The 57,671-nt window shown below is 67.0% G+C and carries 40 protein-coding genes and 5 pseudogenes; 23 read left to right on the top strand and 22 right to left on the bottom strand.

Going from position 1 to position 57,671, the window contains the following annotated elements:
- The first annotated feature begins 265 nt into the window (after positions 1-265).
- Positions 266-472, top strand: coding sequence for a hypothetical protein (locus ABN028_RS24280; RefSeq protein ID WP_349698216.1), 207 nt, complete (start codon positions 266-268; stop codon positions 470-472).
- A gap of 258 nt (positions 473-730) precedes the next feature.
- On the opposite strand, the gene ABN028_RS24275 is transcribed toward ABN028_RS24280, so the two are convergent.
- The 5 genes and pseudogenes from ABN028_RS24275 to ABN028_RS24255 all read right to left on the bottom strand — a co-directional run bounded on the left by ABN028_RS24275 (position 731) and on the right by ABN028_RS24255 (position 14,992).
- On the bottom strand, positions 731-5,272 hold the full coding sequence (locus ABN028_RS24275; protein WP_349698215.1) for a S8 family serine peptidase: 4,542 nt from the start codon (positions 5,270-5,272) through the stop codon (positions 731-733).
- Between the two features lie 1,127 nt (positions 5,273-6,399).
- On the bottom strand, positions 6,400-9,225 hold the full coding sequence (locus ABN028_RS24270) for a Kelch repeat-containing protein (protein ID WP_349698214.1): 2,826 nt from the start codon (positions 9,223-9,225) through the stop codon (positions 6,400-6,402).
- Between the two features lie 499 nt (positions 9,226-9,724).
- Positions 9,725-12,634 carry an ATP-binding protein gene (locus tag ABN028_RS24265; RefSeq protein ID WP_349698213.1) on the bottom strand — a complete coding sequence of 970 codons (2,910 nt, stop codon included), beginning with the start codon at positions 12,632-12,634 and terminating at the stop codon, positions 9,725-9,727.
- Between the two features lie 231 nt (positions 12,635-12,865).
- A pseudogene (locus ABN028_RS24260) lies at positions 12,866-13,644 on the bottom strand (IS256 family transposase); the annotation flags it as partial.
- Positions 13,645-13,941: 297 nt separating this feature from the next.
- Positions 13,942-14,992 (bottom strand): annotated as a pseudogene (locus tag ABN028_RS24255) (IS110 family RNA-guided transposase).
- On the opposite strand from ABN028_RS24255, the pseudogene ABN028_RS24250 reads away from it, so the two are divergent.
- A pseudogene (locus ABN028_RS24250) lies at positions 14,973-15,119 on the top strand (IS256 family transposase); the annotation flags it as partial. The pseudogenes ABN028_RS24255 and ABN028_RS24250 overlap by 20 nt on opposite strands.
- Positions 15,120-15,338: 219 nt before the next feature.
- Here the strand turns inward: ABN028_RS24250 and ABN028_RS24245 are convergent.
- Complete coding sequence (locus tag ABN028_RS24245; RefSeq protein WP_349694671.1) at positions 15,339-15,584, bottom strand: sortase family protein; 246 nt, start codon at positions 15,582-15,584, stop codon at positions 15,339-15,341.
- A 453-nt stretch (positions 15,585-16,037) separates the two neighbouring features.
- The gene (locus ABN028_RS24240) at positions 16,038-17,894 is read right to left on the bottom strand and encodes a hypothetical protein (RefSeq protein ID WP_349698211.1); all 1,857 of its coding nucleotides are present in this window, start codon (positions 17,892-17,894) and stop codon (positions 16,038-16,040) included.
- Between the two features lie 804 nt (positions 17,895-18,698).
- On the opposite strand from ABN028_RS24240, the gene ABN028_RS24235 reads away from it, so the two are divergent.
- The 4 genes from ABN028_RS24235 to ABN028_RS24220 all read left to right on the top strand — a co-directional run bounded on the left by ABN028_RS24235 (position 18,699) and on the right by ABN028_RS24220 (position 20,341).
- On the top strand, positions 18,699-18,959 hold the full coding sequence (locus ABN028_RS24235; protein WP_349694674.1) for a metallothionein: 261 nt from the start codon (positions 18,699-18,701) through the stop codon (positions 18,957-18,959).
- A 525-nt stretch (positions 18,960-19,484) separates the two neighbouring features.
- Positions 19,485-19,703, top strand: coding sequence for a hypothetical protein (locus tag ABN028_RS24230; RefSeq protein WP_349327343.1), 219 nt, complete (start codon positions 19,485-19,487; stop codon positions 19,701-19,703).
- A gap of 13 nt (positions 19,704-19,716) precedes the next feature.
- The gene (locus tag ABN028_RS24225) at positions 19,717-19,950 is read left to right on the top strand and encodes a hypothetical protein (RefSeq protein WP_349698210.1); all 234 of its coding nucleotides are present in this window, start codon (positions 19,717-19,719) and stop codon (positions 19,948-19,950) included.
- 235 nt (positions 19,951-20,185) lie between these two features.
- Positions 20,186-20,341 (top strand): hypothetical protein, encoded by a 156-nt coding sequence (locus tag ABN028_RS24220; RefSeq protein WP_349698209.1) that lies wholly within the window; start codon positions 20,186-20,188, stop codon positions 20,339-20,341.
- Positions 20,342-20,655: 314 nt separating this feature from the next.
- Here ABN028_RS24220 and ABN028_RS35480 read toward each other — a convergent pair.
- A pseudogene (locus ABN028_RS35480) lies at positions 20,656-20,943 on the bottom strand (FAD-dependent oxidoreductase); the annotation flags it as partial.
- 162 nt (positions 20,944-21,105) lie between these two features.
- Between ABN028_RS35480 and ABN028_RS24215 the strand changes: the two are divergent.
- On the top strand, positions 21,106-21,420 hold the full coding sequence (locus tag ABN028_RS24215; protein WP_349698208.1) for a DUF6221 family protein: 315 nt from the start codon (positions 21,106-21,108) through the stop codon (positions 21,418-21,420).
- A 593-nt stretch (positions 21,421-22,013) separates the two neighbouring features.
- Here ABN028_RS24215 and msrA read toward each other — a convergent pair.
- Both msrA and msrB read right to left on the bottom strand, forming a co-directional pair.
- A complete protein-coding gene (gene msrA, locus ABN028_RS24210) occupies positions 22,014-22,520 on the bottom strand; it encodes a peptide-methionine (S)-S-oxide reductase MsrA (protein ID WP_349698207.1) in 507 nt (168 codons plus the stop codon).
- Positions 22,517-23,008: a peptide-methionine (R)-S-oxide reductase MsrB gene (gene msrB, locus ABN028_RS24205; protein ID WP_349698206.1), complete on the bottom strand. Its 492-nt coding sequence runs from the start codon at positions 23,006-23,008 to the stop codon at positions 22,517-22,519. Before msrB ends, msrA begins: the two co-directional genes overlap by 4 nt.
- Before the next feature lie 475 nt (positions 23,009-23,483).
- Between msrB and tkt the strand changes: the two genes are divergently transcribed.
- From tkt to pgl, 5 genes are all read left to right on the top strand, one after another.
- The gene (gene tkt / locus ABN028_RS24200; protein ID WP_349698205.1) at positions 23,484-25,625 is read left to right on the top strand and encodes a transketolase; all 2,142 of its coding nucleotides are present in this window, start codon (positions 23,484-23,486) and stop codon (positions 25,623-25,625) included.
- Positions 25,622-26,695 (top strand): transaldolase, encoded by a 1,074-nt coding sequence (gene tal / locus ABN028_RS24195; RefSeq protein WP_349698204.1) that lies wholly within the window; start codon positions 25,622-25,624, stop codon positions 26,693-26,695. The genes tkt and tal overlap by 4 nt, the downstream gene beginning before the upstream one ends.
- 78 nt (positions 26,696-26,773) lie before the next feature.
- Positions 26,774-28,402 carry a glucose-6-phosphate isomerase gene (gene pgi, locus ABN028_RS24190; protein WP_349698203.1) on the top strand — a complete coding sequence of 543 codons (1,629 nt, stop codon included), beginning with the start codon at positions 26,774-26,776 and terminating at the stop codon, positions 28,400-28,402.
- 33 nt (positions 28,403-28,435) lie between these two features.
- Positions 28,436-29,464 (top strand): phosphogluconate dehydrogenase (NAD(+)-dependent, decarboxylating), encoded by a 1,029-nt coding sequence (gene gnd / locus ABN028_RS24185; protein WP_349694682.1) that lies wholly within the window; start codon positions 28,436-28,438, stop codon positions 29,462-29,464.
- A 6-nt stretch (positions 29,465-29,470) separates the two neighbouring features.
- On the top strand, positions 29,471-30,133 hold the full coding sequence (gene pgl, locus ABN028_RS24180) for a 6-phosphogluconolactonase (RefSeq protein WP_349698202.1): 663 nt from the start codon (positions 29,471-29,473) through the stop codon (positions 30,131-30,133).
- A 59-nt stretch (positions 30,134-30,192) separates the two neighbouring features.
- Here the strand turns inward: pgl and rpiA are convergent, their stop codons facing one another.
- Positions 30,193-30,885 (bottom strand): ribose 5-phosphate isomerase A, encoded by a 693-nt coding sequence (gene rpiA / locus ABN028_RS24175; RefSeq protein WP_349698201.1) that lies wholly within the window; start codon positions 30,883-30,885, stop codon positions 30,193-30,195.
- A gap of 96 nt (positions 30,886-30,981) precedes the next feature.
- Here rpiA and ABN028_RS24170 point away from each other — a divergent pair, with 96 nt between their 5' ends.
- The 5 genes from ABN028_RS24170 to ABN028_RS24150 all read left to right on the top strand — a co-directional run bounded on the left by ABN028_RS24170 (position 30,982) and on the right by ABN028_RS24150 (position 37,897).
- The gene (locus ABN028_RS24170) at positions 30,982-31,914 is read left to right on the top strand and encodes a 2-deoxy-5-keto-D-gluconate 6-phosphate aldolase domain-containing protein (RefSeq protein ID WP_349698200.1); all 933 of its coding nucleotides are present in this window, start codon (positions 30,982-30,984) and stop codon (positions 31,912-31,914) included.
- Positions 31,911-32,801 carry a Cof-type HAD-IIB family hydrolase gene (locus tag ABN028_RS24165; protein WP_349332393.1) on the top strand — a complete coding sequence of 297 codons (891 nt, stop codon included), beginning with the start codon at positions 31,911-31,913 and terminating at the stop codon, positions 32,799-32,801. The genes ABN028_RS24170 and ABN028_RS24165 overlap by 4 nt, the downstream gene beginning before the upstream one ends.
- Positions 32,791-34,167: a glucose-6-phosphate dehydrogenase gene (zwf, locus tag ABN028_RS24160; protein WP_349332392.1), complete on the top strand. Its 1,377-nt coding sequence runs from the start codon at positions 32,791-32,793 to the stop codon at positions 34,165-34,167. Before ABN028_RS24165 ends, zwf begins: the two co-directional genes overlap by 11 nt.
- 98 nt (positions 34,168-34,265) lie before the next feature.
- A complete protein-coding gene (locus tag ABN028_RS24155; RefSeq protein ID WP_349698199.1) occupies positions 34,266-35,786 on the top strand; it encodes an NAD(P)/FAD-dependent oxidoreductase in 1,521 nt (506 codons plus the stop codon).
- A gap of 1,079 nt (positions 35,787-36,865) precedes the next feature.
- On the top strand, positions 36,866-37,897 hold the full coding sequence (locus tag ABN028_RS24150) for an alcohol dehydrogenase catalytic domain-containing protein (RefSeq protein WP_349694733.1): 1,032 nt from the start codon (positions 36,866-36,868) through the stop codon (positions 37,895-37,897).
- Between the two features lie 782 nt (positions 37,898-38,679).
- Here ABN028_RS24150 and ABN028_RS24145 read toward each other — a convergent pair.
- Positions 38,680-39,777, bottom strand: coding sequence for a glucose 1-dehydrogenase (locus ABN028_RS24145; RefSeq protein ID WP_349698198.1), 1,098 nt, complete (start codon positions 39,775-39,777; stop codon positions 38,680-38,682).
- 701 nt (positions 39,778-40,478) lie between these two features.
- Here ABN028_RS24145 and ABN028_RS24140 point away from each other — a divergent pair.
- On the top strand, positions 40,479-42,305 hold the full coding sequence (locus tag ABN028_RS24140) for a glycoside hydrolase family 15 protein (protein WP_349698197.1): 1,827 nt from the start codon (positions 40,479-40,481) through the stop codon (positions 42,303-42,305).
- 724 nt (positions 42,306-43,029) lie between these two features.
- Here ABN028_RS24140 and ABN028_RS24135 read toward each other — a convergent pair.
- The 4 genes from ABN028_RS24135 to ABN028_RS24120 all read right to left on the bottom strand — a co-directional run bounded on the left by ABN028_RS24135 (position 43,030) and on the right by ABN028_RS24120 (position 45,481).
- A complete protein-coding gene (locus ABN028_RS24135; protein ID WP_349698196.1) occupies positions 43,030-43,176 on the bottom strand; it encodes a hypothetical protein in 147 nt (48 codons plus the stop codon).
- Between the two features lie 90 nt (positions 43,177-43,266).
- Positions 43,267-43,518 carry a hypothetical protein gene (locus tag ABN028_RS24130; protein ID WP_349698195.1) on the bottom strand — a complete coding sequence of 84 codons (252 nt, stop codon included), beginning with the start codon at positions 43,516-43,518 and terminating at the stop codon, positions 43,267-43,269.
- A gap of 109 nt (positions 43,519-43,627) precedes the next feature.
- Positions 43,628-44,545 carry an NADP-dependent oxidoreductase gene (locus ABN028_RS24125; RefSeq protein ID WP_349332364.1) on the bottom strand — a complete coding sequence of 306 codons (918 nt, stop codon included), beginning with the start codon at positions 44,543-44,545 and terminating at the stop codon, positions 43,628-43,630.
- A gap of 63 nt (positions 44,546-44,608) precedes the next feature.
- A complete protein-coding gene (locus ABN028_RS24120) occupies positions 44,609-45,481 on the bottom strand; it encodes an NADP-dependent oxidoreductase (protein ID WP_349698267.1) in 873 nt (290 codons plus the stop codon).
- A 470-nt stretch (positions 45,482-45,951) separates the two neighbouring features.
- On the opposite strand from ABN028_RS24120, the pseudogene ABN028_RS24115 reads away from it, so the two are divergent.
- The 3 genes and pseudogenes from ABN028_RS24115 to ABN028_RS24105 all read left to right on the top strand — a co-directional run.
- A pseudogene (locus ABN028_RS24115) lies at positions 45,952-46,107 on the top strand (transposase domain-containing protein); the annotation flags it as partial.
- A gap of 1,069 nt (positions 46,108-47,176) precedes the next feature.
- A complete protein-coding gene (locus ABN028_RS24110; RefSeq protein ID WP_349332366.1) occupies positions 47,177-47,818 on the top strand; it encodes an NAD(P)-dependent oxidoreductase in 642 nt (213 codons plus the stop codon).
- A 1,217-nt stretch (positions 47,819-49,035) separates the two neighbouring features.
- A complete protein-coding gene (locus ABN028_RS24105) occupies positions 49,036-49,437 on the top strand; it encodes a cupin domain-containing protein (protein ID WP_349698193.1) in 402 nt (133 codons plus the stop codon).
- A gap of 680 nt (positions 49,438-50,117) precedes the next feature.
- Here the strand turns inward: ABN028_RS24105 and ABN028_RS24100 are convergent.
- The 6 genes from ABN028_RS24100 to ABN028_RS24075 form a co-directional block, all read right to left on the bottom strand.
- The gene (locus ABN028_RS24100; protein ID WP_349698192.1) at positions 50,118-50,483 is read right to left on the bottom strand and encodes a hypothetical protein; all 366 of its coding nucleotides are present in this window, start codon (positions 50,481-50,483) and stop codon (positions 50,118-50,120) included.
- Between the two features lie 112 nt (positions 50,484-50,595).
- Positions 50,596-50,856, bottom strand: a complete 261-nt coding sequence (locus tag ABN028_RS24095) for a DUF6510 family protein (protein ID WP_349698191.1) — start codon at positions 50,854-50,856, stop codon at positions 50,596-50,598.
- Between the two features lie 43 nt (positions 50,857-50,899).
- The gene (locus ABN028_RS24090; RefSeq protein WP_349698190.1) at positions 50,900-51,646 is read right to left on the bottom strand and encodes a ferredoxin reductase; all 747 of its coding nucleotides are present in this window, start codon (positions 51,644-51,646) and stop codon (positions 50,900-50,902) included.
- Positions 51,616-52,215, bottom strand: a complete 600-nt coding sequence (locus tag ABN028_RS24085; RefSeq protein ID WP_349698189.1) for a sulfite oxidase-like oxidoreductase — start codon at positions 52,213-52,215, stop codon at positions 51,616-51,618. Before ABN028_RS24085 ends, ABN028_RS24090 begins: the two co-directional genes overlap by 31 nt.
- A gap of 1,432 nt (positions 52,216-53,647) precedes the next feature.
- The gene (locus ABN028_RS24080; protein WP_349698266.1) at positions 53,648-54,811 is read right to left on the bottom strand and encodes a cation:proton antiporter; all 1,164 of its coding nucleotides are present in this window, start codon (positions 54,809-54,811) and stop codon (positions 53,648-53,650) included.
- A 238-nt stretch (positions 54,812-55,049) separates the two neighbouring features.
- Entirely contained in the window at positions 55,050-56,522 is a 1,473-nt protein-coding gene (locus tag ABN028_RS24075; RefSeq protein WP_349698188.1) for an FAD-dependent oxidoreductase, read from the bottom strand.
- 409 nt (positions 56,523-56,931) lie between these two features.
- Here ABN028_RS24075 and ABN028_RS24070 point away from each other — a divergent pair, with 409 nt between their 5' ends.
- The gene (locus ABN028_RS24070; protein ID WP_349698187.1) at positions 56,932-57,204 is read left to right on the top strand and encodes a GNAT family N-acetyltransferase; all 273 of its coding nucleotides are present in this window, start codon (positions 56,932-56,934) and stop codon (positions 57,202-57,204) included.
- 130 nt (positions 57,205-57,334) lie between these two features.
- A partial coding sequence (locus ABN028_RS24065; protein ID WP_349698265.1) for a GNAT family N-acetyltransferase occupies positions 57,335-57,671 on the top strand: 337 nt, incomplete at its 3' end.

Raw genomic sequence — 57,671 nt, 5'->3', positions numbered from 1 at the left:
ACCACAACCCGCACCATGAACGTGCCCGAACCGGGAGCTCGATCCATCCGGGCCGGTCCCACCAACGCGACCGTCACAGTCACCCTGCGAACTTCGGGTCATCGGTGAACTCGCCGTAGATCGCGGTGAACGTGTGGGTCGTGCCCGAGCGCAGCCGCTTGAGCGTGGCCCGGGCTTCCCCGCGTCGGTGATGAACTCCTTCGCGTCGTTGTCGTAGATGTAGATCCACCAGAAGTTGTTGTTGGCCGGTGGAGTCCAGGCGAGCGTGACGGTATTGCCGGAAACGCTCGCGACACAAACCTCCAGCGGCGGCTTCGACGAGTCGACGCTCGCGCCGGCGGCCTGGGCGCTGCCCAGCATCGCAGGTCCGGCCAAGAGTGCGGCGCCGGTGGTGAGGAGGAATCCTCTCCAGTCTCTCAAGGCGGTGACCTTCCTGACGGGGTGCGGTGTCCCCATCGTGATCGCGTCATAGTGGGGGCGCGTGCGCGGTGAGATACGCCCAGCATGTCGCCGCCGTTCAGCACTTGACCGCATGCGGAAGGTATTCGGTGATTTGAAATATCGGGATGGTGCGGCATTCCCCGGCATGCATGGCGAGCATGACGGCAGTCAAAGGCCTCCAGACCCTCGCAGACATCGGGAAATCCACCGCACCGCGCGATGACATCGGTCCGAGAAGGCGATCCCTGATCGACAACAACCCGCTCTAACGGCAACTGCTGTATCCGGGTTAGCCTTCCCCCGTCGGATCGGTTCGCGGCTCGTCTTGGAGCCTTTGGTTGGCCTCTCCTGCTCCACAGGTACGTTGCAAGGCGAAGTCCTCCACGACGGCCTTTCGTGGGCTTATCCGTGCGGTCCGTGACTGTGGAATGTGACCGGGACTGGAGACGATCATCTCCAGTGGGTTGTTCGAGGCCGCGATCCAATATGCGTAGCCGCCTCCGGCGTCGGTGAAGCGGGTGACGCCGCCCGATGTGTGGTCGATCCTGACGACTGCCGCCGCCAGTGGGCGCTCGTTCCCCTGGCAGTCGACGTCGGTCACTGTGCCGGTGATCTTGCCCCAGGTGCTGGGCGGGGTGGCGGTCACTGTCACGTCGACAGGGTTGACAGGGTACGGCGTGTCATGCCGGACACCGAGTCCGGCGTGGTAGGTGCCGGGCTGGTCCATCGAGCCGTCCAGTTGCACGGTTGCGCGGACCTGCTCACCTGGCTGCAGCGTGACGGAGTTCGGCGCGACCGACATCCAGGGCAGGTCGGTCGTGACAGCGCAGTCGCGGAAGTCGGGGTGCACTTCCGCGCTGGAAGTTGGCGCGGAGTCCAACCCGCCGATCTTGTAGAAGCCGCATGCGCCGCCCGCCCGGAATACGGTCTGGTTTGACGGCTCGATCTCGGTCCAGCGGTCGGCCGCCGGGTCGTAGGCCGCTCCCCGGTTGGTGATCTCGCTGGAGCCGTCGGTCACGCCGCCGGAGACAACGAATTGTCCGTTGGCCGCCGCGTACGTCATACCCCAGTCGTCGTAGGGCATGTCGGCGCGCCTGGACCAGCTGTTGGTGTCGGGGTTGTACTCGTATGTGGATGCGCTGCCGTTGTTGAAGTCGCCAGGGCGGGCGCCGCCAGCGCAGTAGAGCCGACTTTCCAGCCCGGCGCAGCCGAGCCACGAGATCGTCTCCGGGTAGTTGGCCAGGGTCTCCCAGCTGTCGGTGCGGATGTCGTAGCGCCACACGTTGTTCGACGGTGTACAGGAGAGGAAGGCGGAGCATCCACCGACCACGTAGATCTTGCCGTCGACAGCCGCGGCACCGGGTGCGGCGCGGCTTCCGGGCATCGGAGTGAGCTCTCGGTAGGTGTCGCTGCCGCGGTCGTAAACGAACACAGTCCGGTTCGTCTTCGCGTCGCCGCTCCAACCGCCGAGGATGTAGATCAGCCCGTTGTGCTCCACCACCTCGGGCTTCATCCGGTCTCCCGGCATGGACGCGATCGGTTCCCATTGCCCCACTGTCGGATCGAACCTGTACGCGTTGGCGAGCGAAGCGGATCCGTTGGTCCCGCCGAACGAGTACACCACGTCCTCGACCACGGTCGCGCTGTTGTCCAGGATGCGCTGCGGGTAGTTGGGCAGCGCCTTCCACGGAGCAGCGGCCGGTTGGGCCTGTGCCGGCGAATCCGCATGTGCCCGTGAATCCGCCAGCTGGTCCCCAGACAGGATCGGCGCCGTCGTGAACTGCCCTTCGATGTTGCGCACCTGCACCGGCTGCTGCTCCACGCCAAGACTCTTGAACGTGCCGCGGCGTTCGGTCAGCTCCACCTTCGCCGGCGCGGTGCCGGTGTTGGTGATGGTGAACGACCGCTCCTGCTGGAACTGACCAATCTGCACCTGTGCGTCCAACGCGCTCGGGCTGAACTCGAGCTGTCCGGCGGGCAGGGCGAGATCGGCCTGGTTCGCTGCGTCCGGTCGCACGTCGACCGTCTTCGTGGCGTCGGCGTAGTTGCGTGTGGAGGCGCGGAACGTCTTGCTGCCGGTCTGGGGTGAGAAGCGCCAGAAGAATCCCTGACCGTGCGCCGGGTCGCCCTCGATGCTGGACGTACGGACGACCTCCGACGGGTCGTCGACGTCGGTCACCGTGGCCCGCCCGATCCCGACACCTGTGTTGGCGTCGGTGACGTTGCCGACCACCAGCCCACCAGGGGCCGGGCTGCACTCGATCGAGGTGTCCGTGGTGGCCCATTCGAGGGCGTTGAGGAACACCTGGGTTGCGTCGGGTGTCCAGTTGGGTGGTCCGCCGGATTCGAAGAACCAGCCGCCGCCGTGCATGGACAGCAGGACGTGGCGGTTGTTCGCGCGCTGTTGCACACCGATGCCCTGTCCCAGATCGCCAGTGTCGGATCTGCCGGCGTTGGCAATGACCGTCCGACCATCGCCCTGGTAGCCGTCGAACCAGGCGTGGTTCTTCCAGGTGCTGGTCTCGTCGAAGACGATCTCGTCCCCGACCTCGAATCCGTCAAGAACCGGGTGTTTCTGGGTGACCTTGTAGTAGAGGTGGGGGATGTCCTGGCTGCTGTCGAAGTGACGCGAGCTGGGGTTGCCGAGGCGTTGCCGCAGCAACTCGACTCCGGTGGGAACGTCGCTTGACTGGTCCGGCTGATCGAGCCACACGACACCGGTGCCGGCGGCGTCGGTCTCGTCCAGGAACTGGCGGAACCGCTGGTCACCAGGGTCGCCCGGGACATTGGCGACGATCACGTCGTAGTCCGCGGGGTCGTGGTCGGAGAAGATGTGGTATTCGAACTCGTCGTTGGGTATTCCGCGGCCGTCCAGGAACTGGAGGATCTGCCCACCGAAGTCGCCCCACACTCCGACCCGCGCGCTGGTATACCCCGGCGCCGTCTCGCAGTTGTTGACGGTCAGCTCGAGGTTCTTCGTGATGTCGCCGGAGCCGACATCTACCGTGTTGCTCAGCGTGCCGTAGCCGGGGTACTGGGATTCGACTACGAGCGTGTGGGTGCTGTCAGCCGGCAGCTGGATGTTGTAACGACCCGTCACCGGATCGGTGAACGTGCTCCTCGGGGTGCCCTGCGCGCTGACCTTCGCGTACATCGGCCACCCGTGGCCAGAGCCGTCGGTGACCTGACCGCTGACCGTGAGACTCGGGGCGGACTCGAGCGCGAAGTCGTGAGTGGCGATCTGGTTGGCGGCAATGCTCACCTGGGCGGTCTGGTCGGCGTACGCGAACGCCCCGGCCGTCAATGTGTAGTCGCCGGCGGCCAGCGTGATCGAGTAGGTCCCATCATCGCGGGTGCTGAGTTCGCGGTTCACCACGCCGGCGATGGTGACGGTGGCACCGCCGATCGGTTCACCGCTGCCAGCGTCGGTCACCGTGCCGGCGAGCGTACCCGTCGGCCCGCGCGGAGACCGTTCGACCGCGGCGAAAGCGTCCAGACGCCCCTGTCCGTACATGTTGTTGTTCTCCGGCGTGCCACCACAGGTGAGATCCGGAGTGTCGATCGCGGTGCTGTCCAGGAGCTGCCGTGTCGTGGCGACGTCGCGCTCGAGCGCGTTCGCCGCGGACCACATCAACGCCACGGTGCCCGCCACATGGGGCGAAGCCATCGACGTCCCACTGATCGTGCTGTAGCTCCCGTCGTTCCACGCCGACCGTACGTCAACGCCTGGCGCGGCGATGTTCGGCTTGATCAGGTCACTGTCGAACGCCGTGGGACCACGGCTGGAGAACGACGCCAGGTTGTTGTCGATGTCGATCGCACCGGCCGCATAGGTTTCGGGCAGGTTGCCCGGGTTGCCAGACGAACCACAGGCTGCCCCGCTGTTGCCGTTGGAGAACTGTGGAAAGATTCCCGCTGCGCCCCAGGCCTGCACTGTCGGCTGGAACCACGGGTCGGAGTCCGCGTCACCGCCCCACGAGTTGTTCACGATGTGGGGCCGGCGAGCCGGGTCTGGGTTGTTGCCCTCCAGGTCGGTTGGCGCGAGCATGAACTGCCCGGACGATAGCAACGCGGCTTGCGTGCAGTTGTCGCCCTCACATCCCTTGGCGGTCATCCACTTAGCGCCCGGCGCGACGCCGACCTGGTTTCCGGCACCGTCGTCACCGACCATGGTGCCCATGGTGTGCGTGCCATGGCCGGCGTTGTCACATGGCTCGAGCGACGGGCTGCCGCAAACTCTCGAGGGATCCCACCAGTTGTAGTTGTGGTCGAAGCTGCCACCGCCCCGGTTGCCTCGATACTGGTTGACAAGGACATGGTGGGTGAACAGCACACCGGTGTCGATGCTGCCGACCACGATGCCCTCGCCACGGTCACCGAACTCGTCCCACACACGCGGGGCGTTGACCCGATCCACGCCCCACTCGACGGCAGCGACACTCGGTGGGTCTTCCTCGGCTGGAATTGGCTTGGGAACCTTGTAGGTCCGGTCGGCGGTGATCTGCTCGACCTCGGGCCGAGCCGCGATCCGTCGCAGCAGCTTCGCGTCGCCGGTCACCTTGATCGTGTTGGCGATCCAGTACGGCTGAAACTTGACACCCTCGTCCTTCAGCATCGCACGTAGGCCGGCCTGGCTGCGGGAGGCGGTCTCGGTCAGTTCGTCGTATACGAACCGGCCCTGTTTCGCCCGGTTGGCGATCCCGGGCGCGGCCCTCAGGTCAGCCTCCTTTCGGAGGTAGACCCAGAAGTCGGTGGTTTCGTTTGCGGCAAGCTGTTTGAACAACCGTTGCTCGACAGCGGCATCCCCAGGCGACGCCTGTTGCGGTGCCACAGCTCGTCCTGACGCAGGTCGCGTACCCGCCGACGAGGGTGTTGCCAGCAGAGTGAGCCCGGCGAGCACAGTGACCGACATCAGCGCGCACAGCGCCGCGTGGATCGTGCCTCCCAGTCTGCTCCGATGCCATCGTGGTCTGCTTCGCCCCGCTCGCTCCGCGAGGTGGCCGAAACTGCGTACGCTCATCGAACACTCACCTCTTCTGACACGGAGCGGTACGGACGGCTCATGCCGGCACCCAGCCGTCCTGCTCCTCGCCTGCAGATGCCGCACAGTCGGCAGTGGGATCCGGCTCGCTCGCGTGGTCGCCAGCGGCTTCGACGTTGGACGCGTGCCCACTCACATCCCCGCTGCGACCTGCTGCGGGAGCGGCCGCAACGTCGTTGCAGCGGTCTGGCTCATCCATCGGCTGGCTCGCAACCCCGACGTCCGGTCCGCCTCCGCTCACATCGGAGGGGCGCTTTGGCTTGGCCTGGTTCACACGCCAAGCCTCGGCTCTGGCGATCGGACCAACAATCAGGTGAACTGCGTATTTTTGCGATCGCGTAGCCGCAGACCTTTCGTGAGCCGGCAACCGGCACCCGCTCGCGACGCGCCGCAGGAACAGCGTTGATACCTAAGTCCGGATCCACTGGCCGCTGGCGCGGACTTGATCGATGACGTGGCGTTGTGCGCCACGTCGGCATGGTGGTGCCACTTCGCAGAGTCACGGTGTTCAGCGGAAGACAGCATCGTCGAGTCGCAAAGGTGCCGCACTAAGCTCGCTCTGATCTCGCGTGCTTCGACGTGGCAGCAAGCATCACCTACTACACGGAGAAGCTTGGTTTCGAGCATGCCTGGAGAATGACAGCCGGGGATTCCTGCACCGTTGACTTTGCGTGTGTCCGGCTTGGCGATGTGCCGATCCTGCTCGGCGTTGGTGGACGGCTAGGTCTGCGCACGTACGGGAGCTCGAAGCAGCCGGAGCGCGCTTGTCACCAGCAACATCGAGGACCGTGGTGAGACGCGCCCATTCAACGTCGAGGACGCGACGGCCCCCGCCTGATGGTGGCCAGCCGCGCCGCGAGTGCCGCCCGCTGAGCCGAAGCAGGGCGCCCGTTCGGCTACACCGGCGACAGAAACACCTAAGGCGCTTGGGCTGCACTTCCCGTCCCACAGGTTCGTTGCAATGCGAAGTTCTCCACAACGGTCTTGCCCGCGATGATTCGTGCGGTCCGGGACTGTGGGGTGTGGCTCGGGCTGGAGACGACCAACTCCAGGGGATTGTTCGAGGCCGCGATCCAGTAGCCGTAGCCGCCGTCGGCGGCGGCGAAGCGGGTGACGCCGCCTTGTGCGTGGTTGATCTGGACGACGGCGCCGGCGAGGGGACGTTCGGTGCCCTGACAGTCGATGCTGCTCACCGAGCCGGCGATCTTGCCCCAGTTGTTGGGTGGAGTGGCGGTCACGGTCACCTTGACTGGGTCGACGCGGTATGGCGTATCGTGCCGGATGCCGATTCCGGCGGTGTAGGTGCCCGGCTGGTCCAGCGTGGCGTCCATCCGCGCTGTCCCGCTCACCTGCTCGCCAGGTTGCAAGGTGACCGACTTCGGTGTCACCGATAGCCAGGGAACGTCTGTCGTAGCCGGACAGCCGTTGAAGCCAGGGTGCATCTCCACGCCTGAGATCGTGTCGAAGGTGACGCCGCCGATCTTGTAGAAGCCGCACACGCCGGCCGCGCGGTACACGGTCTGGTTCGACGGCTCGATCTCGGTCCAGACGTCGGTGGCCGGGTCGTACGCCGCACTCCGATTGGTCACTTGCCTGGAGCCGAGCGTCACGCCACCGGAGATCACGAACTGTCCGTTGGCGGCCGCATAGGCCATGCCCCAGTCGTCGTAGGGCATGTCCGCGCGCTTGGTCCAGGAGCTGCTGGCCGGGTCGAATTGGTACGTCGATGCGCTGGCGTTGTCGAATATGCCAACTCCAGCGCCCCCGGCGCAGAAGAGCCGACCTTCCAGCCCGGCGCAGCCGAGCCAGGAGAGCAACTCCGGGTAGTTGATCAGAGTCTCCCAGCTGTCAGTCGCGGGGTCGTAGCGCCACACGTTGTTCGACGGCGTACAGGTTTGGATTCCGGAGCATCCACCGACGACGTAGATCTTGCCGTCGACGACCGCTGCACCCGGTGCCGCACGACCCGCCGGCATCGGGGCGGCCTGTCGATAAGTGTCGTTGCTCGGGTCGTAGATGAACACGCTCCGGTCGGCAGCCCCGTCATCGCTCCACCCGCCGAGGATGTAGATCAGGCCGTTGTACTCCACCACCTCGGGTTTTGCCCGCTCCTCCGGAAGAGACGCGATCGGCTGCCATTGCCCGAGAGCCGGGTCGAATGTGTACGCGTTGGCGGTCGAGGTCTCACCGTTGAACCCGCCGAACGAGTACACCACGTCGTCGAGCACGGCCGCGCTGTTGTCCTGAATGCGGGTTGGATAGTCGGGCAGGGTCGTCCACGGGACGGCGGACGGTTCGGCCTGTGGCTGGGGATCACCCTGTGCCTGGGTATCCGCCAGCTGGTCACTGGACAAGATCGCGTCGGTCGTAAAGTGCCCGGAGACGTTACGCACCTCGGCCGGTTGCGGTTCCATAGCGAGAGTCTCGAAACCTCCGTGGCGATCGGTAAGCTCAACCTTCGCCGGCGCGGTGCCCGTATTGGTGACGGTGAACGACCGTTCCTGTGCGTCCTGGCCGATTCGCAGCTGAGTGTCCAGCGTTCCAGGGCTGACATCGAGCTTTCCGGCTGGCAACGCGAAGTCGGCTTCGTTCGCGGCGTCCGGCCGGATGTCGACCGAATTCGTGGCGTCGACGTACCTGCGTGCCGAGGCATGGAACGTCTTGCTGCCGGTCTGCGAAGTGAATCGCCAGTGGAATCCCTGACCGTGAGCAGGATCGCCCTCGACGTTGGAGGAGCGAATGCCGCTGCCGTCCGGGGTGTCGGTGTCGGTCACCGTGGCGTTAGACACCCCGGCACCTGTGTTGGCATCGGTGACATTGCCGACCACGAGCCCACCGGTGATCGGGCGGCAGTCGAGCGAGGTGTCCGATGCCCACTCCAGGGCGTTGACGAACACCTTTGCCGCGTCCGGTGTCCAGTACAACGGCCCGGTGGACTCGAAGAAGTCGTCGGCGCCATGCATGGACAGCAACACGTGGCGGTTGTTCGCGCGCTGTTGCACACCAATGCCCGGTCCCAGGTCGCCGGTGTCGGCTCTGCCCGCGTCGGCGATTACCGTCCGGCCTTCCCCTTCGTAGCCGTCGAACCAGCTGTGAGCCTTCGAGGTGCTGCTCTCGTCGAAGACAATCTCGTCGCCGACCTCGAAACCATCAAGGATCGGGTGCGCCTCAGCGACCCTGTAGTACAGGTGAGGGATCTCCGAGCTGAGCCCGCTGCTGCGTGAGCTGGGGTTGCCGAGATGCTGCCACAGCAGACCAACTCCGTTTCCAGCGTCGTCCCCGGAGCTCGAACGAGTATCGAGGAACGCCACACCAGTGCCAGCGGCGTCGGTCTCGTGCAGGAACCTTTGGAACGTCTCCCTCCCGGGATCGCCTGCCTCGTTGACGACGATCACGTCGTATTCCGACGGATCCTCATCCCAGGCGATGATCGCATCGTTGCGTATCCCCCGGCGGTCTAAGAAGTCGACGATCTGGCCCCCAAAGGAGGCGGTCAGCACGCCGATCCGGGCGCGGCGATAGCCAGGCGCCGCCTCGCAGTTGTCGACGGTCAACTGGAGGTCAAGGACCATGCCGCCGGAGCCGACGTCGATCGACTTGCTGAGCGTGGCGTAGCCGGGGTACTGGGACTTCACCTCGAGAGTTTGGGCGCTGTCGGCCGGCAGCTCGATACTGTAACGGCCCGTCACCGGGTCGGTGAACGTGCTCGCCGAACTGCCCTCGGCGCTGACGTTCGCGTACATGGGCCAACCATGGCCGGACCCGTCCGTGACCTGGCCGCTGACGGTGACACTCGGACCAGATTCGAGCACGGCACCTGACACCGCGTTCGTACCTGCAGACGATGGTGAGGCCATCAGTGTCATCCCGGGCAGCACGGCGAGCGACGCAAGCCCACACAGTGCCGTGCGAAACAGCCGCGGCAGCCCGCCGCGGCGTGGCCCGCTTCGACGCGACCCTCTCACCGGCAGATCGAAGCTGCCTGCGCTCATTGAACACTCACCTCTCCTGATGCCGGAGCGGTACGGGCGGCTCGCCAACTGGCTCGCGCGGTGACCGCACCCGTCACGCTAGCCACCCAACCGTCCTGGCCTTGACCGGCCGAAGGCGCAACTCGATATGTCATGAAGCTGTCAGGGCGCCCACCGCATAGACGTTGCGCGGACCTGGTCAGGTCGGCGCGAGGCGCTGGCTTGCCCTTGTGCACACACCAAGCGTGGTTGCTGGCGGTCCAGCCAACAATCAGGTGAACTGCGTATTTTTGGATCGGGCAGCCGCCGACCCTTCGGCGAGCCGGCGAGCTATGCCTACGCGCGATCGCACACCTAGCTTCCGCCTCACGGCACCCAGGTGAGTGTCCACGGTTCGCGGAGCGAGGAACAGCCGTTCGGCGATCTCTCTGTTCGTGTGCCCATCTGCAGCCAGCTCAGCTACCTCCAGCTCACGCGGCGAGAGCTGGTCACCGTAGCTGCGTCGTCCACCGTGCCGGGGACGCGGCACATCGACTCCATGTTGGCGTGCGACACCAGCCGCCCGGCCCCAGTCCCAGGTCGCGCCAAGCTGCAGATACGCCGCCATCGCCCGCTTGAGCTGCTCGTCGGCACCGGCAGCACCGGCAGCGAACAGGCAGGCGGCGCCCTCCTCGCGCGCTTGACCCGCCTCGTACGGGCACGACAGCCGCTCGTACCGGTCACCCGCGACCAGGAGGTGGCGCGCGGCGGCGTCCCACTGCCGCGCGTCGGCAGCTACGAGGCCGCGAGCATGATGCAACGCCGCCGGCGCAAGCGGTGCGTCCAACCCATCAAACGCGGCGGCAAGTCGACTCAACTGCACTGCGGCCTCAGTTCTTCGTCCGGCCAGAAGCATGGTCCGCGTCAGCGAAGGCAAGATACGCGCCGTGACGGCCCACGTCCCCTTGGCCTCCTCCACAGCAAGGAAACGCTCCATGCACGCCACGGCGGCACCGACTTCGCCGCGGGCAAGCATCACCCGAGTTGCCGCGGCTACCGACATGGGCAGCAGATCGGAATCGCCGAGCCCATCGACACCCTGCACGGCACCTACGAGCAACGCCTTCGCGTTGTCGAGCTCACCGCGTGCCAGAGCGAGACAGCCCGCCACCACCTCGACATAGATACGGTGACGAGGCATCTCGGCAAGGTCGTCGATGAGGTGCTCGATCTTGGCACTCAGCCCATCCCAGTTGCCCCGGCAATAGTCGAGCAGCACGACGATTGACTCTGCACCCAACTCCGTCCGCCTGCTCTCACTCCTCGTCGCGCCATCCAACGCAACGGTCAACACGTCAGCGGCGATGTCGTGATGGCCGGCGTAGCAGGCTTCCAGACCGATCGAGCAGTAGGCACTCACCTCGCGTTGCTGGCGAGGGGTGCGGTCGGTACGCTCCAGGATTCGATCGGTGATGCGCCGCCACTCCGGATCCCCAAGCGCCACAAACACCATGGCCACCTTGCCGAGCAGGAAAACCTCGAACGCCCGGTCGTTGATCGCCGGAATGACCGCCAACGAGCGGTGCAGCCAGGCCGTGTGCTCGGTAAGCGGAGTCGCTGGTGTTGTTGGCATACCCAGGCACACCATCGCCCACGCCCTGAGCTCCGGCTGGTCGTCCAATTCGTCCACGGACTGGGAGAACAGGCTATGCAGTACCACGAGGTCACCGCCAGCTCGGGCGATGAGCAGCGCGAGCCTAAGCCGAAGCTCACCGCGCACAGACCGGGGCAACTGCTGCCCTTGCTCGAGAACCTCAGACAGGAGCTCGATCGGATAGGGCCCGCGACTAACCTCAAGCGCGACGCGGGCGAGTTTGACAGCCAGCCGACCGCGCCGGTCGCCGTCGAGTCGACCGTGGCGGAGAACAGCTTCGAGCACGCGAGCCGCCTCGTCGTCATCGCCAAGCGTGGACGCCTGGTCGGCTGCTTGCTCGGCCACCTTGACCCAGTCGTCGAGCCGGTCAGCATGACGCAGATGGTGGGCCATCCGCCCCAGAGGCGGCGGTTCCAGTGCCGCCAGCGTGGTCGCCGCTCGGGCATGCAGGTCTTGCCGGTACGGCACGGGTATGTCGTCATACACCGCCTGCGCGGCCAACAGATGACGGAATCCGACCGCCTCTCCGTACTCGGTGAGCACGCCCGACGCGAGTGCCTCGCCCAGGCCACGCCGCTGCGCTGGCACGGCGCCGACGCCAAGAAGCACCGAGACCGGAACCGGGGTCTCCAGCACCGCGGCCGCCTCGGCCACCGCTCGCGCCTCGTCGGACAGTCGGCTCACCCGTTCCAGAACGGAGTCGCGAATCCGGGTTGGGACGTCAAGCATGTCCAAGGTCCGGCGTGCCCACCCGCCTCGGCGAAGAACGAGGCTCCCCCGCGTCCGCAGAAGCGCCAGCAGTTCTTCGATCGCGAACGGGAGGCCAGACGTGCGGTCGTGCAGGTAGTCCGCAAACTCCTTCGACAGCCCCGACGTGCCCAGAATCGCTGCCGCCAATGTTCCGGTCTCGGTGGCATCAAGGGGTACTAGGACCACGTGGGTGCGATCGATCGACTCAGGCAGCCGCGCGGTCAACGCTCGTACCTCCGGGTCCACCTCCTCGGCCCGGAATGTCAGCACGAGTCCCAGCTTCGAGGGGGGATCGCACAACATGTATCTGAGGAAGTCGATGGTCTGCTCGTCCGCCCAGTGCAGGTCCTCCAGGACCAGGACGACGGCGCCCAGCGACTCGAGTACCTCGACGAGCGCTCGAAACACCCTGTGCCGCGCGGCCAGCCTGTCGTCCAACGGCTCCGGCGTCGGAGGCAACGCGTCGGCAAGCTCTGGCAACAGCGGCCGTAGCGCACCGACCAGGGGCGAGTGGCTCACCTTTCCTAGCTCGTTACCCAACCTCCGCATCGCCTCGATCAATGGTCCGAGCGGGAACGGCTCGCGGACATGCTGGCACCAGCCAACAACAACCTGACCCCCACCCCGCTCGGATCGCGCCCATAGCTCGCGCACCAGGCGAGTCTTGCCAATACCCGCCTCCCCCTCGATGACGACAACCGCGGGCGGGTCGGAGAGTGCCCCAACCAGCCGCTCGAGCTCATCAGAGCGGCCGACCAGAATGGGCGAGACAACCCGCTTCCCTGATGTGGCGTTCACGTCATCGCCGCCTGCCCCAAACGAGACCGCCGTATCGGCATCGCCAACTTTCGAGCGCCTGCGCTCGACCAGCCTGCACGGAACCCAGTCCGTCTGTCGGAGGTCATGTCCACACTGAACGTGTCTGACCGCCATCTGGTTCGGGTGGATGTCCGAGTCAGGTCAGGAAGCGTCGAGGGGTCAAGTCCATCGGCGTGGTGTAGTGGTCGTGTCGCGTGGTCCGTTGGGTGGTTAGGCGCTGAGCGCCTTCGGATCGGTGTGTGTCACCTCCTCGCTGGTGCTGTCGCTGTTGCTGGGGGTGGAGAGGCGTGCCTTGGCGAGGAGGTCGAGGCCGAGGTAGCGGCGGCCTTCGATCCATTCGTCGTGTTGTTCGGCCAGGACGGCGCCGACGAGGCGGATCAGGGGGCCTCGGTCGGGGAAGATGCCGACGACATCGGTGCGTCTGCGGATCTCGCGGTTGAGCCGTTCTTGGGGGTTGTTGGACCAGATCCGGCGCCACAGTTCCTTTGGGAATGCGGTGAATGCGAGCACGTCCGGGCGGGCGGCCTCGAGGTGATCGACCACGGTGGGGAGTTTGTCGGCGAGTGCCTGGAGCACGCGGTCGAACTGGTCGTGGACGGCTTGGGCGTCGGGCTGGTCGTAGACCGAGTGCAGCAGGGTGCGCACCCACGGCCAGCTGCTCTTCGGAGTGACGCTCATGAGGTTGGCCGCGTAGTGGGTGCGGCAGCGTTGCCAGGACGCACCAGGCAGGGTGGCGCCGATCGCTGCCACGAGTCCGCTGTGCGCGTCGCTGGTGACGAGCTTGACCCCGGACAGCCCGCGTGCGGTCAGGTCACGCAGGAACGCCAGCCAGCCTGCACCGTCCTCGGCAGAGGTGACGTCAACGCCGAGGATCTCTCGGTGTCCGTCGGCGTTGACGCCGGTGGCGACCGGGGCGTGCACGCCGACCACCCGGCCACCCTCGCGCACCTTCAAACGAGGGCGTCCATGGCCACGAACGTGTACGGGCCGGTGACAGCGGAGCAACGGTGTCGGTCCCCTCGCACAGCAGACGCCAGTATGCATCGAGGTCGGCGACGTCTCCTGGCATCCGCAGTCCGGCACCGACGATGGCGATCGGCTCGTGCCGGGTGCGCTCAGCGGCCTCCAGGCGGGCCCGAACATCTCGGAGTTGGACCAGCGCGTTGGCCAGCAACCTGCGTCTCTCGACCGCCTTCTCCTCGCCCATCATTCCCCCTGTCGGTCCAGAGACTAGACAGAGACTGAGAGACTGAGTGGCGTCCAGCAGAGTGACTCTTCTATGTCTGTCAAGACATAGGTTCCTCGGCATGGAGGGCGTTGAGGGTTCGGTAGATCTGGCGGGCGAGGTAGCGCTTGAGGCAGCGGCGGATCTCCTTGTTGGTGCGTCCCTCCGCACGTCGTTTCTCGACGTAGGCGCGGGTCTCAGGATGGTGGACCATGCGCGTCACTGTGGCCATGTGCAGCGCGCGGTTGAGCCGTCTGTCGCCGCCCCGATTGAGCCGGTGACGGCTGGTGTTTCCCGAGGAGGCTGGGATGGGGCTACGCCAGCCAAGCAGGCAAATGCAGCCTCGTTCCGGACGCGGCCGGGATGCGACCACGCGGCGTAGGCGGCGGCGGCGGTGAGCGGTCCGACGCCGGTCTTCTCCAACAAGGGCGCGGCCTTGCTGGATTCGATCAGCGTCTTCATCTGGGCCTGGTTCGCAGCTAGCTCGCCGTCGAGGGCCTCGATGCGCTTGGCGAGGCGGACGGCCTCGGCGCGGGCGGTCGCTGTGGCGATGTCACCGGAGAGCTCCTGACTGCGGGCCCGCCAGGCGGCGACCTCACGGATTTGATTGCTGGTCAGCGGTTTGCGGGCGTCGATCCCGAGCTCGACCCCACGCAGCATCGCGGTGAGCGAGGCGGCGCACGCGGCGGCAACCGAATGGAGCGCCCACCGCTCGTTGACGCATGCGGTGCGGTCATCCGTCATGTGCTCGCGCGCGGTGACAAGGACGCGTAAAGCGGCGCGTACGCCGTCGTCAGCGCGGGGGTGGCGCAGTTGGGCGATGTCGAGGGCAACACGCGGCGGCGATTCTGCGGGCGTCGAGCGGGTCGGACTTGCCGCTGCCACGATGTGCACGGGCGTCCATCCGGGCGGCCTCGACGACCTTTGTAACCGGACTGGGTCGCGATGCGTGCCAGGCGGGCGCCGTAGGTGGTGACGCCCTCGATGACCCACAAGGCAGCCAAGTCGCCGTCGGTGCGGCGCGCGACCCAAGCAACCGCTCGGTTCATGCCCGCAGAAGTGGCAGGGAACTGCTCCCTGGCGATCAACGCGATGACCGCGAAGCCGAGTATTACGCCTGACCGGTTTCTGCACGAGCAGCTGGCGTCCGCGTCGCCGGATCTGCTGCGGCAGCTGCTTGGCACGTTCATCGACGCGCTGATGGGCGCCGAAGCGGACGCGATCTGCGGCGCCCCGTACGCTGGCGTGTAGTCACGTAGAGACAGGCGTTTGGTGCTTAGGAGAAGCCGATCTCCTCTCGTCGCCGCTGGATCTCCTCGGCGGCAAGGCGGAGACGCGTGTGGATGGCCGCTTCAGGGTCATCGGATTCGCGAACCCCGGCCACAACCGCCCCATCGCGCAATGGTCCCGCACCAGCGAGCGGTCACCGAGGCAGGAGTGCCCCACCACTGACGGACATCAAGATACAACCACCACCATGCGGCGGTGCGGCGCCCGGTCATAGTGCCGGCACAGGTGACGAGCCGCAGCTCCCACGTGTTGGTCGCCTTCCGAATCTTGTCGTACGGCAGCTCGTCCTTGTTCGACCCGTTCCAGCCGCACAACCGTGAACCGGTACTTGGCGCCGGCCCGGTCGGTGACGGTGATGGCGTCGCCGGCGCGGAACTCGCGGAGCCAGCAGAACACGTCTGGCCCGGACTTCAAGTCGACGGGCGTCCGCGATCATCGCTGGGCCCCTCCGGGCGCCGACCTTCGGTGTACCAGCCGGCCTGGTTCGAGTCGTAGGCCGGCGTCTGAATCGACCCGTCCGGGTAGGTCCTCGAATCTGGTGGCGAGCACGGACATCGGCTCGCGCAGCCATATCGACAGAGTTACAACCTTGCTGATGTTGTTCAGACGTGCACTGACCGTCGAAACCGACGTGCGATGTGTCCTGGCCGCCTCTGGGACGCACGCGCAATGATCGCGTGCGAATAGGCGGAGCCGACGGTTCTACAGACCAACAGCACGACCCGCTCTGACCTCGCGCTACGCCTCTCCAGGCTCATACTGTGGGGCCGATTTGGAGGAGCTGCTCGCCCTCAGCGTCAGTGGACGTGTTCCCCAATCCCTCAAGAGCCTCGGCCGTACCAACGTCCGCGCCCTATGGGGTCCCCGTCAGAAGCCTGCGGTGTCCGACACCACCGGAGCCGGTCGCCGGGCCAGTGCGCGGGCGGACCAGATGCCTGATACCAGGCCGACGCCGGCCGCGCCGTTGACACCGAGCACGGCCCGTTCGGTCGCACTCGCCCGCGGGCCGCCCAGCGCCAGCAGCGCACCGGTCATGGATCCGTAAGCGGCGAGCTGGACACCGCGCCGGGATACCGTCGCGGCGGTGGCGATGGAGTCGAGCAGGAAACAGGCCTCGGCCAGGCCGGGGCCGCAGAGGACATGCGCACCCCACGGAGGCGTCCGGTCAGCCGCCAGGATGCCGATGCCGCAGTCCGCGGCGGCCAGCGCGGCTCCCGGTCCGGCCGAGACCAGCGCCACGACGCGTCCCTCGGCCTGGAGCTCCCGGATCTCCGCCGGCAGACGGGTTCCGGACGAGATCATCCGCCCGGAGGAGAGTCGCCTGACCACCCCGGCGACGTTGCCGGCGATGAGGAGCTCACCTGCCGCCCGCGCGGCCGAGAGGAGGGCCCCCGCGAGCGGCGACACCCCGGGCTCGGCGGCGAGGATCGCCTGCAGGGTGCCGTGCCGGGTGAGCCCGAGCACGACCGAACCGGGTCGGCGTACCCGCCGGGCGGCCGTCTGTGCCGCCGCCGGTACGCCCGGTGCGACCGCGGCGAGCGGGCCGAGTGCCCAGACCCGACTGCGCCGTAGCACCCGTGGTGCGTCCGGTTCGAGTAGGACGCCGACCCTTTGACGTAGCCGGCCTTCGGTTTCGGTCGCGCCGTCCAGGGCGACGAGCGGCCCCGCGACGAACTGGGCGGTGTGGAGGACTCGAGCGTCGATCACCACGGTGTCGATCCGGTCGAGCCTGCGCAGCGCGTCGCCGTCGACGACGAGAACCCTGCGCTCACCGAGGACGCGGGTGAGTTCGGCCGCGAAGCATTCGCGGGTCAACCGGGCCGCTTTGGGCGCGCTGGCGGCCAGGAATGCGGCCGTCTGGCGTAGGTCGCCGGTCGCGGCGAATGCCGTACCGCCGGCAGCCAGACCGACCAGGCCTGCATGGTCGCCGTACCGTTCCACCGGTCCGCGCGGCAACGACGCCGGGCGCGGTGGCAGATGGATCGGCGCGCAGCGCTGCCGACCCGAGCAGAGCTCGGCCTCGCGCTCCTTCCAGACCCGGCGGCGAGCCTGGACCTCACCCACCAGTGCCATCCGGTGCGCGGCGTCGATGATCAGGCCGATCGGGCCCTGCGCAAGTCCCTGCGCGAGCGCGTTGACGAGCGCGAGGCTCATTTCGGCAGAGGTCCAGCCGAGCAGTGACTCGACCTGGCTACGCAGGCGAGGCGTGTGCTCGACAAGCGGAACGAGCGCCGCTATCTCGAGCGGCAGCCGCGCCGACCGGGCGATCTTGCCTGCCACGCTCACGCTGAGACCGGCCAGGTCGGCGCCGAGCATGATCAGCTGACGCTGCAGGGGTTCGACGTCGCCGGGGTGCTCGGGCCGCTCCAGGAACCTCTCGTCCGACATCTGGTGCCGGTCCTCGACGGCGTCGATGGTCGCGACTAGGGCTTCTATCGGTACGTCACCGCCGGCGAGGTCGACCACTACCCGGCCGAGGACCGCGTTGACGGCGGCCCAGTCGACTCCCGCCACCTTCCGGAGCGCCGTTTCGAGGTCCGAGACGAGAGCCTCGGCGTCGATCCGGTGCAGGCCGCGCACTTCGATGTGCGCGCGACCGCGCCGCACCCACCAGCGGCGGCTGTCCCGATTACGGCGTGCCGGCAGAGCGGGCAGCGGCGGTAGCGACGGGAAGGAGCGCAACGACGGTAAGGACGGGAGCAACCTCGACAGCGGACCGAACACCGACCACACCTCCTCGTCGTAGGCGCTGCCAGGCCGCCCGGCCGAGACCGCTACCTGTCTGCCTGAGAGCAACCCCGCGGAACGCCACAGCGAAACCACCCGGTCCGGGTGGTCCGTATGCTGGTCCGTCCCGAGTGGTCCGTCCGGGTCGCCGCCGTTCCGCGGTCAGGAAGCTCACGGTGTCGCGATCCGCGCGCGGCAGCGGCACCTCGAGCCGGTCGAGTAACCCACCGCCTCCCGGATGTCGTCGAGGAGCAAACGACGCCAGGTCGAGCGAGACGCCATTCCGGACGACGATTCGCATCACAATGGTGCCCTTCGGGCAGCGGTACGCCAGCACCAGCCAGCCGCGTTCCCGGTGCCGGTCGGACAGGTCGAACAGATTCCAACCCCCGGCAGTGGTGGTCCGCGAGCCGCCAGACCACCACCAGCAACTCGGTGCGGCCACCACCTCGAACGCCCCCAAGGTCGGCAGGTACGACGCAATCCTGCGGCAGGCGCCCTGCACCCGAAGCCGGACCGACCCCGCCGCAGAGTTGTAGTACTGCAACAGCACATGGCCGCCCGGCCGGGAAGAGTTGAGCGCGTACTCCGTCCGGATTCAGCACGCCGGCGGCCCGAGGCGCCGCCTCATCGCCTGTCCGAGGGATCTGACTGCGACACGGCCCTGGCTGATCCCCTCGTGTCCCTGCATCGGTGTGGCCGCGCTGTTGATGGGGACACCTCCGGACGGGTCCGGCCTTCGCGGGCCGAACGCGGTGCGGGAGAGTCGAAGGTTTCGGGCAGATGAGGTAGGAGCCGTTGATGGCGACGTGTGAGGTGTGCGGGAACGACTACGCGGTGCCGTTCGAGGTGCACACCGCTGTCGGGAAGGGGTACGTCTTCGACTCGTTCGAGTGTGCCATCCACCTGCTCGCGCCGATCTGTGAGTACTGCGGGTGCCGGATTGTCGGCCACGGCGTCGAGGTCGACGGCCACTTCTTCTGCGGCGCGCACTGTGCCCGCTCCTCCAGACTGCCGCACGCCGCGGAGATCCAAGACGCTGCCGGGACCCGACCCAACTGATCCGGGTTCGACCCCAGACACCACACCACCGGCCTGAAGCAAGCCCATCACCGTCTCGATGCGCCGGGGCGACGCCGCTCCGTCCCTTCTTGGTGTCCTGCCTCCTGCACCGCCTGCCTGACGCGCTGTTGCCCAGGCGAAACCCCGCGGCGAGCCGCGTCGCGGGCCTCTACCCATGGCATCGGCGAGCGCGGGCACGCCAGCATGAAGTTTCATTCATGCCTAGACAAGCTGGTGGGAGTTGCTGCAGCTCGACGAAACGGCCGTTAACGTATTACATCACTGGTCATCGCCACACGGCGTTCTCGTGCAGTGACTCCGGCAAGGACGTTGGGCGGGCTTGCTATGGGTCTTTGGTCCGCACTCCCAGGGCCGGCACGTTTCCCGTGGCCCCACTCCAGCTCGATCCCTGGTGCTGGGCCGCGAACTGCACGGCACAGAAGGTCCGATAAAGGGGCGCCCGTGGGGATGGGACAGGACCGTCAGCGGTACGGTCGCAGGCACAACTCGGAACAGGGGTAAGAAGTGGAGGATTGGCCAGCTTCGACGTCCGGGTCGACGCTGCAGCCGGATGCGCAGCAGATGCTGGTCGAAACGGCTCGACGGGTGGTGGGGATGCTGGTTGCTGGCTTGGCGGGCTTTGATGCGGGCATCGCGCAACGCAACGCCTGGGAGGCGACGTGCGCTGATCTGCAACGCCTGCGGATTGACACTCACCCGAATGATGTGCGGCCGCCCGAGTGACCACTGCCTCGAGATGAGTGAGCTTCACGCGGCTCTGGTGGCCAGAGAACACGCGGAGTCTGATGTCCGCAAAGCCGTCGCCGCGCTGCTCCAACGTCCGCAGAACGTAGACCTGCAGGGGACCGTCAGGCTCAGCCAGATCAGGGAGAGGGTCGCCCGCATCCGCTACGCGACGGCGTTGCAGGCCGCCGGATGGGCGGTGCCGGAGGACTTGCTCGACGACGTACCCGACTGCCAGCGGCCGTAAGAAGGAAGTCTGCCTCCGGGTCTTACTCCGGCCCGGCCCAATACGCCGGCCACTGGTTCGGTCACCTCGCTGGCGCGCTACGTCCCTACGCTGTCCTGGATCTCTTCGGGTGTTTTAACCCGGATGCACTACGGTTGCCGGGGTGCATCCAGGCTTAATCAGAAGCATGTCCGCCGCGGGATTGCCGTCCCGCGGCGTGGCTCGTTACAGGCGTGCCTCGTGGTGACTTCTCACCGTGGGCCGAACGACCGTGGCTGACTCCTACCGGAACGTGGTCGTGGTCGACACCCATGCCGCGACCCACAGCTACGCCATCGTCGCCGCCCCGAACGGCGCCATGATCGACCAGGCCACCTTCCCGACGACCGCAGCCGGCCTGCGGCGCGCGTGACTGGATCGGACGCCGCACTGGCGGTGACCTCGACGGCGTCCTGGGCCGCTGGCGAGGGAACCAGCTCCTACGGCGCCGTGCTGGCGACGTGCTCGCAGAGGCCGGCTACCGCGATCACGGGATTCGAACAAACAACAATTAGATAACCTAAGACCCCGGCCATCCCCCACCGGATCGTCGTGGATCAACCAGGTGGAACGCCGGCTTGGGGTCCTCGTTCCAGACTTTGATCCACTCACGCACCTCTTTCTCCAGGGCTGAAAGGCTTTTGTGGACGCCGCGGCGGAGGATCTGTTCGGTGAGGCCGGGGAGGCTGCGGCGTCTCCGCAGGCGAAGACGCCGTGGTGGTCAGGCAGTGAGAGGTACTCGTCAACGATGAGCCCCCCTTTGTTCATGGCCAGGCCGAGTCGTTCGATGAGGAGGCCCGGGCGGACGCCTACTAACCACACCAATGATCGCGTGGGTACGAATTCTCCGTCGGACAGCCTGACGCTCGCGTCTGGGGCCTCGCGGACGGAGGTGTTGGTGCGGATCTCGACGCCGCGACGGCGAAGCACCCGGTCGGCCGCCGGAGAAGGCCGTGGGTGGAGCTCCGGCAGCAGCCGGTCGCACCCCGGGAGCCACGATTCTGGGAAGGCACTGTGTGACCGGGCCCTCGGCGGTCGCCGGACATCGAGGGCCGGGCACTGGCGGACGTGATGCCTAGCAGCCTCAGGCCCTTTGAACCCAAGCGCGCAGCCCGGTCAGTCGTACGCTCAGGAACCGTGGAGACCATCGACGGCTTTCTGCTGAAGCGGGTAGCTGACCACGAGCGGCGGGCTGTGGTCGACTACAACAAGGGTCTGAGCCAGCTCGATCTCGATCGGGCTCTCGGCACATGCCACGCCCGGCGCCAGTTGGTCACCCTGTACCGAACGTCTGTGAACAGGCAGGAGGCAAGGTGTGCATACGCCCTGGTTGTGGCAATTGTCGCGGAGCTGTACGACGATCACCCTGACTACGATGAGGACTGGCGCCCCATAGCGATCTCAGCTGCTCACCTTGACGAGCCTTGCCGCCAGCGCTTTCCAACCGAATGAGACGGCCCGCCCTCGGGGATGAGAAAGGGAAAGCGCTTCCGATGGATACGAAACTCGAAGTTGTCGTGATCCCGGTCGCTAGGTCAGCGAATCGGACCGTGAGTTGAGCCCGGTTGGCGGCCCAGCCCTCGCTACGGGGTGGCTGATGCGAAACCAGACTCCTCTTCACTGCTTTACCGTATCCAGGCGCAGGCCGCCGGAGCGGACTTGAACACTCGTTCAGGAACTGCTCGGCCACTCCACGAGAACGGTCACCGCCGACACCTACGCCCACGTCCTGCCGGACACGCCCGCGACGCTGCCGAAGCCGCCGCCTTCATCGTGCCGCGCCGTCCCGTGAAGCCCACGCCGTCTGGCCTACCAGGGAAAGAGCGTCGCGCGGCGGGTCCACGCCAGATGCAGCGCTGCGGGCCGCGCTCACTTGAGGGCTGGAGAATTACGGAGGGCATGGCGTGGGTCATTCCACCGCCTCCGGCCATCGCCCGGAGCCGCCGCGGGACGGGCTCGACGTGGCCGATCCCGGATCATCGCCTGGGGAAGTCACGCATGGGGCTCTCCTCGCCCACGCTTTTCCCGGATACGCGCCGGAGGTGTCAGGCTGTCGCCCGCTTCGGGAGCTTCCACCCGGGGCGGGGGAAGTGGCAGGTGTAGCCGTGGGGGTACTTCTGCAGGTAGTCCTGGTGCTCGGGCTCGGCCTCCCAGAAGTCGCCGGCCGGGGTGACCTCGGTGACAACCTTGCCTGGCCACAGGCCCGAGGCGTCGACGTCGGCGATCGTGTCCTCGGCGACCCGCTTCTGCTCGTCGCTGGCGTAGAAGATCGCCGAGCTGTAGCTGGTGCCGATGTCGTTGCCCTGCCGGTTCTTCGTCGAGGGGTCGTGCACCTGGAAGAAGAACTCGAGCAGCGCGCGGAAGTCGGTTTTCTCGGGGTCGTAGACGACTTCGATGGACTCCGCGTGGGTGCCGTGGTTGCGGTAGGTGGCGTTCGGGACGTCGCCGCCGCTGTAGCCGACGCGCGTGGACACGACGCCGGGCTGGTGGCGGAAAAGCTCCTCCATCCCCCAGAAGCAGCCGCCGGCGAGGATCGCCTTCTCGGTGGTCACGTCGGCTCCTTACTCTTCGTCGTGTCAGTGTTGGCATCACTCGTGAACAGGGTGCGGTATTCGGCGTACCCTGCGTTCTCCAGGTCGTCGAGGTGGATGAACCGCAACGACGCGGAGTTAACGCAGTAGCGCAGTCCACCCTTGTCGAGGGGACCGTCGTCGAAGACGTGGCCGAGGTGGCTGTCCCCGTGCAGCGACCGGACTTCCGTCCGGATCATCCCGTGGCCGACGTCTTCGCGCTCGACGACGTTCGTCTCGGCGATCGGCTTTGTGAAGCTCGGCCAGCCGGAGCGGCTGTCGTACTTGTCGACCGATGCGAACAGCGGCTCGCCGGACACGACGTCGACGTAGATGCCGGGCTCATGGTTGTCCCAGTAGGCGTTGGCGAACGGGCGTTCGGTGCCGTCCTTCTGGGTCACGCGGTACTGCTCCGGATCGAGCCGCGAAACGGCTTCCGGGTTCTTGTGGAACTGGGTCTGCTGGGGCACAGCTCTCCCTTCCCGGCCTTACGGCGCCAAGCTGGGACCAGGTGAAACGCACCTGGACGTGCAGACATACAGACACCCTACGGACCGGTTCTATTCCCCCGGCGGCCGCTTGCGCGGCCGTTCTTCTTTGGTGAGGACCGGGTCTCGGTGATCAGGTCGAGCAGCGGCCGCAGGGCCCGGCCGAGGGTGTCGCGGCGTAGGTGACGATCGAGAGCGGGCACGTCGGGCCCGGGTCGCGCAGCGGCACCTGGACGGACAAAGCCGGAACGCCAGGGTTTCGCTATACCGGGAGCCGGGTTGTCGCAAGAGACCATGTCGCAGACAGTGGCACCGCACTGACACGGTATCCGGAGATTCGGTGCCCTACGCGCGGTGACATGCCCGGGGACCCACAGGGGTCGTCGGGTCTTTGGCCCCGGGCGACGCGAGCCGGCGGGCCCCTGTTAGGTAGGGCCGAGCGGAACAGCCTGTCCGTATGACGGATTTCGACTCGCTGTCCATCAACACGATCCGTGGCCTGTGCATGGACGCGGTGCAGAAGGCGAAGTCGGGGCATCCTGGTACGCCGATGGGTATCGCGCCGGTCGCCTACACCCTGTGGCAGCAGTACCTGAGATTCGATCCCACTGATCCGATCTGGCCGAACCGGGACCGGTTCGTGCTCTCCGAGGGGCATGCGTCTGCATTGCTCTGGTCACTCCTGTACCTCACCGGCGTACGTGCCGTCGACCCCGACTACGAGGTGCTCGGTCGTCCCGCGGTCACCCTCGAAGACCTCCGGACGTTCCGTCAGCTCGGCTCGCATTGTCCAGGTCATCCTGAATACCACCTGACGAGCGGGGTGGAGGCGACGACGGGACCGCTCGGCCAGGGCGTCTCCATGTCGGTCGGGATGGCGATCTCCGGCCAGTGGCTCGCCGCCCGGTACAACCGCAACGATGCCACGCTGTTCGACTTCGACGTCTACGCGCTGGCCGGGGACGGCTGCATGATGGAAGGCATCTCGTCCGAGGCGGCCTCCATCGCCGGGCACCAGCAGCTGTCGAACCTGTGCTGGATCTACGACTCCAACCGGGTGACGATCGAGGGGCACACCGACATCACGTTCACCGAGGATGTGGCTGCCCGTTTCCTCGCGTACGGCTGGAACGTCACGACCGTCGCTGATGCGAACAACCTGGACGCGATCCGGCGGGCCATACAGTCGTTCAAGGCCGAAACCGCGCGGCCGACTCTGATCGTCGTCCACAGCCACATCGGGTACGGTTCGCCGCTCGAGGATTCACCGAAGGCGCACGGTGCGCCACTCGGTGCCGAGGCGGTGAAGGCAACCAAGCGAATGTTCGGGCTGCCCGACGACAAAGATTTCTACGTGCCGGACGGCGTACGCGACTGGTTCGAGGGCGGGATCGGCGCCCGTGGGCAGGCGACTCGGGCCGCTTGGGAGGCGACGTTCAAGGAGTACGCCAATGCCTACCCGGACCTGGCCGACGAGGTTGAGCGGATGCAGCGCCGCGAGCTGCCGGCCGGCTGGGACGCGGTACTTCCGGACTTCCCGGCCGACCCGAAGGGGCTCGCCACCCGTGACTCCTCCAGCCAGGTGCTCAACCAGCTCGCCGAGGCGGTGCCGTGGCTGCTCGGCGGTTCGGCCGACCTGGCGCCGTCGACGAAGACGTTGCTGCGCTTCGAAGGTGCCGGCGACTTCCAGCCCGACGAGCGCGGTGGCCGGAACCTCCACTTCGGCGTACGTGAACACGCGTCCGCCGCCATCGCGAACGGGATGGCGTTGACCAAGCTCCGGCCGTACTGGTCGGGATTCCTGATCTTCTCCGACTACGCCCGGGGCGCGATCCGGCTGTCGGCGTTGATGGAGGTGCCGGTCGTGCACATCTTCACGCACGACTCGATCGGGGTCGGCGAGGACGGGCCGACCCACCAGCCGGTCGAGCAGCTCGCGTCGTTGCGGGCGATGCCCGGGCTGTTCGTGTTCCGCCCGGCCGACGCGAACGAGGTGGTCGAGACTTGGCGGGTCGTCGGTGCGCTCCGCCACGAGCCGGCCGCCCTGGTCCTGTCCCGGCAGTCGCTGCCGACCCTCGACCGATCCGTGCTGCACGGGGCGGAGGGAGTCGAGCGCGGGGCGTACGTGCTTGCGGACCCGCCGTCGGGTGGTACGCCGGACGTCCTGCTGCTGGCCACGGGCTCGGAGGTGGCGCTCGCCCTCAGCGCGCGGGACGAGCTGGCCACCGACGGGATCGGCGCCCGGGTCGTGAGCATGCCGTGCTGGGAGCTGTTCGACCGACAGCCCCGGGAGTACCGCGACGAGGTTCTCCCACCGGCGGTCACGGCCAGGGTCGGGATCGAGCAGGCATCGACGCTGGGTTGGGACCGGTACGTCGGACCGGCCGGCGCCGTCATCGGCATGGACACGTTCGGTGCGTCGGCGCCATTGAAGCAGCTGCTGACGAAGTTCGGCTTCACCCCGGAACGGGTGACCGAGGTTGCCCGGGCACTCGTCGCCGAGCAGGCGCGCCGTGCCGGCACCCCTCAACCCACCGCGCCGCCACCCGCCGCGGGACCAGCCTCCGCGCCCCCGCCCACCGGAAGGGACCGCCAGTGACCGCAACCCAGCAGCTACACGCTCGCGGGCAGAGCCTGTGGCTGGACAACATCACCCGCCGGATGCTCGACGACGGCGAGATCCAGCACTACATCGACAGCTACTCGATCACCGGACTCACCTCGAACCCGTCGATCTTCGACAAGGCGATCGAGAGCGGCTACTACGACGAGGCGATCCGCGCATGCGCGGCACCGGACCGCTCCGATGAGGAGGTCTTCTTCGACCTGGCGATCGAGGACCTGCGGCGGGCCGCGGACCTGTTCCTGCCCATCCACGAACGCACCGACGCCGTGGACGGCTGGGTGTCGCTTGAGGTGTCACCGCTCTTGGCGTACGACACCGACGCGACGATCGCGGCCGCCCAGAGTCTGCATGCGCGCGCGGCCCGCCCGAACCTGCTGATCAAGATCCCCGGTACGGCCGAAGGCCTGCCGGCGATCACCGAGACCGTCGCGGCCGGCATTCCCGTGAACGTCACCCTGCTGTTCTCCGCCGACCACTATCGCGCGGCCGCGCAGGCGTACCTCGACGGAGTGCAGCGGCGGGTCGACCTCAACCTTGACCCGGCGGTCGGTTCGGTCGCGTCGGTGTTCATGTCCCGGTGGGACGCGGCGGTGGCCGACCAGGTGTCCGCGCAGTTGAAGGACCAGCTCGGCCTGGCGGTCGGCCTCGACACCTACCGCGCGTACCGGCAGCTGCTCGACTCCGACGACATGCAGCGGCTGCTGAATGCGGGGGCGCGGGCACAGCGCCTGCTGTGGGCGAGCACCCGGACGAAGGACCCGGCCGCGTCGGACACGTTGTACGTCCACGGGCTCGCGGCGCCGTTCACGGTCAACACCATGCCGGACTCGACGCTGGAGGCGTTCCACGACCACGGCGAGGTCGGGGAGCCGATGCCCGCCGACGGCGGCGAGGGCGACCTGATGCTGGCCCGGTTCGCCGACGCCGGGGTCGACGTACACGCGCTCGCCGAGCGACTCCAGCGGGAGGGTGCGAAGGCGTTCGTGGCAGCCTGGAAGGACCTGCTGGAACGGATTTCCACCCAGCGCACCGCGCTCACCTGATGCACTGACAGCTCGACGCCGACACGTCGAATAGCGACACCCGCCGGCCGGCGTACACCATCACCGGAGGAGCGACCGATGCCGACCACTCCACTACGTGAACGACCCGCCTGGAAGGGGCTCGAGCAGCACCATGCCGAGATCGGCCCGCGGCACCTACGTGAGCTGTTCGAGATGGATCCGGATCGGGGCCAGCGGCTGACCGCCGAAGCCGCCGGCATCTACCTCGACTTTTCCAAGAATCGTGTCACCGACGAGACGCTGCGGTTGTTGATGCAGCTGGCGGAGGAGTCCGAGCTGGAACGCCGGCGCGACATGATGTTCGCCGGAGAGCCGATCAACACCTCCGAGCACCGGTCGGTGCTGCATGTCGCGCTGCGGATGCCGAAAGGCAGCTCGCTGGTGGTCGACGGGGTGGACGTCGTGGCGCAGGTGCACGAGGTACTCGACCGGATGGCCGAGTTCGCCCGGCGGATCCGCTCCGGCGAGTGGACGGGCCACACCGGCAGGCCGATCAGGAACATCGTCAACGTCGGCATCGGTGGCTCCGACCTCGGCCCGGTGATGGCGTACGAGGCGCTGCGCCACTACAGCAACCGCGATTTGACGTTCCGGTTCGTGTCCAACGTCGACGCCACGGACTTCGTCGAGGCGACCCGCGACCTGACCGCGGAGGAGACGCTGTTCATCATCTCCTCGAAGACGTTCGGCACGCTGGAGACGCTGACGAACGCGCACAGCGCCCGGGACTGGGTGGTCGGCGAGCTCGGCTCCGAGGACGCGATCGCGAAGCACTTCGTCGCGGTGTCGACGAACGCGGAGAAGGTCGCGGCGTTCGGAATCGACACGCAGAACATGTTCGGCTTCTGGGACTGGGTGGGCGGTCGCTACTCGATGGACTCGGCGATCGGCCTGTCCACGATGGTGGCGATCGGCCCAGTGCAGTTCGCGGAGATGCTGGCCGGTTTCCACGAGATGGACGAGCACTTCCGGACGGCACCGCTCGGGCAGAACCTTCCGGTGCTGATGGGGCTGCTCACGTGCTGGTATGTCAACTTCTTCGGAGTGCAGAGCATCGGCGTGATGCCGTATGACCAGTACCTCAAGCGGTTTCCGGCCTACCTCCAGCAGCTCACCATGGAGTCCAACGGCAAGCATGTGACGCTCGATGGCCGGTCCGTCGACTACGACACCGGTCCGGTCTACTGGGGCGAGCCGGGCACGAATGGCCAGCACAGCTTCTACCAGCTGCTGCATCAGGGCACCCGACTGATCCCGGTCGACCTGATCGGCTTCGGCCGGAGCCTCAACCCGCTCCGGAACCACCATGACCTGCTGACCTCGAACGTATTCGCGCAGGCGCAGGCACTGGCGTTCGGCCGGACCGAGGAGGACGTACGCGCTGAGGGCACGCCGGCCGACGTCGTGCCCCACCGGGTGATGGAGGGGAACCGGCCGTCGAACGTCCTGCTGACCAAGGAGCTCACGCCCCAGCTGCTCGGAGCGTTGGTCGCGCTGTACGAACACAGCGTCTTCACCCAGGGGACGATCTGGGGCATCGACTCCTTCGACCAGTGGGGGGTCGAGCTCGGCAAGGTCCTGGCCACCCGGATCGCGCCGGAGCTGGAGAGCGACACCGAACCCGAGCTCACGCACGACTCGTCCACCAACGCCCTGATCCGCCGCTACCGCGCGATGCGCACCTGACCGAGCACCACCCGAGCCGAGGGGGGACCAACCATGGCCACGGACAGACCCATGCAACTGGGCATGATCGGGCTTGGCCGGATGGGGGCCAACCTCGTCCGCCGGCTGACCCGCGACGGCCACCATTGCGTGGCGTACGACCGCAACCCGGCCACCGTGGAAGCGCTGGTTGCCGAAGGCGCTCGCGGCGCCAGTTCCCTCGAGGATCTCGTGGCCCAGCTGGACCGGCCCCGGGCGGTCTGGATGATGGTCCCCGCCGGCGTCGTCCAAAACGTCCTCGACCAGCTGGTCGGTCAGCTCGACGGCGACGACATCGTCATCGACGGCGGGAACTCCTACTACCGCGACGACATCGCCCGGACGAGACAGCTGGCGGAGCGGCAGCTGCACTACGTGGACTGCGGGACCTCGGGTGGCGTGTGGGGCCTGGAGCGCGGCTACTGCCTGATGATCGGCGGCGAAAGTCGCACGGTGGAGTGGCTCGACCCGATCTTCGCCACCATCGCTCCCGGCAGCGGGAGCGCCGCACTCACACCGGGTCGGACCCGCGACGGGACCGCGCCGCAGGGCTATCTCCACTGTGGCCCGAGCGGTGCCGGGCACTTCGTGAAGATGGTTCACAACGGTGTGGAGTACGGCATGATGGCCGCAGTCGCCGAGGGACTGTCGATTCTGCGGCACGCGAACATCGGCGAGAAGGGCCGCCAGGTCGATGCAGAGACCGCCCCGTTGCGCGACCCGGAGGCCTACCAGTACGACCTCGACGTGGCCGAGGTTGCCGAGGTCTGGCGCCGTGGCTCGGTTATCCAGTCCTGGCTGATCGACCTGCTCGCCGAGGCTCTGGCCCGTTCCCCTCAGCTGGACGGTTTCGCCGGTCGGGTCTCCGACTCCGGTGAGGGACGGTGGACAGTGATCGCGGCGATCGAGGAGAGCGTTCCTGCCGCGACTATCACCGCCGCATTGAACGAGCGGTTTGAATCCCGCGGGCTCGGCCAGTTCGCCGACGCCGCGATGTCGGCAATGCGCGCCGAGTTCGGCGGCCACGCCGAGAAGAAAGACTAAAGGCCCATGCAGCACGAGCTCGAAGTCCTCACCACTCCGGACGCGGTGGCCGCAGCGGCCGCTGACATCGTGGTCCAACGCAGCCGGGCGGCGATCACCGACCACGAGCGGTTCACGTTCGCGGTGAGCGGCGGCCACACCCCGTGGGCGATGTTCGCCGAACTCACCACCCGGGACCTCCAGTGGGAACGGATCGTGATCTTCCAGGTCGACGAGAGGGTCGCCCCGGACGGCGACCCCGCCCGCAACCTGACCCACCTGCGCGCCAGCCTGGGACGGGCGCCGGCCGAGGTGGTCCCCATGCCGGTGACCGACCCCGACCTGGACGCCTCCGCCGACCGATACGCCGGGCTGCTGCCGCACCGCTTTGACCTCATCCATCTCGGTCTCGGACCGGACGGGCATACTGCATCCCTCGTCCCCGACGACCCGGTGCTCAAGGTGACCGACCATCTGGTCGCGGTCACCGGCGACTACCAGGGCCATCCGCGGATGACGCTCACCTATCCGGCACTCGCTCGGGCCGACCAGCTGCTCTGGCTGGTGACCGGGGCGGAGAAACAACCGGCGTTGGCGAAGGTGCTCGCCGGTGACGAGTCCATCCCGGCCGGCCGGGTCGAAGCGCGGGAGTCACTCATCGTCGCCGACCGTGGAGCCTCGGGCTCATGACCGGGCAGGCGAGCCTGCGGGTACGGGGGAAACGGCCGCCGCAGAAGCCGGCACGGGTGTCAGCGGCTCGATCCGCCGATCGTACGGTGCTCGACCGAGTCTCCGTGTCCGATGAGGATTTCTGCTACCAGGTCGGGCGGGAACAGTCCGTGTTCTACGAGTCCCGGTGTCGCGGCCAGCCGTGCCGCGAGCCGGGCGGGGTCTCCGACGTCGCCGTGGTAGTCGGCGATGACGCCGCCGTCGGGGCTGCGCGGCACGTCCCGGAGTGCCACCGGGGCGAGCCGGCGCAACGTGACCGGCAGGCCGAACTCGAGCAGCTCGACCGGGATCGGGGGATGCAATGCATCCACCGGCTTGCGCGAGTCGGCGATGACAACGAACCGGGTAGCCGCGGCGGCCACGATCTTCTCCCGGGTGTGGGCAGCGCCTCCACCCTTGACCAGCCAGCCGCCGGGCGCGATTTGGTCGGCTCCGTCGATGGTGAGGTCGAGATGGTCGAGGGTGCCGAACGCCTCGACGGTGAGCCCCAGCTCCTCCGCGGCCTGCCGGGTACGCGGAGACGACGCAACGCAGCGGATCGACTGTCGGCGCCGGGCGAGCGCCGGAAGCAGGTAGGCCACCGTACTGCCAGTGCCCAGACCGACCGTCATGCCGCCGGCGACGAGCTCCGCGGCCGCTTCGGCCGCCAGCCGCTTCTCCCGCTCGGCACGCTCCCGCTCGGCGCGCACCCGTTCGGCCCGCTCAGCACTCACACCGGCAGAGTCTCCCCGATCCCGCAGTGCCACACACCCACGGTCGCGCCCGGACCGTCCACCAGGGGAGGACCGCCCACGAGAGGAGAGATGGCGATGACCCTCGGCTACCGCAGGCCCCTGTACCTCCTGGCGTTCGACCATCGAGGATCGTTCGAGCGTGACCTGTTCGGCGCCAGACCACCGATCCCGCCGGCCGTACGCGACGGGATCGTGGACGCCAAGAACATCATCTACGAGGGGTTCACCCGGGCCGTCGACCACGGGGCACCGCCCGACGCGGCCGGCGTCCTCGTCGACGAGGCGTTCGGCACAGAGGTGGCCACAGCTGCCCAGGCGGCCGGCCACCTGCTCGCGATGCCGGTGGAGAAGTCCGGCCAGGCCGAGTTCGACTTCGAGTACGGCAGCGAGTTCGGTGCGCACATCGAACGGTTCGACCCGACGTTTTCGAAGGTGCTCGTCCGCTATAACCCGGAAGGTGACCAGCAGGTCAACGCCCGCCAGAACGACCGGCTCGCCCAGCTCACCAGGTGGTTGCACGACAGCGGCCGGACGTTCCTGTTCGAGCTGCTGGTGCCCCCGACCGACGACCAGCTCGCCCGGTGCGATGACAGCCACGAGTGGTTCGACCGCGAGCTGCGACCCTCGCTCGTCGTCGCCACCATCCGCGCCCTGCAGGAGGCCGGAGTCGAACCGGACATCTGGAAGATCGAGGGACTGGAAACCCACGACGACTGCGCCCGGGTCGTGGAGCAGGCACGGTCCGGCGACCGCGATGACGTCAGCTGCGTCGTCCTCGGGCGCGGCGCCGACGAGGCCAAGGTTCGCGAGTGGATCCGCATCGCGGCCGGCGTACCCGGGTTCATCGGCTTCGCGGTCGGCCGGACCCTGTGGGAGGACCCGCTGCGGGCCTGGCTTGCCGCCACCGTCACCGCGGACCAGGCTGCGGCCACGATCGCCGACCGGTACCGCGAGCTGATCGACCTCGCAGTCACCACGTCCGGTGTCATGGCAGGTGTGCGGCCATGAACGCCGGTACTCCACCGATTCGGCTGATGCTCGCCGACGTCGACGGCACCCTGGTCACGGGCGACAAGATCCTCACCGACCGGACAGTCGACGCGGTGGGACGGCTCTACGACGCGGACATCCTCTTCGCGATCACCAGCGGCCGCCCGCCGCGCGGCATGGCCATGCTTGTCGAGCCGCTTCGCGTCACAACGACCATCGCCGGGTTCAACGGCGGCATCTTCGTCCATCCGGACATGTCCGTCATCGAGCAGAGGACCATCCCGGACGAGCTCGTTGCACCCGTCACGGCGCTGCTGGAGGCATACCACCTGGACGTCTGGCTCTATCAGGGGACGGAATGGTACGTCCGTGACGCGAACGGCCCGCACGTAGCGCGCGAGGCCTGGACCGTGCGGTTCCCACCCACGGTCCTGGACCACTACGGCGACCAGCACGACGTCGCCAAGATTGTCGGCGTCAGCGACGACCTCGACGCGGTGGCCGCCGCCTCGAAGGCCGCCGACGCGGAGTACGGCGACCACGTGTCCGCGGCGCGTTCCCAGCCCTACTATCTCGACGTCACCCATCCCGAGGCCAACAAGGGCGGCGTGCTGGCGTTCCTGTCCCAGAAGTACGCGATACCGCCGCAGGAGATCGCCACCATCGGCGACATGCCCAACGACGTCCTCATGTTCGCCCATTCGGGTCTCTCCATCGCGATGGGCAACGCGAGCCTCGACGTGCAACGGGCCGCCCGCCGGTGCACCACAGCCAACTCCGATGAGGGCTTCGCGAACGCCGTCGAACGCTACGTGCTCCCGACGGCCGGCGGCGGTACCAGTCCTCGGTCGGACACCACGACCAGGGCCACGAGTAGGAAAGGCGGGCAATCAGATGGGACGTGAACGAATAGACGCAATGGTCATCTTCGGTCCGACCGGTGACTTGGCCAAGCTGCAGACCTACCCCGCCCTGGTCAGCCTGGTCGAGCGCGGGGCTCTCGATGTCCCGATCATCGGGGTATCACACCGCAGCGGGTGGGGGGCCGAGCAGCTCCGTGAGTACGCCGCCGAGTCGCTGCGGCACAACGGCATCGACCCACAGAGCCAGTCGGCGCAGCGGATGCTGGGGCTCCTCGAGTACGTCAACGGCGACCTCAACGACGACGCCACCTACCAGGAGATCGCCGACCGGCTCGGCTCCCGCCAGCGCACCCTCTTCTACCTGGAGGTCCCGCCGCAGCTGTTCGGCCGGATCGCGAACGGGATCGCGTCGGTCGGTCGTGACCGGGACGCTCGGGTCATGGTCGAGAAGCCGTTCGGCACCGACCTCCCAAGCGCGCAGGAGCTCAACGCCACGATGCACAAGGTGTTCCAGGAGGACGCGATCTTCCGCGTCGACCACTGGCTCGGCCTCGAGCCGGTCGAGAACATTCTGTACGTACGGTTCGCCAACTCCATCATCGACCCGCTGCTCAACAACACATTTGTCGAGAGCATCCAGATCACGATGGCCGAGGACTTCGGCGTCGCGGACCGGGGCCGGTTCTATGACCGGGCCGGCGCGGTCCGCGACGTGCTGCAGAACCACCTGCTGCAGCTCCTGGTCAGCGTCATCGCCGAAGAACCGAGCCAGGGGGTCCGGACCTGGCGGCACGAGCGGACCCGGGCGATGAAGGCCCTGCATCCCCTGTCACCGAAGGACGTGGTGCGAGGCCAGTACGACGGCTACCGCGACGTAGACGGTGTGGCACCGGACTCCACGGTCGAGACGTTCTTCGCCGCCACACTGACCTCCGACTCGGAGCGGTGGGCCGGCGTGCCGATCTCGATCCGGGCCGGAAAGTGCCTCCCGGTGAGCGCGTCCGAGGTCACGATCAAGTTCCGCCAGCCGGAGCACAATGTTTGCGGCCTGGAGTCCTTCCACGCCATGAACGACCTGCGGTTCCGGGTACGCCCGGAGACGGCGGTCTCGCTCACGCTCGCAGGCAAGAAACCCGGCATCGCGGCGCAGGCCCAGACGGAGGAGCTCACTTTCGCCCAGCAGCCCGGCTCCGACCCGCGGCCGTACGACCGGCTGATCGGCGCCGCCCTCGAAGGAGAGGACTTCTACTTCGCCCGCGAGGACTCCGTGGAGGCCGCCTGGCGGATTGTCGACCCGATCCTTGGCGATGTCGTACCCCTGCATAGGTACGCACCGAGCACCTGGGGACCGCAGGAGGCGGCCGACGTCCTCCCGGCCGGCACCCGGTGGCACGACCCGGCTGTCTAAGCCGGCCTCGGTCCGGCCGGTGGTTTGCGGAGAACGGTCCTGGCGGACGTCCTCGACACCAAGGCAGAAACAGAGAGAAACAGAGAGGAGACGGAGGCATGGACCCGGACAACCCACCCCGCCGCGTGGTGATCATCGGGGGTGGCTTCGCCGGCCTGGCCGCCGCCCGCGCCCTACGTCGCGCCCCGCTCTGGGTGACGGTGGTCGACCGTGCCGCCCATCACCTGTTCCAACCGCTGCTCTACCAATGCGCCACCGGGATCCTGTCGGAGGGACAGATCGCCACCCCGCTGCGGGAGGTTCTCCGACGCCAACAGAACGTCGACACCCTCCTCGCCGAGGTCGTCGACCTCGATCCCGCCCGGCGGCAGGTCATCGCACTGCGCCCCGGTGGGACCCGGATGGAGATCCCGTACGACGACCTCGTGGTCGCCGCCGGCGTCTGCCAGTCATACTTCGGCCACGACGAGTTTGCGGCTCACGCGCCCGGCATGAAGTCGATCGCGGACGCCCTCACGATCCGGCAGCGACTGTTCGGCGCGTTCGAGCAGGCAGAGTCGGCCCCTACCCCGGAGGAGCGCCAGCACCGCCTGACCTTCGCACTCGTCGGGGCCGGGCCGACGGGGGTGGAGCTAGCCGGCCAGATCCGTGAGCTCGCCACCCACACGTTGCGCAACGAGTTCCGTCTGAGCCACCCCGAGGATGCCCGCGTCCTGCTGTTCGACGGTGGGAGCGAGCCGCTCGCCTCGTTCGGCCCGAAGCTCTCCGCGCGGGCCAGGGACACCCTGCGGCGGCTCGGCGTCGAGCTGCACATGCGTGCCCTCGTCACCAGCGTCGACCAGGACGGCCTGACAGCGCGCAAGGAAGACGGCACCGAAGTCCGCCACGACGCGGGCACCGTGCTGTGGACTGCGGGCGTGGCCGCTCCGCCCCTCGCCCACGCGATCGCGCGGGCCACCGGAGCCGAGCAGGACCGCTCCGGGCGGATCAGGGTCGAGCGGGACCTCACCATCCGCGGGCATCCGGAAATCTCCGTGGTCGGCGACCTCATGAGCGTCGACCGACTGCCTGGCGTCGCGGAGACCGCCATGCAGGCCGGTCACTACACGGGTGCCCGCCTCCGTCGGCTGGCAGAAGGGCGCGCCCACAGTCGCCATCCGTTCCGGTATCGCGACCTCGGCTCGGCTGCCTACATCGCCCGTGGCCAAGCGGTGGTGGCGAGAGGGCGGCTACGCTGCGGTGGGTTCATCGGCTGGCTGCTATGGCTCGTCGTGCACATCGCCTTCCTCACTGGCTTTCGCAACCGCCTCATGGCGGTCGCGACCTGGCTGGTGGCGTTCACCCGGGAGGTACGCCCGGAGCGGGCCTTCACCACCCGCGAAATCGACGCGGCCCGCGACATATACGCGGTCATCGCGGCGAGCCAGGCGGGGAAGCCGGCGCCATCGGGCGCCGACGAGGAGCCCGGTCTGGGGACCGTGCCGCGCCAGGTGACGTCCGAGCACGGACGGGAAGGCAAACCGACTGGCGCCGCGAAACCCGATGCGGGAAAACATGATGGTCCACCGGGATCGTCCTTCGGACGGCGCGGGAGCTCCGGGCTGGACGCGGGTACCTGAGCGCCGTGCCGGCCCGCGCCTTCGACTTCCCTTCGGCCGGGTGGCAACCAACCGCCGGCGACGACGTCACCGACGGTTCCGGTCGGCGCGGCTCGATGTTCCAGTATGGCCAACTGGTGGTTCGCGCAGAGTTTGTGCGCCACGCCGTGTACCACCTGAGGACGAAACCCTGCTTGGCCGGGTCACATGCCTGCGCGGCAGAAGCCGGCAGGGCGGGATCGGTCAGGGTGCGCGGCGAGGCGTTGGACGCGGAACGGCCCAGGCCTCCAGCGCCTGATCGAGGGCGAAAGGTGGTCAGCGTTCGGAAACGTCGTTGACGAGGTGCACCGGCACAAAGCGCCCGGCAGCGCTCAGCACAGCGGCGTACCTCACCCGACTGACACGCGCCCGGACAAGCGCGACGCCCCTGCCCATCACCGCACCACGCCAAGCGGCACCAACTAGATGCCAGACCAAGATCCACCGTTAATCGGACACCCCCTTTAGAGCGCGCGTGGGTTGAGATGAAGTGGACATTGGGTCCGGGGATTCGCTGCCAGCCTGGACCCGCGGATGCTTGTGGGCCGCGTAGAGTTGGCCATGATCAGGTGCAAGCCGCTGTTGCTGGTGTCGGGTAGGCGCGGGCTAGCTGTTTCTGGAAGGCGAGAAACTCGCTGTGCCAGAGTCGCGGCTTGCAGACGGCAGTGACCTCGCCGGGGGCACGAGGGCGGCGACGGTCCGTCCGACCAGTTCCGGTTCGCGCTGGATAGGAACGGGCTTACATTATCCCTCCTAGGGATAATGCCGGCGACGCCATCATGAGGCCCGGACGGCCCATGCGAGTAGCAGTCGACCTGTGCACTACCCAGGACAGCAGGTCATTCAGGACACTTGTCCGGGCGAGAACGACTATGCCAGCACGCGACCAGCCCTCGAAGGGCACATAGAGCACAGCGCTTCAGAAGTAGCATCCGCGCGATGCCTGTAACGCCGGCCCGCAGCACGAGCGGTGCCGCGTTTCTGCCCGGATGCAGTGCGGAAGTGATGAATTGGGACGACTGGTAGGTGATCCAACTCGAGGAGGTCGGTCAGTGACCAAGATGATCCGCGCGGTTCAGGTCAGTCAGGTCAATGCACCGCTACGTGTCGTTGACGTCCCGGAGCCCAGCCCCGGCGAGGGGGAGGTCCGAATCGCTGTCGAGGCGTGCGGTATGTGCGGGACCGACATCAGCATGGTGCGTGGCGCGTTCGGCGTCGGACCGTTCCCGCTCACACTCGGCCACGAGGTCGCCGGCCGAATCGACATGCTCGGCGACGGCATCGTCGACTGGCAGATCGGCGACCGTGTGGCCGTCGGCTGGTTCGGTGGCAACGACGGAACCTGTCAGTCGTGCCGCGAGGGTGACGCGATCAACTGCGTGAACCTCCAGGTGCCCGGGCTTGCCTATCCGGGCGGGTACGCCGAGTCGACCGTCGTACCGACCAGCGCGCTTGCCCGTATCCCCGAGGAGCTGACGTTTGCCGATGCCGCACCGATGGGCTGCGCAGGCGTGACAGTATTCAATGCGCTGCGCCGCACCTCGGCATGGCCCGGCGATCTGGTCGCGGTCCTCGGGCTTGGCGGGCTGGGGCATCTGGCGGTCCAGTTCGCTGACAAGATGGGCTTCGACACAGTCGTCATCAACCGCGGCGGCAAAAAGGAAGCGACCGCCAGGCAACTCGGCGCCCACCACTACCTCGACAGCACGGCGCAAGATGTGCCCGAGGCGCTGAAAGCACTCGGTGGCGCCAAGGTCATCCTGGCCACCGTGCCGCAGCCGGCGGCAATGACGACGGCCATCGATGGCCTACGTCCCCACGGCGAGCTGATCGTCATCGGATTCTCCCTGGAAAAGATCGAAGTTAGTCCGGCGCAGCTTATTACCGGGCAGAAGACGCTGCGCGGTCATGCCTCCGGCACTTCACAGGAGGTAGAGGAGACGATGCGATTCGCCGCTCAATCCGGGGTCCGGGCCATCACCGAGCAGGCGTCGCTGGAGGATGCGCCACAAGCCTTCGACAAGATGCTCGCCGGAGCAATGCGATTCCGGGGAGTTCTCATACCTGATCGCAGCCAAAACGCCGTCCCGTAAGGGCTGTTAAGATTTCGGCGTGTCTTGTACGTAGGGCCCGCGCCGGTCGATCATTGCCTCGGATGCAGGTGATCAATACTGAGTCAGATAGCTGGATCCAGGTGTTCGCTGGGTCTTCGGTGCTCCAGTCTGGCAGGCTTGGGCGTCGTGCGACTTCGAGGTGCAGAACCAGACCGGCCCGGGACCACGGTGGATCCATCCGTTGGATGATCGGGTGCTGCCTTGTCGCGGTGTACTACCGCAACGAATGTGACTCTGCGGCCAGTCGGGTTGCTGTTCGGATCCCTAAGTCCCCCGCCGGCGGGTGGTCGACCACCTCGCCTGGGACAGTCAGGAAGTTCGTGGGTGAGCCGGTGATCCGGAATGCTGGGGCGTTCCTCCGGCAGGAGAGGATCATCAGTGTCTGAAGCGGAGAAGGCGACCGTAGATGCGGCAAGGATCCAGGAGTCGGCGGTTCGCGGGTTGGATGTGCAGATCGCGCAGGAGCCGGTGTACGTCCGTGGAGTGGCAGAGGAGTTCAGATGCTGATCCTCTTCACCGAGGCCGAGTCGGCGGGAAGGAAGCTGTCGTGGCTCGCTGGCTCACCATCCCAGCGGATGCGAATTCCAGCGACTTTGCCCCAGCATGTAGGCGGACTCTCAATCTCGGTGATCGTGCCCTGGTAGCTACGGCCGCGTAGTCCTCTCAGCGACGCTCTCAGCGACACACGGTCCGCCGACGAGCGCGTGCCGCCGGGGTCCGGACAGCTCGCGCCACCACGTCCGCCACCGCACGGCGTCTCCTCAGGAGCTGACCTCGACGTAGACCTTGATGGCGCCGGGCGCACTGAGCTGGTCGAGCGCGTCGCTGAAGTGGTCGAGCCCGCGGACCGCGTGGGTGAGGAGGCGGGAGAGCCAGCCCGGATGCTGGAGCTCGGCCACGGCGAGATCACGGACGCCTGCCTCGAAGTGCTCCCGATTGGCGTTCACCGTGCCGAACATCGCTTTGTTGCCCAGGACAAAATCCAGGTTGATCGCGTCGGAGGGAATCTCGGTCCGCCGGGTGCCGCCGGTGACGCTGGACAGGACGAGCACACCGTTCTTGGCGAGCAGGTGGGACATCGCGTCGAAGACGATCGGTGAGTAGCCAGTGGCCTCGAAGACGAGATCGAAGCCGCCTTCGCCGGCCACGTCCGCCAACGGCGTCGCTCTGGTGCTGGCGTAGCGCGCACCGAACGCCTCCACCAGGTCGGAGTTGAGGTACGGCGCCTCGCGCTGTCCGAGCGTGGTGGCCTGCAGGCCGCGGTTCCGCAGGATCATCGTGGCGAGGAGGCCGATCGTGCCGGCGCCCAGGACGGCTGCCCGGCGGGGTCGCCACACCTTGAGGCGGCGTTGGATCTCGTAAGCCTGGAGGACGCCCTTCTCGACGATACTGGTCGGCTCCAGCAGCACCGCGACGTGGGAGAGGCGCTCCGGGATCTGGATGAGGTACCGCGGCTCCTCGACGTAGTACTCCGTGAGGAACCCGTGGACCCGGCTGATGCCGTGCTCGAAGTAGTCGTCGTCGGTGGTCATGTCGGGCGTGTCGAGTATGTCGTACAGACTCGAACCCGCCCGGCGGACGCGGGCGACGACGTGGTCGCCGGGGGCCAGCTCGGTGACGGCGAGACCAACCTGCTCGACCACGCCGAGGCTCTCGTGCCCCGTGATCAGGACGTCTTCGCCTGGTGGTGCCGCGCCATATTCGCCGGCGTTGATCTCCTTGTCCGTCCCATCCAGGCCGATCTGGAGGACACGGACCAAGACGCCACGTCCGCCGGGAACGTCGTCGACGGACGGTTTCCGGACGTCGGTCAGATGCGCGCTACCCGCCTGCCTGGGCACGACCGCAATCGCTTTCATGATCACCTTCCGGTCGCCTGTCCTTTCACTGCACCTGTCCGACCACCACCTCACCAGGGTCTTGAGACACCCACTGGGCGAGGACAAAGGCGACGATCCTCCCGCGACTGCGACGAGGTCGCGGGGTATCACGCAGGCACGAGCGAGCAGTTCGATGCGGTCGTCGTCGGCCTGGGGCCAGTCGGGAGGCGGTGGCCAAGGGGAGGGCCGGCGCGACGTCCATTGGCTCGACCATGCCGGTGTGGACCAACCGCGAGGTCACCAGCCTCAAGGAGACCCGAACGCGTCGTCGTCATCGGCCGCAGCGCAGTCAGCGTGGAGCTCAGCACGTACCGCGACGACATGGCGGCCATCGCGTTCTTCGCCTCCAGAGGCGCCGGGCACGTCACGTCAATCCGACCCTCGGTGTGAGGCGACCACATCACCTCGGACCCCCATTGTCCCGCGGCCGCAGACATGGTCTGGTGCTACGACAGACCGGACGCCATTCGGTACAAACAGTAATGTCTCGTACGTCGCGGCTCCATTGCCACCAACGGCAACACAAGCTGACCAATCCATGTTATTTCGGCTTCACGGAAGGGATCAGAATTCGTGCGGTCTCCATCGAGTGCCAGGCCGGGCACCGCCTTCGGTAGGAGTCACCTACCGGGAGGGTCGTCGTCCGACGCACCATGAAGTGGTAGAGGAAGGTTTCCACGATGGCTGAAACATCCACGTACCAAGGCTCGGCCGCCCGCTACCTCCCCGTCGCAGATCATGGGCTGGTCGGTGATCTTCGCACGGTGGCCTTGGTGGGTACGGACGGCACCATCGACTGGTACTGCTGTCCGTCGTTCGACGCGCCCAGTGTTTTCGCCGCGATCCTCGACGCGGATCGGGGTGGGGCGTTCGAGCTGTGCGCGATCGCGCCGGCCAGGACCAAGCAGTTCTACTTCCCCGATACGAACGTGTTGATCACCCGGTTCTTCACCGAGGACGGGGTGGGCGAGATCCAGGACTTCATGCCGGTCAGCGAATCCAGCGAGGCCGACCGGCACCGGCTGATCCGGCGGGTCGTGTGCGTACGCGGAACGATCCCGTTCCGGGCCCGGGTCGCTCCCCGGTTCGGGTACGCCGCCCAGCAGCACACCCTACGGATGCTCGACCCCATGGCGCTCTTCGAGTCCGAGGCGCTCTCGCTCGCGCTGACCGCCACGGTGCCGTTGGAGTGCGACGGCCTGGACGTACGGGCGAAGTTCAGGCTCACCCAGGGCGAGTCGGAGGTGTTCGCCCTGGACCGGGTCAGCGGCGAGGTGCAACCGCGCGGCTGCCCACACGCCGAGGCCGAACGGGAGTTCACCGCCACGGTGGCGTTCTGGCGGCGCTGGCTCTCAGCCTCGCGGTACCGCGGCCGCTGGCGGGAGATGGTGCACCGCTCCGCACTGACGTTGAAACTGCTCACCTACGCACCCACTGGTGCGATCGTCGCCGCGCCGACCACGAGCCTGCCCGAGCACATCGGCGGTGAGCGAAACTGGGACTACCGCTACCTCTGGGTCCGTGATGCTGCGTTCTGCGTCTACGCCCTGCTCAGGCTCGGCTTCACCGAGGAGGCCGCGCAGTTCATGAGCTTCCTGACCGACCGGATCGACCTGCACGCCGACCGGCCGTCCGGACCTCTGCAGATCATGTACGGCATCGACGGGCGTACCGACCTGCCCGAACGGAAACTGCCCGACCTGGAGGGCTACCAGGGTTCGGCGCCGGTGCGAGTCGGCAACGCCGCCGCGGACCAGCTCCAGCTTGACATCTACGGCGCGCTCATCGACTCCATCTACCTCTACAACAAGTGGGGCGAGCCAATCTCCAGCGACCTCTGGGACACGGTGTCCGACCTGGTCGGATGGGTCTGCGAGCACTGGAACCAGCCCGACGAGGGCGTCTGGGAGACCCGTGGCGGCAGGAAGAACTTTCTGTACTCGCGGCTCATGTGCTGGGTGGCCATCGAACGCGCCATCCGGATGGCCCGGGCTCGCGGTCTGCCGGCCGATCTGTCCCACTGGGGCATGGTCCGTGACACGATCTACCAGGAGATCATGCGCCATGGTTGGTCCGACACGCGGCAGGCGTTCGTCCAACATGAGGGCGACGACGTCCTGGACGCCGCTGTCCTGATGATGCCGCTGGCGAAGTTCGTCTCCCCCACCGACCCCAAGTGGCTGTCGACCCTCGACGCGCTGACCGAGGACCTGGTGTCGGACTCGCTCGTCTACCGCTACGACCCGCAAGCGAGTCCGGACGGCCTCCGGGGTGTGGAGGGCACGTTCTCCATCTGCTCGTTCTGGTACGTCGAGGCGCTCACCCGCGCCGGACGCGTGGAGGAGGCCCGGCTCGCCTTCGAGAAGATGCTGACGTACGCCAACCACCTTGGTTTGTACGCAGAGCAGATCAGTCATACCGGAGAACAACAGGGCAACTTCCCGCAGGCGTTCACCCATCTGGCACTGATCAGCGCCGCGTTCAACCTCGACCGCGCACTGGGCTGACCAGCTGCAAAGCCGCCAGCTCCGCGTCCGAGGTCGCATGGTCACCAGGGCTCGGCGACTCACCCCTACCGCCGGGTGGGGCCAGGCACCCGGGGGCATGACCGGTACCTTTGCCGATCGATGATCACCGCCTACGTCAACGGGTCCGCCCGCTCCCGCCTTGACGGGCGCCTTCATGCGTTGGCGGCCGTGATCGTCGACCCGCCCTCACTGTCTGACAGGACTCCTTGCGAATCTGCCCGGCCGCAGGCTCGGGGAGACGATCTTGGAGTCAAGGGGGCGGACGTTGGACCAGCAGGATCGATCCGTGCTGACGTCAATGCGGAAAGCCGGCACGGCACGTCCGGACCCCGCGCCCCGACTGCCCGAGGTGGCATGAATCAACCAACCCACCGACCGGCCACAACCAACCCTGTAGGCACAACCTGTCTCATATGACTTGACGACTACCGCACAAGTCCAAAATCTCGACTACATGCAGCGCCGTGGTATTACCCAACCGACGGCCCGTTCACGTGAGGCTTGAGCGTGGAAAGCTAATCTTCCGTGATACGGGCAGTTTCACCACGTGGCGATGATCGTCGACGCCAACGCTGACGAGTGGGCCCATCGCCGAGAGCTGCCTGTGCGATATCGCCGGCAACGAACACATGGTGCGCCTTGGGCCTCCAGCGGCAGGCCGAGGCTGATATCGCGCTCGAGTTCGGCAGCGATCTCGGCGCGATCAGTGACGGTTCGCCCCGTCGTCCGCGATGAGCACGGCTCCTTCGTACAAGGTCTCCATCGCGCTGACCTTGCCGGAGTTAGGTCGCTCAATCAGCGACGGGATGACACCTTCGGGCTCAGTGGGGAGCGAATAGGACTCGGACATAGGGTCTCCTGTTCGTGTTGGTTGAACTGCCTACCAATAGCGCGGGTGATGGCCTGGCCTTGGGCGAATCGACCTGGGTGAAATTCCATTTCAACCGGGTCGGGTCGAGACCTGGATTAGCCAGATCGAGACCTGGTTCGGTATGTCGATCCGCCGGGGCACCTTCGGCTCGATCAAGGTCCTCATTAGCCAGATCGCGTCTACATCGAGCACTGGAACACCAACACCGAGCCGTTCACCTGGACCGCCGCAGCCGACGAGATCCTCGCCAAAGTTCAACTCGTCCAGACCGACATCAAGAAACTCGTGGACAACAACGCCAAGTAAACTCATCAGAGTCACGCAACACTAGCTGGCTATATATTGGCGACGAGCTTGATCTCACCAGTTGCTCAGGGAACGCCAGCCTGGCTGTGCCGACCAACAGCCCGACAATCGCGTCTCCGAGTCCTCACGGACGGACGCTGATGATCGTTTTCCCCTTTCGGCGCTCGGTCGGATTGAGGGCCGCAAAGGCGTCGTCGAGGGTCGCGACGTTGCCGATGTTCGTCCGCAGTCGTCGGTCCCGCACCCGCTGGACGATCTCGCCCAGTTGGCCACGATCGGACTCGACAACGAAGTCGACCGCCAGGCCGTCGGCGGGCCGCGCCCCCGGCGGCCCGACGACACTCACCAGCGTTCCTGCGGCGCGAATCAGGCCTGCGGACCGCCTCCCGATGTCTCCGCCGATGACATCGAAAACCAGATCGACACCGCCGACGTCTTCCAGAGCGTCGTTGTCGAGGTCGACGAACTCCTGCGCGCCGAAGTCGAGTGCCTTCTGACGGTCGGCACCGCGCCCCGTACCGATGACATACGCGCCAGCCTCGCGCGCGAGTTGCGTCACCATCGTCCCGACTGCGCCGGCCGCGCCGTGCGCGAGGACGCTCTGCCCCGCCCGAAGGCGGCCGTGGTCGAACAGCCCTTGCCACGCGGTCAGGCCCGAGATTGGCAGGCTCGCGCCCACCGTGAAGTCGACGTCGCCTGGCAGGGGCGCGAGGTTGCGTGCCTCGACGGCCACGTACTCCGCCAGGGTGCCGTCGCGATGCCAGTCCGTGAGGCCGAACACCCGCTGTCCCACAGACAGACCGGTCGTGCCGTACCCGAGAGCGGTGACCACTCCGGCCATCTCGTGCCCAGGGATCGACGGTGTTCGGTCACGGTCCATGCGATCGGTCCAGGTCGAGGGCCACTCCAGCTCAGTCGGGACGAATCCCGACGCATGTATCTGAACGATGACGTCGTTTATCGCTGCCGGCGGCTCGGGCCGCTCCACCAGCGTCATCCCGGCCGTTCCCGCAGCCTGGTCCGTCACCACGATCGCCTTCATGGGAATTGTCTCCTCAGGCATTGTCTCTTTGATGGAAATGTTGCATCGATGGGCGCGAGTCGCTCACGGACGAATGCGGATGATCGTCTGCCCGCTGATCCGCTCGGTCGGATTGAAGGCGGCGACGGCGTCGTCGAGGGTTGCGACGTTGCCGATGTTCGTCCGCAATCGCCGGTCCCGCACCCGGTGGACAATCTCACCCAGTTGGGCACGATCGGACGCAACTACAAAGTCGATCGCCAAGCCGTCCGCGGGCCGCGCCTCGGGCGGCCCGGCGATGGTCACCAGTGTTCCTCCAGCTCGGATCACGCCTGCGGACCGCTCCTGGATGTCGCTGCCAATGACGTCGAACAACAGATCGACGCCGCCGACGTCTTCCAGCGTGTCGTTCTCAAGGTCGACGAACTCCATCGCGCCGAAATCGAGCGCCTTCTGACGGTCGGCCGCGCGTCCGGTGCCGATGACGTAGGCACCAAACTCACGTGCCAGTTGCGTCACCATCGAACCGACTGAGCCAGCCGCGCCGTGCACGAGGACGCTCTGCCCCGCCTGAAGACGGCCGTGCTCGAACAGCCCTTGCCACGCAGTCAGACCTGGCATCGGCAGGCTCGCGCCCACCGTGAAGTCAACGTCGGCCGGCAGCGGCGCGAGGTTGCGTGCCTCGATCGCCACATACTCCGCCAGCCCGCCGCCGCGATACGAGTCCGTGAGGCCGAACACCCGCTGTCCCACCGACAGCCCTCTCGTGCCATAGCCGAGAGCGGTGACCACTCCGGCCAGCTCTTGCCCGGGAGTCGACGGTGTTCGGTCACGGCCAAGGCGATCAGTCCACGTCGACGGCCACGTCAGCTCACCCGAGGTGAACCCCGACGCATGAACCTGAACGACGACGTCGTTTGTCGCCGGTTCCGGCTCGGGCCGATCTACCAGTGTCATCCCGGCCGTTCCCGCTGCCTCATCTGTCACAACAATCGCCTTCATCCGGCACCCCCCGTATCTAGTTCCTGGCTTGCACGACACTTTCGTTCCGCCAGTATTAGCGGTGTCGGAGCGCGGCGTCTTACCCCGCAGATCGACCACATTGAGGCGCGCTACAGCGCCACTCTCTGCCCATCGACCGTACACCGCTGATGGCGCATTCGACGCATGCGAGAGCCCCCGTAACGAGGGGTCCTTGACCGTTGCCCCCCGTTCCCCGATAGATGCCGCCCTGCACACCACAGACGTCCGTCAGGGGTGCGGCGCAGCCGTATCACGCAGCAATGCCCCGTAGTTAAGGCGACCGCGGGAAGGTCAATACATGGTTGGTCACCCTTGGTCGAAGGTTGCGCGACGATGAAATGTACACGGAACTCCGATAGATCATGGGATTGTCAAGATTACCTTGTTTCACAGGAGTCCGTCGCATGTCCGAGGTTCCCACCGTCCCTGTCTCGCGGTTCATCACGGTCGTCGCGGACGTCTTCGCGCCGGGCCATCTGGGCGAGTTGACTTCGTACCTGCCGTTCGAAGCGGTCGATGACGTCCTGGAGCAGACCAAAACTGTGCAGCGCAGACTGCGTTCGCCGAGGGGCTACTTCCCGATCTGTCTCAAATTCCATGAAGAGGTCAGCACGTAGAGATGTGCGTTGGGCGACTTCGACAACTTCTTGTAACTACTAAGTCTTGACGTGTCGGTGGATGTTCTGCAGGAGAAGGCCTTCTCTTCTCCTGCAGGTTCGGTTTCGACCGAGAAATCCGGCTCCACAAGAATCGCGGTTTTGAGTGGACCTTTCGTTGTCGCTGCTGCTGTTACCACATCCGAGGAATGTCATCGCTACTGATGTCCCGCTCACATCCGTGGTGGTGGTGTCTGCGCGGACCCGCAGCACCCTCTTTGTCAGACTGAGGAGAGACACCGGGAGTCAGTCCTCGGCTACCTGATCGAGGGCGGGATCGGAGATCCTTGTGCACGTGTCCACCCCATCTGATGACCGGTCCGTTCCTTCGACCTCGGGGCCGACCCGGGGCCACGCCCCTTCCGGCGGGTGTTCAGCCGGGAGTACAAGTTGGCGATCGTCGCAGAATACGAGAACGCTCCTAACGGTCAGAAGGGCGCGATCCTGCGCCGGGAGGGCCTGTCTTCGTCCCTCGCGACGCTCGCTTCTAGAGTGCCTCGTCAGGAAACGTTGGCGCTGTAATGGTGTCGGCTTGTGCTGGGGGTGGCTGGTGCTGGGAGGCTGTGGCTGGGGGGTAAGTCATGGCACGGGCGCCTGAGGTGTGTTGTCCGGGACTTGGAGCCGGCCGAGGCTCAGCAGCTGGTGCAGATCACGCGGCGGGTCGTAACGCGCTGGCGAGGTGTTCTGGGAACCGGGTGGGAGACGGTCATCCAGTGTCAGGACGGCGACACCGCGATGGTTCGGCAATCGGTCCGATATCGCAGCTATTACATGCTTCGTCCTCAGCCCTCACCCTGGCACCGGGATGGGGCGATCGGCAACCAGCTGAGGCATACGTCTCCGTACGGAGGGTTTGCCGGGAAGCCGCCTGGGAAAGGGCACCGTGACGCTTCAGGGCGTACGGCGGTCGAATTGTGATCACGGGTCCGGCTCATCCCAACTACATGCGCGCAAGAGATGCAGGAAACACCCCATGAAGATCGTGTTGTTCGGTGCCACAGGCATGGTAGGCAGCGCTATCGCGGCCGAGGCCGTGCGCCGTGGCCACGAGGTCGTGGCTGTCTCCCGCTCCGGACGCGCCCCCGTGGACAGCCCACTCCTGACCGCAGTGGCGGCCGAGGCCGGGTCGGCCGAAAGAGTTGCCGAACTGGTCAAGGGCGCCGACGTGGTGGCCTCGGCGCTGGTGCCGCCGCGTGATGGCTCCGATCCGCGCGCCCCGTTCGTCGCCCTGTACCACGCTTTGCTCGTCGGTGTGCGCGCCAGCGGTGTGCGCCGTGTCGTCATCGTTGGCGGTGCTGGCTCACTCCGAGTGGCGCCGGACACGGTTCTGTTGGACACGCCCGGTTTCCCGGCCGCAGTCAAGCCTGAGGCCCAGGCCCACGCCGATCTGCTCGCCGGACTGCGCAAGGTCGACGACCTCGACTGGACCTACATCTGCCCGGCCGCGAGCATCGCCCCCGGCGAACGCACCGGAAACTTCCGCGTCGGCGGTGACGCCCTGCTGACCGACGGCGAAGGCAACAGCCACATCAGTACCGAGGACTACGCCGTCGCGTTCATCGGCGAGATCGAGAGGGCTGAGCATCCGAGGTCCCGTATCAGCGTCGCCTACTGACCGGAGCCGATCGAGAGGCACAACCCGCCCGTGCGGCTTCTCCAACGCCAGCATCACCGGCTGCGACGACGCATGCGCGATCACACTCGCCATCCGTGACCTCCCCCGTGAGATCGCCCGCACCGTCAATCCGCGGGCCCTGCACTTCTTCATGGCCGTGCCTGCGGGGGCTACCTCGTAAACGGTGATTCGGCGATCTCCTGACATGGGAGCCAAGCATGCATGTGGCCGTTTGCCGGCGCATCCGGGAACATCGCTCCCTCGCCGTTGCCGCCCTGCACCGCCACGGGCACGACCCTGTTCCGATTAGCCGGTCGCACGGCGTTGACTTATTGACCGGTCGAGGGCTGGACGAGGCTTTAGCCGGCGTCGATGTTGCTGTCGATGCGATCAGCTCGCCGCCCGCTTACGTGAGGCCGCAACGACATACTTTGCCACCGCCGCGCAAATCTACTGGAAGCCGATCAGCAAACGGATTTCGGCACCACGTGTTGCTCTCGATCGTCCAAGAACATCGCATCCAGTAAATTCCCGACTATTCCGGCAAGCGGGCGCAGGAGCGCCTGGTACCTGCCGGACAGGTGCCGTGGACCATCGTGACCGACTCGACCCCATCTTGCGCACCCGCAACGGCCCAGCCTGTGCGCGGTGTGCGCTTCAGGAGGCCAGCCTCGAACATGAAAGCGATGAGAGCGCAGTCGGTGGTGCACGTCATACGGTGGTTCTCCTCCTGGGCAAGGCGGGCAGCAAACTCAGTCCGGTCAAGCACTCGAACTTCGATGGGGCTCAACGTGGTGACGCCCTCCCCACCTGAAAGCAGGGGATTCCAACCCGCTTCGCTTACGCGCCGGTGGGTTGAGGGTCACGGTTCGTAGGCCCGGTCCGTGCAGTCACGATGCTGCCGCTCGGCAAATGTTACCGACCTGGCGATCGGCCGGGGTTGTACAGGTGGGGTTGATCGTCACCTCCGGTGGTCGGATATGGACGGTGGGACGAGGATGGCGCGATGACGGCGAGCTCTTGCTGGCCGTGTTGACAGCGCTGAACGCCGTTGCTGGCTTGAACGCCGTTCACGGGATGTACGTCGCTCGGAACGTCGTCGATGTGGGTGTGGCGGGCGCGCCAGCTGGCTGCTCGGCAGCGGGGTGAGCAGAACCTCTTGTGCAGGCGTGCATTGAACAGCAGCGGGGCTGGACCAGAGGAGCTAATCTTCTTGTATGCCTCTTGTTTCAAACCTGGTAGAGAAGGATCTGTTGGAGGTCGTGCCGCCGTTTGTCGCGCAGGGTTCCTCCGCGATGGTCCGACTCCTTGAGCTACCTCCGGGAGATCCAGGTATCGCTCCTCACCGTCACTCCGGTCCCGTTTTCGGCTACATGCTCGAAGGGGAGATGTTGTTCGAGCTCGAGGGTGAGGCGCCTTATCCGGTCAAGGCCGGAGAAGCTTTCTGGGAACCGGGCGGCGCTGTCATCCACTACACGATCTCGAACCTGCTTGCAGATAGGACGAGCCGGCTCGTCGTGGTGATGCTGTGCGCTCCTGGAGTCGAGATGATCACATTCGTCGATGACGAAGAGCTTGCGGCCAAGGCGAGCAAGCGGATTCCCGCGCCGACGCGGTAGTCGTCGGATCCTCCGGTCCACACGATCCCCGACCCAGGAGTCTTCGACGTACGCCGGCGCATCGGCAGTGTCGTCCACGAACGTGGCCCGAAACTGCCGGCCGTCCTCGCCGGTCTGACGGGTACGCCTGGCAGGGTCGGCCAGCGACGACGTGGTGACGAGTGAGACCACCCCTCCCCAGACCACCTCGCCGAGGCTCGCGCCTTGACACAAGATGACTGGCAGCCGAGGTAGCGGGTTATCGGTGCCGCCCACGGACCCGTCTACCTCGACGAGCTTGGCCGACCGAGCCCAGATCCTGCGGCGTGAGGGAAACCGCGACTCTGACGACGACGAGACCTAACTGCGCAAGAGTGTTTAGGTCGGACCGCCTGTGGGGATCAGGTTTGATGCCTCTCACGCGGTTCCGGCCCAACCGAAGAGAGCCCCGGCCCTCGCGTGTCTGACGGCGCGAGGGCCGGGCCTTGTTTGTAGAAGCCGGCACTACCAGCCGGGTGCTCTGGTCCTGAGTCCGCACCCCCAGGACCCGCCCGCCCTACTGCGGCCCCGCGGCTGCTCGACGCCGGTGTGGGGCCGCTGTTGGGAGGAGACCTGGGCGCTGACCTACAACGGCCCGCAACGACACCGATACCGATGGTGCCAACGCACCTCAGGACCACCAGCTCGACATGAGTGAAGCTTCACCCGGCGTTCCGGCGAGAGTGCGCACGGAGTCCGCGGTACGCAAGGGCACCCCTTGCGTACGCGGCGGCGGCGAGCTCGCGGCCGATGCCGATGGCGGCGGTGAGTTCGGGTGCGATCTGGTTCACCAGCCCGGTGATCTGGGTGTGGCGCAGCTGGTCGCGTAGTTCGGCGGCGGCTTCGACGATGCGGTTGTGCAACGCCTGGAGCCCGGCGCGGCGGGACTTGACCGCTGAGCCGCGGGTGGCGCGTAGTACCGGGAGGGCTTCGACCATGCCGGCCACCGACGTCGGCGTGTGGGTGCGTTGCCCGGTCAACGCGGCGCGAGCTGCGGTAGCCCGGGAGCACCCGGCGAGGCACTCCATAGCCGGACTGTGGAGCGGAGGAAGCACTCGCATGCTCGTTGCCCTGATCGTCACCTCAGCATGCCGACCCGCTACCAGAGCCATGGCTGCGGCCTCGAATGCCGCGGCGGCGTCACAGGGGTACGCGCAGGAACACACAGCCGCGCAAGTCGAGCCACGCGCTTTCGGGGCCGCGGACCAGCCGCAGCACCACCCCGTCGCATCCCGGGCAGCGGCCAACCAGGCCGGGCGCATGCGTGTACACGTGCAGGGTCGCCACCGGGCCGGTTCGGCCGCAGCCGGCGCAGCGGCTGGTGGCCGCGGTGACATCCACCGCAAAGACCTCCCGCAGCGGGCCGGCGAGCGCGTTGCCATCCACGTACTGATCGGTCATCTCAACCTCACTGTGTCTCCCGGTTCGCTGGGGCGTCTGCCGGTTAGTTTGGGCCGAAGCGTTCGGTCCTGACCCGCCGCGGGTCGTGGCCGAGCGCGACGAGGATGTCGGCGACCGTCTCGACGAAGCCGGTCGACCCACAGACAAAGCACGCCGGTGCGAAGTCGGCCGGCCAGCCGGCGGTGTTGACGTCGGCGACGCCGATCCGGCGCGGCGGCACGGGCCAGCTGTCCGGGGCGGCGCGCGTATAGGCGTACGTCACGTCGAGGCCGCCGTCGTCGCGGGCGAGGCGGCGCAGCTCGTCGGCGTAGTAGACGTCGGCCGGCGTCCGCACAGAGTAGAGCAGACGGAAGGGGGTGCGGCTACCCGCCGCCCGCCGGGCCCGGACCATCGCCATCAGCGGCACGATGCCGGAGCCGCCGCCGACCAGCAGCACCGGGTCGGTGGCATCCGGGCGCCACACGAACCAGCCGCCGACCGGTCCGCGCACCTCCACCGGGTCGCCGATCGTGAAGACGTCGACGAGGTACGGCGACACCTCGCCGCCGGGCACGCTCTGGACGGTCAGCTCGACCCGGTCGCCGTCGGCGGGCGCGGCGATCGAGTAGCTGCGCTGGGCCGAGTAGCCGTCCTCGGCGGTCAGCCTGACGTCGACGTGTTGTCCCGGCAAGTGTCGGGGCCAGCCGGGCACGTCGAGGACCAGCGTGCGGGCCGTCGCGGTCTCCCGCTGGGCCTCGACCAGCCGACCCACCCGCCAGGTCAGTCGCCCTGATACCGCTGCTCGCGCCACGGGTCACCGTAGTCGTGGTAGCCGGCGCTCTCCCAGAACCCGGGCTCGTCGTCGAGCCGCAGCTGGATGCCGCGGACCCACTTGGCCGACTTCCAGAAGTACAGGTGCGGAAGGAGCAGCCGGGCCGGCCCGCCGTGCTCCGGTGCGAGGTCGTCGCCGTCGTACTTGTAAGCGATCCATGCCTGACCGTCGAGGAGGTCTTCGAGCGGCAGGTTGGTGGTGTAGCCGCCGTAGGAGTGGACGAGCGCGAAGTCGGCGGCGGTCTCCACATCGGACAGCAGCACGTCCAGCGACACGCCCTCCCATGTGGTGTCCAGCTTGGACCACTTCGTGACGCAGTGGATGTCGACCGTCGGCTCCTCGCTAGGCAGGTCCATCAGATCGGCCCATGACCAACGGTGCTTCTGCCCAGACTCCGTCGTGACGACGAACTCCCATTGATCCGGCAAGACCCGCGGTGTCGGGCCCGCCGAGAGCACCGGGAAGTCCTCGGTCAGGTACTGGCCGGGCGGTAGCTGCGGCCCGGACGAGCGCGGCCGGCCATGGAAACCGGGAGACTTGATCCCCACCGGAACAGTCTTCCCGGTACGGCTCCCCCAAACACCTCATCGAGATGAGGGACCAGTGACAGACCTGGATCCGGCCACCAAGACCTTCGGCCAGCTCGAACGACCTGACCCGCAACCAGGCTCGGCTCGGGTCGGGTCGGGTCGTCGCACGCTACGAACGAGCTGTCGTCGTCGACATCGACATCGGCGCCGACCGCTCCCACCCTGACCGGTGGCGCTTGTGCCCTCCCGGAACGAGTGGGACACAAGAAGAACGGGAGAGGTAGGGCGGATACTGCCGACTGGGCACCTGATCGCACACACGTCCTTACAGACGAGGCCTTCGGCTCTGGCCAGCTCAACTACCCGACAGGCGGCGTCTTGGCCAGTGAGGCCCTTTGCCTGGGCCACCCCGAGACGATCAATCGAACAACTCTCGGAATTCCTCCCGCCATGACGGGTACTCCAGGGTCAGCCCCAACTCAGAGTTGGCCTTGGCGTTGCTGGCCGCGCCGTGGTCAGGGTTGTCGCAGTGGACGGCACCTCTGGGTGATCGAGGCGACGATCGCCTCTGTGTCAAGCTCAGGTAAGGCGAGATCAGATCCTGACCTCTGTCTTGAGGGCGAGCGAGGAGTGAGGTCATCCTGCTGAGTTCGAACGATCAGCCGATGCCTGTGCAGCGTAGGGGCCTCCCGATGTCGTCGCAAACAAAAGACGATCGTGGCAGGAGCGGAGAACCGTCCGGGTTCCGTTGCACCATGGGGGCCTGGGACGCCGACGGGACCCGAACAGTCACGCGGGCGGCATTCTGCGCGGGTGACAGCCGGCCGCCCCTTGGGTACTTCGGCTCCTGGCCCTCTCAATCCCTGCCGTTGGCGCTCACGTCTGCGGCGCGCTCCCCGGCCGCGCCGACAGAGCCGGCTCTGTGATCCCCAGACGGCACAGCTCGGTACGAGCCTGCGCCTCGTGTCGGCCAGCCTGGAGATCCCGCCAGGGATGGGCGGATACAGCTCCGAAAACGAAGTACGGAAGGTTCGACGCTGCCCGATGATCGAGGATCTCACGGACAAGCACGTCGGTGCGAAAGCGTGTGAGGTCCCGCCGAACCACGCCGGTCTCCCGTATGGCTACCAACCGGCCGGTAGCTCACCACATCCGGGATCGACGGATGAGAGCAACTGATACTCCAAGCAGAACGCTCAAATGCTCGAGACTGGACCGAGCCTGCTCCGCCCTCGGCGCCGTCCCTGCCGGACGACGGTAGCTCTCCGGCGGCCGTGTGTAGGGGGCGGCCCAGCAGGGGGAGCAGCTTGTTGTGGCTCCGCATGATTACACCGATGCGCTCGCTCCATCGAATGAGATCTCGGCCATGGTTGGGCTGGTTCGGGCGTGCTTGCGCGAACGGCTGGATCGGTGGCTGGATCAAGACCACGACCGTGGCGAGAATGACCCATTACGAGCGGCGGAGCAACGCAAGCGCGGCCGCGGGGAAGATCAGCGTGGACAGCAGACCGGCCCCGACCAGCGCCGCCGCGTTGACCGGCGACAGTAGATCCTGCACCACCCCGATCTCTGCCGCGACGACGATCAGTGGAAGCGAGGTGGCCTGCAACAGGCCTGCCGCGATCGAGGCCCGCGTGCCAACGGCCCGAACGTAGAGTGCGGCCGGTACACCGTGGACGATCAGCAGTGCGAGCAGGAACGCGGGCACTCGCAGTAGCGCCGAGGGGCTGGCGACTAGTCCACGCAGGTCCAGTTGCAACCCGCTGGTGATGAAGAAGACCGGGACCAGGAACCCGTAGCCAATTGCCTCGAGCTTCGCCCGGAATCTCGGGTGGGTGGTGGTGTCATGATCGACGATGCCGACTATGACGCCGGCAACGAACGCGCCGAGAATGGTCTCCAGGCCGAACCTCTGGGCCAGCACCACGAAACCGATCAGCAGCGCCACCGCCGCCCGGACGCGGAGCTCGGCAGTGGTGTCCTGCAAGCGCCGGAGCACGCCGCCGAGCCGCATCGAACGGCCGGCAAGGGACACCGCGACACCGACGGCCGCGACCAGGGCTGCGAACACGACCAGCATGACGATCCGCTCGCCGATGCTTCCGCCCGACGTGGAGAACAGTAGGGACAGCAGCAGCACGCCGCCGAACTCTGCCACCGAGGCCGCGGCGAGCACCCTCAGGCCGGTTGCACCCTCCGCCTCCCCGGCATCGGTGAGCACCGGAACGACCAGGCCCAGCGAGGTCGCCGACAGCGTGACCGCGAGCAGTAGCGGGCTGCGCACCCAGTCCAGTGCGTCGAACAGCAACCCGGCAAGGACACTGAGCACCAACGTCAAGCCATAGCCAGCCAGCACCGCGCGCAACAGATGGCCTCGCATGCGGCGTACGTCGATCTCGAGGCCGGCCAGAAATAGCAGAAACGCCAGCCCAAGTAGGGCCAGAATCTCGAGCGGGCTGTCCACCCTAATCAGCTTCAGCCCGGCAGGGCCCAGCACGACACCCGCCGCGATCGCCACGACAACTGATGGAATACCCGAGCGGGGGAAGAACCCCAGGACGGTCGGCGCGCACAGGGCGATCAGCGAGACAAAGAACAGGTTCGCGAACGACACCTCGGGCACGCCCGCCCCCTCCCTCGGGCTAAGCACCCACCACCCGACGCCTGTCGTACGCCATACCGCGCCTTAAGCGGCGCCGCCCCAAGGCCCCAGCGCCGGGCATAGCTTCTACGCGGTTCTCCGCGAGCTCCAAATCGTGCTCGCGCTCTTAGCCGACACCTGCCCTACCTGCCAACAACCCGGTCACCATCGAATCACTCACACCGACCTGACAACGTCTTACTACACGGCCTCACCGCGGGTGGGGCACTGCGACCTTTTGGGGTTTGGCGTGCTGTAGTGCGATCCGTTGGAAGACCTCGGCCTGCGTTGGGTAGCAGTGCACCGTGTTGGCCAGCGCCTCTAGTGGCAGCTGGTTTGTGATCGCCAGCGTTAGTTCGCTGATCATCTCACCGGCGTGTGCCGCCACAAGCGTCGCTCCTACGATCTCGCCGCTGCCGCTGCGGGTGTAGATCGCCCCGAACCCCTCCTCCTCGCCGTCGATGAACGCCCGCTCCACCTTGGCCAGCTCGAGCCGGTAAGCGTCGATCTCGACACCTTCGTCGCGGGCTCGGCGCGGGGTCAGGCCCACCTCGGCCACCTCGGGATCGGTGTAGGTGCAGTGGGGAATGACAAGCTCCCGGGCCGGGCGACGCGCTCCATCCAGCGTGTTCGCAATAGACAGCCGCGCTGTCGCCATGGCCGCGTGGGTGAACTTCTGTGGGAAGGCCGCATCGCCAACGGCATAGATGTTGGCGTTGCCGGAGCACAGGTACTCGTCCACCTCCACGCCATACCTGGCGACGTGCACGCCTGCCGCGCCCAGGTCCAGGTGTTCCACGTTCGGCTTGCGACCGGCGGCGAGCAGCAGCGCATCATAAGCCAGCTCGCGCGTCCCGTCGGGGCCTTGCACCAGCAAACTGCCGTCGCCTGCCCGTACTGCCGTGAACCCCAGATGGAGCCTTAACCCTTCCTGCTCGAACCGGCGACCGATCAGCTCACCGACCTCCGGCTCATCCCTGGGCAGCAGGGTCCTGGGACGGCTGACCAAATCCACCTCGCTGCCGAGACGGCGGAAAGCCTGGGCCAACTCGCATCCCAGCGGACCGCCGCCGATGACGACCAGCCTGGCCGGCAGCTCGGTCAGGGAGAAGACGGTCTCGTTGGTCAGGTACTCACCCGTCCGCAGTCCCTCGATGGGCGGCACCACGGGATCCGATCCGGTGGCGATCACAGCCTTCTGAAATCGCAGCGGCCGGCCATCGACCTCCACGGCATTCGGCGCGGTGAAGCGCGTGTGCCCAAGGTAGACCTCCACCCCCGCCTGCTCGGCCACCTCGACCGCATCGCCTGAGCTGCTCATGGAACGTATCCTGCGGACCCGCTCCATGACCGACCCGAAATCAACTCGAGGTGGGGTGTCAAGCCGAAAGCCAAACTCTCCCCCGCGACCCGCATCGTGCACCGCGCGTGCACAGCGAATCAGCGCCTTGCTCGGCGTACAGCCAAAGTTGACACAGGTACCGCCAGTCAGTCGCTGCTCCGTCATCGCGACACGGAGCCCGCCTGCGGCAGCAGTCGTGGCGGCGATGAGCCCGCCCGGTCCGCCACCGAGCACCACCAGGTCATAGTCACCACCTTCCCGATTGACCCAGTCAGGCGGGTGACCCTGACGGATCGTCCGCTGGTTATGAACGTCATCGGGGTACAACTCGACAGTCGCCATTACGCATCCTCCGTGGACTGGCCTTCCATCCTTAGGCAGATCCTCGCCGCGCAGCCGGTGCGGCCCGTTGCCACAGACCCTTCACCACGCCAGCAGTCGGTATCGCCATACCCATCCCCGCCGATCCACACGCCGCACAGCCAAGCCCGCGGGCACGCCAAGGACGACGGCCGCTGACAAAGCCCAGGCACATGTTCCGTCGAGCCCCACCTCCTCCCCCACCCGCCGCCCACCAGGGCAGGAGGGCGCCCCGCCGTATCAGGATCACTCCAGGCTCGGCCGCCCAGGATCACCCGTTGGTCCTCGGATGGGGGGACGTCCGTGCTGGCCCAGGCCAGGGAGCTGACCGAGGAGACCTGGCTGGAAACTCGCCCAGATCGAAACGCAGATCGCCTACTGGAGGTGGGAGTTGGACGGAGCGGTACGCCGAGAGGTGGACTATCTCCTCACCGTCACCGACAACGACCGGCTGCGCGACATCGTCGCCAAGGCCGTACGGATGCGGCTCACTGAACGGCTCCGGCTCGAGCCAGTCGGGCCTTCGCACACCGACGATCTCGTCCGCCTCCACGACGACGACACGGTGCCGTTCTGGTACGCCGGCCGATGGAGCACCGACGAGCTTCGCCGCAACGCGACCCACATGGGCACGGCGTGGGAGGCGGACGGTGTGTTCAAGTAGATGGCGTACGACCGGTCTGGTGGCCGGCTTGTTGGTCTGGGCGGGCTGGACGGTCGGGGTGGCCTGTCCCGGATGGCCGCCGACGCCGAGGTGGCGCACCGAATCGGCGAGACGCTGGGCGACCGGGGTCATGCATGGGCCCGGCACCGGCTCGAACTCGGCTGGGCGATCCTCTCCTCGGCGTCGGGACGCGGGCTGGCGACGGAGCTGGGCCAGGCTGGCGTACGCCTTCGACACGGTCGGCTCGAGCGAGGTCGTCGCGTTTACCGAACGCCACAACACTCGCTCGCGTGCGGTGATGGAGCGACTGGGAATGACCTACGTAGGCCGTCTACCAGCTGGTGGGGTGCGTCGAGCCGGCAGGCGCTCAGCAGGACGTGGCCCACGATCACGTCGTCGACGGTGGCGACGTAGGACAGCGGACCGATCGGAGCCTCGGCAGCCCGTAGCGCCTCGACGAGCCGGGG

The sequence above is a fragment of the Actinopolymorpha sp. B17G11 genome, assembly GCF_040196095.1.
In the GTDB taxonomy this organism is placed as follows: domain Bacteria; phylum Actinomycetota; class Actinomycetes; order Propionibacteriales; family Actinopolymorphaceae; genus Thermasporomyces.
Note: the sequence above shows the minus strand (reverse complement) of the source record. Positions and strands in the feature narration are given on the sequence as shown.

Coding starts and splice junctions, on each gene's coding strand:
- ABN028_RS24270 (WP_349698214.1), bottom strand. CDS start 9,225: ATGTACGCGAACGTCAGCGCCGAGGGCAGTTCGGCGAGCACGTTCACC.
- ABN028_RS24235 (WP_349694674.1), top strand. CDS start 18,699: ATGGCGACGTGTGAGGTGTGCGGGAACGACTACGCGGTGCCGTTCGAG.
- ABN028_RS24225 (WP_349698210.1), top strand. CDS start 19,717: ATGAGTGAGCTTCACGCGGCTCTGGTGGCCAGAGAACACGCGGAGTCT.
- tkt (WP_349698205.1), top strand. CDS start 23,484: ATGACGGATTTCGACTCGCTGTCCATCAACACGATCCGTGGCCTGTGC.
- pgi (WP_349698203.1), top strand. CDS start 26,774: ATGCCGACCACTCCACTACGTGAACGACCCGCCTGGAAGGGGCTCGAG.
- gnd (WP_349694682.1), top strand. CDS start 28,436: ATGGCCACGGACAGACCCATGCAACTGGGCATGATCGGGCTTGGCCGG.
- pgl (WP_349698202.1), top strand. CDS start 29,471: ATGCAGCACGAGCTCGAAGTCCTCACCACTCCGGACGCGGTGGCCGCA.
- ABN028_RS24170 (WP_349698200.1), top strand. CDS start 30,982: ATGACCCTCGGCTACCGCAGGCCCCTGTACCTCCTGGCGTTCGACCAT.
- ABN028_RS24165 (WP_349332393.1), top strand. CDS start 31,911: ATGAACGCCGGTACTCCACCGATTCGGCTGATGCTCGCCGACGTCGAC.
- zwf (WP_349332392.1), top strand. CDS start 32,791: ATGGGACGTGAACGAATAGACGCAATGGTCATCTTCGGTCCGACCGGT.
- ABN028_RS24155 (WP_349698199.1), top strand. CDS start 34,266: ATGGACCCGGACAACCCACCCCGCCGCGTGGTGATCATCGGGGGTGGC.
- ABN028_RS24150 (WP_349694733.1), top strand. CDS start 36,866: ATGATCCGCGCGGTTCAGGTCAGTCAGGTCAATGCACCGCTACGTGTC.
- ABN028_RS24145 (WP_349698198.1), bottom strand. CDS start 39,777: ATGAAAGCGATTGCGGTCGTGCCCAGGCAGGCGGGTAGCGCGCATCTG.
- ABN028_RS24140 (WP_349698197.1), top strand. CDS start 40,479: ATGGCTGAAACATCCACGTACCAAGGCTCGGCCGCCCGCTACCTCCCC.
- ABN028_RS24135 (WP_349698196.1), bottom strand. CDS start 43,176: ATGTCCGAGTCCTATTCGCTCCCCACTGAGCCCGAAGGTGTCATCCCG.
- ABN028_RS24125 (WP_349332364.1), bottom strand. CDS start 44,545: ATGAAGGCGATCGTGGTGACGGACCAGGCTGCGGGAACGGCCGGGATG.
- ABN028_RS24120 (WP_349698267.1), bottom strand. CDS start 45,481: ATGACACTGGTAGATCGGCCCGAGCCGGAACCGGCGACAAACGACGTC.
- ABN028_RS24110 (WP_349332366.1), top strand. CDS start 47,177: ATGAAGATCGTGTTGTTCGGTGCCACAGGCATGGTAGGCAGCGCTATC.
- ABN028_RS24105 (WP_349698193.1), top strand. CDS start 49,036: ATGCCTCTTGTTTCAAACCTGGTAGAGAAGGATCTGTTGGAGGTCGTG.
- ABN028_RS24100 (WP_349698192.1), bottom strand. CDS start 50,483: ATGGAGTGCCTCGCCGGGTGCTCCCGGGCTACCGCAGCTCGCGCCGCG.
- ABN028_RS24095 (WP_349698191.1), bottom strand. CDS start 50,856: ATGACCGATCAGTACGTGGATGGCAACGCGCTCGCCGGCCCGCTGCGG.
- ABN028_RS24075 (WP_349698188.1), bottom strand. CDS start 56,522: ATGGCGACTGTCGAGTTGTACCCCGATGACGTTCATAACCAGCGGACG.